The sequence below is a fragment of the Nonomuraea bangladeshensis genome (assembly GCF_039529455.1).
GTDB classification, from domain to species: domain Bacteria; phylum Actinomycetota; class Actinomycetes; order Streptosporangiales; family Streptosporangiaceae; genus Nonomuraea; species Nonomuraea bangladeshensis.
In genome coordinates this window covers 1-57,500 of sequence record NZ_BAAAMV010000006.1, presented here as the reverse complement: position 1 = coordinate 57,500, position 57,500 = coordinate 1, and the positions used below count along the sequence as shown (strand labels likewise).

54 protein-coding genes (1 of these 54 running past the window's edge) are annotated in these 57,500 nt (G+C 70.1%); 36 read left to right on the top strand and 18 right to left on the bottom strand.

Annotated elements, in window-relative coordinates; translation table 11 throughout:
* The 5 genes in view from betA to ABD292_RS19760 are tightly spaced (at most 49 nt apart) and all read right to left on the bottom strand, a layout consistent with a single transcriptional unit that may run on beyond the window.
* A protein-coding gene (betA, locus tag ABD292_RS19780) for a choline dehydrogenase (RefSeq protein ID WP_344209213.1) crosses the window boundary here: on the bottom strand, window positions 1-978 show its 5' portion. Its footprint begins 648 nt before the window's first position; 978 of the gene's 1,626 nt are visible here — the first part of the coding sequence; its start codon is at window positions 976-978; its stop codon lies off the left edge, out of view.
* Complete coding sequence (locus tag ABD292_RS19775; RefSeq protein WP_344209211.1) at window positions 975-1,913, bottom strand: ABC transporter substrate-binding protein; 939 nt, start codon at window positions 1,911-1,913, stop codon at window positions 975-977. Before ABD292_RS19775 ends, betA begins: the two co-directional genes overlap by 4 nt.
* 49 nt (window positions 1,914-1,962) lie before the next feature.
* Window positions 1,963-2,934, bottom strand: coding sequence for an ABC transporter substrate-binding protein (locus ABD292_RS19770; protein ID WP_344209209.1), 972 nt, complete (start codon window positions 2,932-2,934; stop codon window positions 1,963-1,965).
* Window positions 2,931-4,847 (bottom strand): ABC transporter permease, encoded by a 1,917-nt coding sequence (locus ABD292_RS19765; RefSeq protein ID WP_344209207.1) that lies wholly within the window; start codon window positions 4,845-4,847, stop codon window positions 2,931-2,933. Before ABD292_RS19765 ends, ABD292_RS19770 begins: the two co-directional genes overlap by 4 nt.
* Window positions 4,844-5,824, bottom strand: a complete 981-nt coding sequence (locus ABD292_RS19760) for a quaternary amine ABC transporter ATP-binding protein (protein WP_344209205.1) — start codon at window positions 5,822-5,824, stop codon at window positions 4,844-4,846. The genes ABD292_RS19765 and ABD292_RS19760 overlap by 4 nt, the downstream gene beginning before the upstream one ends.
* 418 nt (window positions 5,825-6,242) lie before the next feature.
* Between ABD292_RS19760 and ABD292_RS19755 the strand changes: the two genes are divergently transcribed.
* From ABD292_RS19755 to ABD292_RS19740, 4 genes are read left to right on the top strand one after another with little or no spacing between them, the layout of a single operon-like run.
* The gene (locus ABD292_RS19755; RefSeq protein WP_344209203.1) at window positions 6,243-8,939 is read left to right on the top strand and encodes a sensor histidine kinase; all 2,697 of its coding nucleotides are present in this window, start codon (window positions 6,243-6,245) and stop codon (window positions 8,937-8,939) included.
* Window positions 8,936-9,355 carry a roadblock/LC7 domain-containing protein gene (locus ABD292_RS19750; protein WP_091093434.1) on the top strand — a complete coding sequence of 140 codons (420 nt, stop codon included), beginning with the start codon at window positions 8,936-8,938 and terminating at the stop codon, window positions 9,353-9,355. The genes ABD292_RS19755 and ABD292_RS19750 overlap by 4 nt, the downstream gene beginning before the upstream one ends.
* Before the next feature lie 12 nt (window positions 9,356-9,367).
* A complete protein-coding gene (locus ABD292_RS19745) occupies window positions 9,368-9,736 on the top strand; it encodes a DUF742 domain-containing protein (protein WP_371250112.1) in 369 nt (122 codons plus the stop codon).
* Complete coding sequence (locus tag ABD292_RS19740) at window positions 9,717-10,286, top strand: GTP-binding protein (RefSeq protein ID WP_344209201.1); 570 nt, start codon at window positions 9,717-9,719, stop codon at window positions 10,284-10,286. Before ABD292_RS19745 ends, ABD292_RS19740 begins: the two co-directional genes overlap by 20 nt.
* Window positions 10,287-10,295: 9 nt before the next feature.
* Here ABD292_RS19740 and ABD292_RS19735 read toward each other — a convergent pair whose 3' ends face one another.
* Window positions 10,296-11,258 carry an SIS domain-containing protein gene (locus ABD292_RS19735; protein WP_344209199.1) on the bottom strand — a complete coding sequence of 321 codons (963 nt, stop codon included), beginning with the start codon at window positions 11,256-11,258 and terminating at the stop codon, window positions 10,296-10,298.
* Complete coding sequence (locus ABD292_RS19730) at window positions 11,255-12,259, bottom strand: hypothetical protein (RefSeq protein WP_344209197.1); 1,005 nt, start codon at window positions 12,257-12,259, stop codon at window positions 11,255-11,257. The genes ABD292_RS19735 and ABD292_RS19730 overlap by 4 nt, the downstream gene beginning before the upstream one ends.
* A gap of 360 nt (window positions 12,260-12,619) precedes the next feature.
* Between ABD292_RS19730 and ABD292_RS19725 the strand changes: the two genes are divergently transcribed.
* The 4 genes from ABD292_RS19725 to ABD292_RS19710 are packed head-to-tail and all read left to right on the top strand — an operon-like array spanning window position 12,620 to window position 16,421.
* Window positions 12,620-13,738, top strand: a complete 1,119-nt coding sequence (locus tag ABD292_RS19725) for a polyamine ABC transporter substrate-binding protein (protein WP_344209195.1) — start codon at window positions 12,620-12,622, stop codon at window positions 13,736-13,738.
* An 8-nt stretch (window positions 13,739-13,746) separates the two neighbouring features.
* Entirely contained in the window at window positions 13,747-14,613 is an 867-nt protein-coding gene (locus ABD292_RS19720) for an ABC transporter permease (RefSeq protein ID WP_344209193.1), read from the top strand.
* On the top strand, window positions 14,606-15,385 hold the full coding sequence (locus tag ABD292_RS19715; RefSeq protein WP_344209191.1) for an ABC transporter permease: 780 nt from the start codon (window positions 14,606-14,608) through the stop codon (window positions 15,383-15,385). The genes ABD292_RS19720 and ABD292_RS19715 overlap by 8 nt, the downstream gene beginning before the upstream one ends.
* Window positions 15,372-16,421, top strand: a complete 1,050-nt coding sequence (locus ABD292_RS19710) for an ABC transporter ATP-binding protein (protein WP_344209188.1) — start codon at window positions 15,372-15,374, stop codon at window positions 16,419-16,421. Before ABD292_RS19715 ends, ABD292_RS19710 begins: the two co-directional genes overlap by 14 nt.
* Here ABD292_RS19710 and ABD292_RS19705 read toward each other — a convergent pair.
* Window positions 16,415-17,020 carry a TetR/AcrR family transcriptional regulator gene (locus ABD292_RS19705; protein ID WP_329583851.1) on the bottom strand — a complete coding sequence of 202 codons (606 nt, stop codon included), beginning with the start codon at window positions 17,018-17,020 and terminating at the stop codon, window positions 16,415-16,417. The genes ABD292_RS19710 and ABD292_RS19705 overlap by 7 nt on opposite strands.
* A gap of 129 nt (window positions 17,021-17,149) precedes the next feature.
* Between ABD292_RS19705 and ABD292_RS19700 the strand changes: the two genes are divergently transcribed.
* The 7 genes from ABD292_RS19700 (at window position 17,150) to ABD292_RS19670 (ending at window position 26,285) form a co-directional block, all read left to right on the top strand.
* Window positions 17,150-18,424 (top strand): glycosyltransferase, encoded by a 1,275-nt coding sequence (locus ABD292_RS19700; protein ID WP_344209186.1) that lies wholly within the window; start codon window positions 17,150-17,152, stop codon window positions 18,422-18,424.
* A gap of 14 nt (window positions 18,425-18,438) precedes the next feature.
* On the top strand, window positions 18,439-19,836 hold the full coding sequence (locus tag ABD292_RS19695) for an aminobutyraldehyde dehydrogenase (RefSeq protein ID WP_344209184.1): 1,398 nt from the start codon (window positions 18,439-18,441) through the stop codon (window positions 19,834-19,836).
* Window positions 19,837-20,088: 252 nt separating this feature from the next.
* Window positions 20,089-23,364: a sensor histidine kinase gene (locus ABD292_RS19690; RefSeq protein WP_344209182.1), complete on the top strand. Its 3,276-nt coding sequence runs from the start codon at window positions 20,089-20,091 to the stop codon at window positions 23,362-23,364.
* Complete coding sequence (locus ABD292_RS19685) at window positions 23,361-23,783, top strand: roadblock/LC7 domain-containing protein (RefSeq protein ID WP_020546551.1); 423 nt, start codon at window positions 23,361-23,363, stop codon at window positions 23,781-23,783. The genes ABD292_RS19690 and ABD292_RS19685 overlap by 4 nt, the downstream gene beginning before the upstream one ends.
* Window positions 23,784-23,806: 23 nt before the next feature.
* Window positions 23,807-24,208 (top strand): DUF742 domain-containing protein, encoded by a 402-nt coding sequence (locus ABD292_RS19680; RefSeq protein WP_084685891.1) that lies wholly within the window; start codon window positions 23,807-23,809, stop codon window positions 24,206-24,208.
* Entirely contained in the window at window positions 24,189-24,767 is a 579-nt protein-coding gene (locus tag ABD292_RS19675) for a GTP-binding protein (RefSeq protein ID WP_344209178.1), read from the top strand. Before ABD292_RS19680 ends, ABD292_RS19675 begins: the two co-directional genes overlap by 20 nt.
* A 69-nt stretch (window positions 24,768-24,836) precedes the next feature.
* On the top strand, window positions 24,837-26,285 hold the full coding sequence (locus ABD292_RS19670; RefSeq protein ID WP_344209176.1) for a pyridoxal phosphate-dependent decarboxylase family protein: 1,449 nt from the start codon (window positions 24,837-24,839) through the stop codon (window positions 26,283-26,285).
* On the opposite strand, the gene ABD292_RS19665 is transcribed toward ABD292_RS19670, so the two are convergent.
* The 6 genes from ABD292_RS19665 to ABD292_RS19640 form a co-directional block, all read right to left on the bottom strand.
* Window positions 26,260-26,988 carry an SAM-dependent methyltransferase gene (locus ABD292_RS19665; RefSeq protein WP_344209174.1) on the bottom strand — a complete coding sequence of 243 codons (729 nt, stop codon included), beginning with the start codon at window positions 26,986-26,988 and terminating at the stop codon, window positions 26,260-26,262. The genes ABD292_RS19670 and ABD292_RS19665 overlap by 26 nt on opposite strands.
* Before the next feature lie 53 nt (window positions 26,989-27,041).
* A complete protein-coding gene (locus ABD292_RS19660) occupies window positions 27,042-27,815 on the bottom strand; it encodes an ABC transporter ATP-binding protein (protein ID WP_344209172.1) in 774 nt (257 codons plus the stop codon).
* Window positions 27,816-27,960: 145 nt separating this feature from the next.
* Window positions 27,961-29,196, bottom strand: coding sequence for an FAD-dependent monooxygenase (locus ABD292_RS19655; protein WP_344210451.1), 1,236 nt, complete (start codon window positions 29,194-29,196; stop codon window positions 27,961-27,963).
* A gap of 19 nt (window positions 29,197-29,215) precedes the next feature.
* Window positions 29,216-30,091 (bottom strand): ABC transporter permease, encoded by an 876-nt coding sequence (locus tag ABD292_RS19650; RefSeq protein WP_344209170.1) that lies wholly within the window; start codon window positions 30,089-30,091, stop codon window positions 29,216-29,218.
* Window positions 30,088-30,909 (bottom strand): ABC transporter permease, encoded by an 822-nt coding sequence (locus ABD292_RS19645; protein WP_344209168.1) that lies wholly within the window; start codon window positions 30,907-30,909, stop codon window positions 30,088-30,090. The genes ABD292_RS19650 and ABD292_RS19645 overlap by 4 nt, the downstream gene beginning before the upstream one ends.
* Entirely contained in the window at window positions 30,906-31,901 is a 996-nt protein-coding gene (locus ABD292_RS19640; RefSeq protein ID WP_329583833.1) for an ABC transporter substrate-binding protein, read from the bottom strand. The genes ABD292_RS19645 and ABD292_RS19640 overlap by 4 nt, the downstream gene beginning before the upstream one ends.
* Before the next feature lie 517 nt (window positions 31,902-32,418).
* Here ABD292_RS19640 and ABD292_RS19635 point away from each other — a divergent pair.
* From ABD292_RS19635 to ABD292_RS19620, 4 genes are read left to right on the top strand one after another with little or no spacing between them, the layout of a single operon-like run.
* A complete protein-coding gene (locus ABD292_RS19635) occupies window positions 32,419-35,328 on the top strand; it encodes a sensor histidine kinase (RefSeq protein WP_344209166.1) in 2,910 nt (969 codons plus the stop codon).
* Window positions 35,325-35,747 (top strand): roadblock/LC7 domain-containing protein, encoded by a 423-nt coding sequence (locus ABD292_RS19630; RefSeq protein WP_091093466.1) that lies wholly within the window; start codon window positions 35,325-35,327, stop codon window positions 35,745-35,747. Before ABD292_RS19635 ends, ABD292_RS19630 begins: the two co-directional genes overlap by 4 nt.
* A 4-nt stretch (window positions 35,748-35,751) precedes the next feature.
* A complete protein-coding gene (locus tag ABD292_RS19625; protein WP_329583829.1) occupies window positions 35,752-36,174 on the top strand; it encodes a DUF742 domain-containing protein in 423 nt (140 codons plus the stop codon).
* Complete coding sequence (locus ABD292_RS19620; RefSeq protein WP_091093469.1) at window positions 36,155-36,742, top strand: GTP-binding protein; 588 nt, start codon at window positions 36,155-36,157, stop codon at window positions 36,740-36,742. Before ABD292_RS19625 ends, ABD292_RS19620 begins: the two co-directional genes overlap by 20 nt.
* Before the next feature lie 81 nt (window positions 36,743-36,823).
* Here the strand turns inward: ABD292_RS19620 and ABD292_RS19615 are convergent, their stop codons facing one another.
* The 4 genes from ABD292_RS19615 to ABD292_RS19600 are packed head-to-tail and all read right to left on the bottom strand — an operon-like array spanning window position 36,824 to window position 40,380.
* Window positions 36,824-37,828: a methyltransferase gene (locus ABD292_RS19615; RefSeq protein ID WP_344209162.1), complete on the bottom strand. Its 1,005-nt coding sequence runs from the start codon at window positions 37,826-37,828 to the stop codon at window positions 36,824-36,826.
* Between the two features lie 13 nt (window positions 37,829-37,841).
* Window positions 37,842-38,624: an ABC transporter permease gene (locus ABD292_RS19610; RefSeq protein ID WP_344209160.1), complete on the bottom strand. Its 783-nt coding sequence runs from the start codon at window positions 38,622-38,624 to the stop codon at window positions 37,842-37,844.
* Entirely contained in the window at window positions 38,621-39,394 is a 774-nt protein-coding gene (locus ABD292_RS19605; protein ID WP_344209158.1) for an ABC transporter permease, read from the bottom strand. Before ABD292_RS19605 ends, ABD292_RS19610 begins: the two co-directional genes overlap by 4 nt.
* Entirely contained in the window at window positions 39,391-40,380 is a 990-nt protein-coding gene (locus ABD292_RS19600) for an ABC transporter substrate-binding protein (RefSeq protein ID WP_344209156.1), read from the bottom strand. The genes ABD292_RS19605 and ABD292_RS19600 overlap by 4 nt, the downstream gene beginning before the upstream one ends.
* Before the next feature lie 435 nt (window positions 40,381-40,815).
* On the opposite strand from ABD292_RS19600, the gene ABD292_RS19595 reads away from it, so the two are divergent.
* The 17 genes from ABD292_RS19595 to dprA all read left to right on the top strand — a co-directional run bounded on the left by ABD292_RS19595 (window position 40,816) and on the right by dprA (window position 57,344).
* A complete protein-coding gene (locus tag ABD292_RS19595) occupies window positions 40,816-43,755 on the top strand; it encodes a nitrate- and nitrite sensing domain-containing protein (protein WP_344209154.1) in 2,940 nt (979 codons plus the stop codon).
* Window positions 43,752-44,174: a roadblock/LC7 domain-containing protein gene (locus ABD292_RS19590; protein ID WP_329583816.1), complete on the top strand. Its 423-nt coding sequence runs from the start codon at window positions 43,752-43,754 to the stop codon at window positions 44,172-44,174. The genes ABD292_RS19595 and ABD292_RS19590 overlap by 4 nt, the downstream gene beginning before the upstream one ends.
* Window positions 44,175-44,250: 76 nt before the next feature.
* A complete protein-coding gene (locus ABD292_RS19585) occupies window positions 44,251-44,598 on the top strand; it encodes a DUF742 domain-containing protein (RefSeq protein WP_344210449.1) in 348 nt (115 codons plus the stop codon).
* The gene (locus ABD292_RS19580) at window positions 44,579-45,166 is read left to right on the top strand and encodes a GTP-binding protein (protein ID WP_344209149.1); all 588 of its coding nucleotides are present in this window, start codon (window positions 44,579-44,581) and stop codon (window positions 45,164-45,166) included. The genes ABD292_RS19585 and ABD292_RS19580 overlap by 20 nt, the downstream gene beginning before the upstream one ends.
* 57 nt (window positions 45,167-45,223) lie before the next feature.
* Window positions 45,224-46,777: a signal recognition particle protein gene (ffh, locus tag ABD292_RS19575; protein WP_344209147.1), complete on the top strand. Its 1,554-nt coding sequence runs from the start codon at window positions 45,224-45,226 to the stop codon at window positions 46,775-46,777.
* Window positions 46,778-46,996: 219 nt separating this feature from the next.
* Window positions 46,997-47,437 (top strand): 30S ribosomal protein S16, encoded by a 441-nt coding sequence (rpsP, locus tag ABD292_RS19570; protein ID WP_091093480.1) that lies wholly within the window; start codon window positions 46,997-46,999, stop codon window positions 47,435-47,437.
* Between the two features lies 1 nt (window position 47,438).
* Entirely contained in the window at window positions 47,439-47,684 is a 246-nt protein-coding gene (locus tag ABD292_RS19565; RefSeq protein WP_043634919.1) for an RNA-binding protein, read from the top strand.
* A gap of 69 nt (window positions 47,685-47,753) precedes the next feature.
* Complete coding sequence (gene rimM / locus ABD292_RS19560) at window positions 47,754-48,254, top strand: ribosome maturation factor RimM (RefSeq protein ID WP_344209140.1); 501 nt, start codon at window positions 47,754-47,756, stop codon at window positions 48,252-48,254.
* The gene (trmD, locus tag ABD292_RS19555) at window positions 48,254-49,033 is read left to right on the top strand and encodes a tRNA (guanosine(37)-N1)-methyltransferase TrmD (RefSeq protein ID WP_344209138.1); all 780 of its coding nucleotides are present in this window, start codon (window positions 48,254-48,256) and stop codon (window positions 49,031-49,033) included. The genes rimM and trmD overlap by 1 nt, the downstream gene beginning before the upstream one ends.
* A gap of 152 nt (window positions 49,034-49,185) precedes the next feature.
* Entirely contained in the window at window positions 49,186-49,548 is a 363-nt protein-coding gene (gene rplS, locus ABD292_RS19550; protein ID WP_091093485.1) for a 50S ribosomal protein L19, read from the top strand.
* A gap of 148 nt (window positions 49,549-49,696) precedes the next feature.
* Window positions 49,697-50,557 (top strand): signal peptidase I, encoded by an 861-nt coding sequence (gene lepB, locus ABD292_RS19545; RefSeq protein ID WP_344209135.1) that lies wholly within the window; start codon window positions 49,697-49,699, stop codon window positions 50,555-50,557.
* Entirely contained in the window at window positions 50,558-51,151 is a 594-nt protein-coding gene (lepB, locus tag ABD292_RS19540; RefSeq protein WP_344209133.1) for a signal peptidase I, read from the top strand.
* Window positions 51,152-51,202: 51 nt separating this feature from the next.
* Complete coding sequence (locus ABD292_RS19535; RefSeq protein ID WP_344209131.1) at window positions 51,203-51,871, top strand: ribonuclease HII; 669 nt, start codon at window positions 51,203-51,205, stop codon at window positions 51,869-51,871.
* Between the two features lie 39 nt (window positions 51,872-51,910).
* Complete coding sequence (locus ABD292_RS19530) at window positions 51,911-52,234, top strand: DUF2469 domain-containing protein (RefSeq protein ID WP_026215037.1); 324 nt, start codon at window positions 51,911-51,913, stop codon at window positions 52,232-52,234.
* A gap of 1,290 nt (window positions 52,235-53,524) precedes the next feature.
* The gene (locus tag ABD292_RS19525; RefSeq protein ID WP_344209128.1) at window positions 53,525-53,878 is read left to right on the top strand and encodes a YraN family protein; all 354 of its coding nucleotides are present in this window, start codon (window positions 53,525-53,527) and stop codon (window positions 53,876-53,878) included.
* The gene (locus tag ABD292_RS19520; RefSeq protein ID WP_344209126.1) at window positions 53,878-55,416 is read left to right on the top strand and encodes a YifB family Mg chelatase-like AAA ATPase; all 1,539 of its coding nucleotides are present in this window, start codon (window positions 53,878-53,880) and stop codon (window positions 55,414-55,416) included. The genes ABD292_RS19525 and ABD292_RS19520 overlap by 1 nt, the downstream gene beginning before the upstream one ends.
* Window positions 55,417-56,009: 593 nt before the next feature.
* Window positions 56,010-57,344 carry a DNA-processing protein DprA gene (gene dprA, locus ABD292_RS19515; RefSeq protein WP_344209124.1) on the top strand — a complete coding sequence of 445 codons (1,335 nt, stop codon included), beginning with the start codon at window positions 56,010-56,012 and terminating at the stop codon, window positions 57,342-57,344.
* The last annotated feature ends 156 nt before the right edge of the window (window positions 57,345-57,500 follow it).

Here is a 57,500-nt window from a genome sequence, read left to right as displayed (position 1 = left end):
CCGCAGGAACAGCCAGTTCGCGCCGATGAAGGGCCGCCGCCACAGCTGCAGCGACGGCTGCTGCGACACCGGCCGCAGGCAGGCGTGCTGGACGTAGACCTCCAGGTGGTCCTGGAGGTTCTCGCCGACCCCCGGCAGGTCGTGCACCACGTCGATGCCGAGAGGTTCGAGCAGCGCGCGCGGCCCGACGCCCGAGACCTGGAGGAGCTGCGGGGAGTTGATCGCGCCGCCGCACAGGATCACCTCGCCGGCGTCGATGCGCTCGCCGCCGACCTGTACGCCCACCGCCCGGGTGCCCTCGAAGAGCACCCGCTCGACGAAGGCGCGGGTGCGGACCGTGAGGTTGCGGCGGTGGCGCGCCGGATGCAGGTAGGCGCGGGCGGCGCTGAGCCTGCGGCCCCGGTGCACGTTGCGGTCGAAGGCGGCGAAGCCCTCCTGGCGGTAGCCGTTGACGTCGTCGGTCAGCGTGTGCCCGGCCTGCTGCACGGCGGCGAAGAACGCCTCGAACAGCGGCCCCTCGGCCGGCCCGCGCTCCAGCTTGAGCGGCCCTTCGCCGCCGCGGTAGTCGGTGCCCGGGTCGGCGAGGCAGCTCTCCATGCGCTTGAAGTAGGGCAGGCAGTGGGCGTAGTCCCAGTGCTTCATGCCAGGGTCGGCCGCCCACCGTTCGTAGTCCAGCGGGTTGCCGCGCTGGAAGATCATCCCGTTGATGCTGCTGGAGCCGCCGAGCACTTTGCCCCGCGCGTGGTAGACGCGCCGGTCGTTCAGGTGCGGCTCCGGCTCGGACTCGTACTTCCAGTCGTAGCGGCTGTTGCCGATGGGGAACATCAGCGCGGCGGGCATGTGGATGAAGACGTCCCACAGGCTGTCGGGGCGCCCGGCCTCCAGCACGAGCACCGATGTGGCGGGGTCGGCGCTGAGCCGGTTGGCCAGGGCGCAACCGGCCGAGCCGCCGCCCACGATGACGAAGTCGAACCTCACCGGGGGATCCAGTCCTTCCACACGATCTTGTTCTCCGCCACCCACTCGGCGGCGGCCTGCTCGGCTGTCTTGCTGTCGTTGATCATCGCGCTCGCGACCCGGTTCTGGTCGTCGTTGGTCCAGGTGAAGTTGCGGACCAGCTCGTAGGCCCGGCCACCCTTCTCGGCGAAGCTGCGGCTGACGATCTTGTCCAGCAGGTACGGCGGATAGTCGCAGGCGACCCTGGCCGCGTCGGCGTCGCAGCCGACGGCGTACGCCGGCAGCGCGATCTTGACCAGCTTCACCTTCGTGAACAGCCATTGCGGCTCGTAGAAATACATGAGCAGCGGCGTCCGATTCTTCGTCGCGTCCTGGGCCGCCTTGATCAACGCGTCCTCGCTGCCCGAGTAGACGACCTTGTAATTCAGGCGGAGGTTGCGTACCAGAGCCTCGTCATTCGTCACGAACGTCGGATCGCCGTCCAGGATCTGACCGGCGTTTCCGGTTTTTTCGGTCCGGAAGAGGTTCGCGTACTTGTTGAGGTTTCGGTAGTCCGTAATGTCGGGATATTTCTTGGCCATCCACTCGGGGACGTACCAGCCGATCACTCCCTTGTTCCCGGTGAGCCCGGCCGACAGCGCGACCTTCTTCTGCTCGATGTACTGCTTCTTCAGGTCGGGATGGCCCCAGTTCTCGATGATGACGTCGACCTTGCCGGTCTCGAAATCACGCCAGGACTGTTCCTCTTTCATCTTCCGCGTGTTCACCGTGTAGCCCAGCTCGTGCTCCAGCAGGTAGCTCAGCACGGCGGCCTGGGCCTCGTAGCCCACCCAGGCGTGGACGTCGAGGTTGACGGTCTTCTTGGCGCCGGTGGCGGCGCCGGGCTCCTCGCTGGAGCAGGACGTCAGGAGCAGAACGGCCGCGGCCAGCGGCGCGGCGAGCGTCTTCAAGCGCATGAGAGTCTCCGGGGCCGCGGCCCGACCGAGGGGCCGCGGCCGGAAGGGGTCACTTGGGGATCCAGGCCTGCCACTTGGCGGTGTTGGCCTCGACCCACTTCTTGGCGGCCTGCTCGCCGGTCATGCCGTTGTTGGTCATGTCGTTGGCGACGGCGTTCTGGTCCTCGTTCGTCCAGTTGAAGTTCTTGACCAGCTCGTAGGCCTTGCCGCCGGTGTCGGCGAACTTCTTGCTGACGATCTTGTCGAGGTCCATCTCCGGGTAGTCGCAGGCGACCTTCTTCGGGTCGGCGTCGCAGCCCTCGGTGTAGGCGGGCAGGTTCACCCGGACGAGCTGGGTCTTGTTGAACAGCCAGTGCGGGTCCCAGAAGTAGAACAGCAGCGGCTTCTGCTGCTCCTGCGCCTGCTGGGCGCTCTTGATCAGGGCCGCCTCGCTGCCGCCCACCACGACCTTGTAGTTCAGCTTGAGGTTCTTGATCAGGGCGTCCTCGTTGCTGACGTACGACGGGTCGCCGAACAGCAGCTGGCCCTTGTCGCCCGACTCGGAGGTCTTGAACAGGTCGGCGTACTTGTTGAGGTTCTTGGAGTCGGTGATGTCGGGGTACTTGTCGGCCATCCACTTCGGGATGTACCACCCGATCACGCCCTTGTTGCCGGTGGAGCCGGCCTCGACCGCGACCTTCTTCTCCTCGATGAACGACTTCTTGAGGTCGGGGTGGCCCCAGTTCTCGATGATGACGTCGACGCTGCCGTTCTCGAAGCCCTCCCAGGCGAGCTGCTCCTTGATCTCGGGCAGCTCCACGGTGTAGCCGAGCTCGTTCTTCAGCAGGTACGCCACCACGTTCGCGCTGGCCTCGTACCCGACCCACGGGTTGATCGCGATCTTGACGGTGCCCGTCGAGCTGCCGGCGCCGCCCTGCGGGGCGCCGGCCGAGGCGCTGGGGGAGGTCTCGACCGTGGCTCCGCCGCATCCCGCGGCGGCCATCCCAAGAGCGAGCAAGCCTGCGAGCAGGCGGATCTTCATGTGCTTTTCCTTCTGTGGGGGGAAGGGCGCCGGTCCGCGCCCTGCGTGATGCGGTCGAGCATGACTCCGAGCAGCACGGTCGCGACGCCGGCCACGAAGCCCAGCCCGAAGTCGGTGCGCTGGGAGAAGCCGACCACCACGTCGTAGCCGAGCGCCCCCGCCCCGACCAGGCCGCCGACGACCACCATGGCCAGCGTCATCACGATGCCCTGGTTGGCGGCCAGCAGGATGGCCCGCCGGGCCATCGGGAGCTGCACCTTCCACAGGAGCTGGCCCGGGGTGGAGCCGGCCGACACGGCGGCCTCGACGACCTCGGCGGGCACGGCCCTGATGCCGTCCTCCACCAGGCGCACCACGGGCGGCACGGCGTAGATGACCGAGGCGAAGATGGCCGTGAACCTGGTGGTCCCGAACAGCGCCAGCGCGGGCAGCAGGTAGACGAAGGCCGGCATGGTCTGGGCGGCGTCCAGCAACGGGCGCTGGACGGCGGACCAGCGCGGCGAGCGGGCCGCGGCCACCCCCAGCAGCAGGCCGATCACCAGGGTGACCAGCACCGCGAGCGCCACCGTGGTCATCGTCTGCATGGCGTGCTCCCACGTGCCGAGCAGCGCGATCGCCAGCAGGCAGCCGAGCGCGGTCAGCGCCGCCCGTGGCCCGCTGACCCGCCAGGCCACGGCCAGCACGGTCAGCGCGACCAGCCACCAGGGGGCCGAGGTGAGCAGCGACTCCAGCGGGTTGAGCAGTAGGACGGAGGTCTGGTCCTTGACGAACGTGGTGACCGGGTACCAGCTCGTCTCGGCCCACCGCACGGCGGCGTTGATCTCGGCCGTGAGGTTGAGCGTCCAGCCCTCCGGCCAGGCGCGCGGCAGCACGGGGATCAGCGCGAGGCCGGCCACGGCCAGCGCGCCCGCGGCGGCGAGGTCGAGCCGGCGCAGCCGGGCGTGGGGGCCCCGGCGGGCCGGCGCCGTCGTCATCCGGTCGAGCACGATCGCCATGACGACGACGGCGACCCCGGCCGGCAGCATGATGCCGACCTGGGCCCGCGACAGGCCGCGGATGATGTCGCCGCCGAGCCCGGGGGCGGCGATCAGGTTCGCGATGACGACCATGGACAGGGCCATCATGATCGTCTGGTTGACCGCCAGCGCGATCGTGGGCCGGGCCAGCGGCAGGACGACCTTGAACAGCGTCTGGCGGCCGGTGGCGCCGAGCGACCCCGACGCCTCGACGGCCGTGGGGGAGACCTCCGAGACGGCCAGCGCGGTGATGCGGATGGCCGGCGGGATCGCGTAGATCATCGTGGCGATGGCCCCGGCCGGGGCGCCGATGTGGAAGAACAGCGCGAGCGGGGCCAGGTAGGCGAACGTCGGCATGATCTGCATGACGTCCAGCACCGGCGTGACGGCCCGCCGCACCCGTGCCGACCGGCCCGCCCAGACGCCGATCGGGACGCCGATCGCCAGCGACAGCAGCACGGCCACCGCGACCAGGGCGAGGGTGTCCACGCTGGACTGCCAGAGCCCGAGCACGCCGAACGTGCTCACGCCCGCGACCGCGAGCAGCCCGATCCGCCAGCCGCCGGCCAGCCAGGCCAGGCCGCCCAGCACGCCGGTCAGTCCGGGCCAGCCGAGCGCCGCCAGCGCGCCGGAGAACAGGTCGTAGAGCGAGCCCACGAAGAGCCGGACGTAGTTGAGGAAGTAGAGGAACAGCGGGCTCTCGTTGCGGTGCCCGTCGATCCACTCGCGCAGGTCGGTGACGGCCAGGAACTGCGGGGCCTCCTTGTCGTGCGGCAGCGTGCCCGTGCCGCGGAAGACCAGGTAGGCCACGACGATCAGCGCCGCCACGCCGGCCGGGGCCGCCCAGCGGGGGAGCCTGAGCCTGGAGGGCGCGCCGACCGCCGTGGTGCTGCTCATGCCCCCGCCTTGACCGGCGTGTCCTCGCCGGACAGGAACGTCAGCAGGTCCACGCGGTCCACGACGCCGGCCAGCTCGCCGCCGTCCACGACCCGGATCGGGCGGGCGGAGGCCGAGGCCACGCCGATGGCGTCCTTGACCAGGGTGGTCGCCGGCAGCTCGGGCCCGTCCAGCGCCTCGCCGGGCTCGGGGGAGCGCATGATCCAGCGCAGGGTCAGCACGTGGCTGCGCGGCACGTCGCGGACGAAGTCGGCCACGTAGTCGTCGGCGGGCGCGCCCACCAGCTCCTCGGCCGTGCCGAGCTGCACGATCGAGCCGGCCCGCATGATCGCGATCCGCTCGCCCAGCTTGAGCGCCTCGGACAGGTCGTGGGTGATGAACACCATCGTCTTGCCGACCTCGCGGTGCAGGCGGATGACCTCGGCCTGCATGTCGCGCCTGATGAGCGGGTCGAGCGCGCTGAACGGCTCGTCGAACAGCATCACCTGCGGGTCCACCGCGAGCGCCCTGGCCAGGCCGACGCGCTGCTGCATGCCCCCGGAGAGCTGGTCGGGGTAGGCGTCGGCGTAGCCGTCGAGGCCGACGAGGGAGAGGATCTCGCCGGCCCGCGCGTGCCGGTCGGCCTTGGGCGTGCCCTGGATCTCCAGGCCGTAGGCGACGTTGTCGACCACCTTGCGGTGCGGCAGCAGGCCGAAGTGCTGGAAGACCATGCTGACCTGGTGGCGGCGGATCTCGCGGAGCCGGGCGGGCGAGGCGCGGCCGACGTCCTCGCCGCCGATCGTGATCGTGCCCGCCGTGGGCTCGATCAGCCGGGTCAGGCACCGGACCAGGGTGGACTTGCCGCTGCCCGACAGGCCCATGACCACGAAGACCTCGCCGGGGCGCACCTCGAAGCTCACGTCACGTACGGCGGCGGTGCAGCCGGTCTTCTCGCGCAGCGCGGCGGGTTCGAGGTGCCGGTCCTCGCTGTCCAGCACTTTGCGCGCCCGGGATCCGAAGATCTTCCAAAGGCCCGTGACGCTGATTGCCGCGCTGTCGGGAGAATCCCCCACTACTCGCCTCCTCGTTTGCCGTCGCTCAACATATGGCGTGATTAATGTCGATCTCAACGGTGTGACCGTCCGGAGACCGGCGTGCTTCCGGGGTGTTATTGCTTTGAAACGTTCAAACCGCCCATTAAGCGACAGCGGGTGAGTCGGAGGTGCATTTCCGGCTGGACCGGTCCGGAACTTGGAACTCCAGATTTTCCCGGCGTACCACACAGATAGATTTTTGTCGCGATATGTTTGGGTAGCTTCCCTGCCACGTGATGTGTTCCAATTACCGGCACTTGCTGATTTCCTCAGGGGACACAGGCCCCTCCCTTATACGCCGATTCGGGCGAGGTGCGTTCCGGTGACTACACAGCTGAGCCAGAGGAGGCAGACCGGCGAAGGCAACTGGCGGCTGCGCAACTGGCGGGTACGGGCACGGCTCGTGGCGCTCATTCTCATCCCCACGGCCGCCGCCGTCCTGCTGGGCGGCATCCAGGTGCTCGCCTCCACCTCCGCGGCCGGCGACTACGCCAGGACGAACCAGTTCGCCCGCCTCTCGGAGGAGCTGGGCGCGCTCACGCACGCCGTCTCCGGCGAACGCGCCAGGATGTCCTGGTACATCGCCCGCAACCGGCCCGCCAGCGCCCTGAACGACGTCCAGAACCAGATGGACGAGAGCGACCTCGCGGCCAGGGACGTCCGCGCCATCGCCCGCGAGCTCCTCGGCGAGGTCACCGGCCGCACCGCCGACCAGCTCGAACAGCTGCTCAACCGGCTCGACGACCTGATCGCGCTGCGCAAGCAGGCCCTGGAGGCCAACCTGCTGCCCGGCCCCGCCGTCGAGCTCTACACGACGGTCATCGCCGACCTGCTCGCCACGCACAACGAGCTGATCAAGGGCAGCTCCGACGACGAGCTGTTCCGCCAGACCCGCATGCTCGACGCGCTCGCCCGGGTCAAGGAGAGCGTCGCCTACCAGCAGGCCCTGGTCACCGTCGTGCTCACCGAAGGGGCCTTCGACCCCGAGCAGCTGGAACGTTTCCTCGGCCAACAAGCCGGCGAGGCCGCCGAGCGCAGGGCCTTCGCCGCCGAGGCCACCGCCGCCGAACGCCGCTTCTTCGACGAGACCGTCAACGGCAACGTCGCCGAACGCATGTTGTTCCTGCGCGAACTCGTGCTCATCAGGTCCACGAACGGCCTGCCGCTGCGCGGCCTGGACCTGTCCAAGAAGGACGACGCCAGGGAGTGGTTCGAGGCGTCCAAGGCCGTCGTGGACGCCATGCGCACGGTCGAGAAGCGCCAGGCCGCCGGCATCCTCGCCCGCAGCGAGGAGCTGAGCGCCGCCGAGCGCCGCAGCGCCTGGGTCGTCGCGGGCGCCGTGCTCGCCCTGCTGGTGGCCGTGCTGCTGGTCACCACCGGCGTGGCCCGCTCGATGGTGCGCCCGCTGCGCCGGCTGCGCAGCGAGGCCCTGGAGATCGCCGGGCACCGGCTGCCCGCCTTCGTCCAGCACCTGCGCGAGTCCCGGGACGGCGAGATCGCGGCCGAGGTCCCGCCCATCGGCATCTTCACGAAGGACGAGGTGGGCGAGCTCGCCCGCGCCTTCGACGAGGTGCACCGCGAGGCCGTGCGGCTGGCCGGCGACGAGGCCCGGCTGCGCTCCAACGTCAACGCCATGTTCGTCAACCTGTCGCGGCGCAGTCAGACCCTGGTCGAGCGGCAGCTCACGCTCATCGAGAAGCTGGAGCGCGGCGAGCGCGACGACACCCGGCTGGCCGACCTGTTCAAGCTCGACCACCTCGCCACCCGCATGCGCCGCAACAGCGAGAACCTGCTGGTGCTCGCCGGGCAGGAGGCCGCGCGCAAGTGGAGCGAGCCGGTCGAGGTCATGGACATCGTGCGCGCCGCGCTCGGCGAGGTCGAGAGCTACGACCGGGTCAGCATCCAGGTGCAGTCGGACGTCGCCATCGCCGGCCAGGCCGTCACCGACGTCGTGCACCTGCTCGCCGAGCTGGTGGAGAACGCGGTGTCGTTCTCGTCCCGCGACACCAAGGTGATCATCTCCAGCAGCCGCATCGACGGCGGCTCGCTGCTGCTGTCGGTCACCGACAACGGCATCAGCATGACCCAGGAGGAGCTGGCCGAGGCCAACCACCGGCTGGCCAACCCGCCCGTCGTGGACGTGTCGGTGTCGCGGCGCATGGGCCTGTTCGTGGTCGGGCGGCTGGCGCTGCGGCACAACATCCGGGTGCAGCTCCGCCGCCAGGACGTCGGCGGGCTGACCGCGATGGTGCTCGTCCCGCCGATGCTGCTCACGGCGGTGAACGGCGCGCTGCCGGGCCAGAGCCAGCAGCACGGCCAGCAGCACGGCCAGCAACACGGCCAGCAACAGGGCCTGCAACAGGGTCTGCAGCACGGCCTCCAGCACGGGCAGCCGCCGATGGCCGCCATGCCCTCCGGGCCGCCGATGACGTCGATCCCGGCCGCGCCGGTCGCGTCCCCCGTGCCGCCCGTGCCGCCGGCGCCGCGGCAGCCCGCCGCGCCGGTGGCGCCCTTCGCCGGGCACCCGTCGTTCGACGCGGCGCTGCCGGAGCCGTCGTCCTGGTTCAGCTCGCCGCACACGGGCACCGGCTCCTCCTCGCTGGAGGCGCCGCACGTGACGGGGTCGTACCCGTCGTTCGCCACGCCGCTGCCGTCGTACCCGCCCGAGCCGTCCAAGGACGAGTTCCTGCCGATCTTCGCCGCGGTGGAGGACGAGAGCAGCTGGTTCAGCAAGCCCTCGCCCACCGCCGACCACCGGGAGCGCGACCCCGGCTGGTCCTCGCCCGCCGACACCGGCTGGCAGGCCGCCGGCACCGCCGCCGAGCCCGTCCAGGGCGGGACCACGAGCTCCGGCTTGCCGAAGCGCACGCCGCGAGCGAACCTGGTACCGGGCACCGCGAACCCGCAACCGCCGCCCGCTCCCGCTCCTCCGCTGTCCCCCGACCGGTTACGCAGCAGACTGGCCAGCTACCAGCAGGGCGTGCGCAAGGGCCGGTCCGAGCTTGAGGAGGACTCATGAAGGAGCTGAGTCAAGCTGCCAGGGACATGAACTGGCTGGTGAGCAGCTTCGTCGACGAGGTGCCCGGCGTCGCGCACGCCGTGGTCGTCTCCGCCGACGGCCTGCCCATGGCGTTCTCCCGCGGGTTCCCGAAGGACCGCGCCGACCAGCTCGCCGCCATCGCCGCCGGCCTGGTCAGCCTCACGGCTGGCTCGGCCCGCGTGTTCGAGGGCGGCGGCGTGACCCAGACCCTGGTCGAGATGGAACGCGGCCTGCTGCTGGTGATGTCGATCAGCGACGGCTCGTCGCTGGCGGTGCTGGCCGCGCCCGACTGCGACATGGGGCTGGTGGCGTACCAGATGACGATCCTGGTGGAGCGTGCGGGACAGGTGCTCACGCCCGCGGTGCGGGCGGAGCTGTCCGGGCGTCCGTGGTAGGGGGAGGCGATCGTGGCATCGTGGCACAACGGTGAGGCCGAGCCTGAGCGCAGCTCGCTGGTGCGCATGTACGCCCTCACGGGCGGCCGCACCACCCCGCGCAGCGCCCTGGCGATGGAGGCCCTGGTGTCCTCTGCCACGTCGGCGCAGCTCGGCCCCACCTACCCCCGCGAGCACCGTGCGATCAGCGAGCTGTGCCGCCAGGTAAGATCCGTGGCGGAGATCTCGGCTCTGCTGAGTGTTCCCCTCGGCGTCGCACGGGTGCTGGTCGCCGACATGGAGGCGGACGGTCTGGTCCGCGTCTACCAGCCGCAGCTTGAGGCGGGCCTGCCGGATCGCGGCCTGCTCGAAAGGGTTCTCAGTGGACTTCGCAGGCTCTGACGCCGGGCTCACCTCGACGAAGATCGTGGTGGCCGGCGGCTTCGGGGTGGGCAAGACCACGTTCGTCGGTGCGGTCTCGGAGATCATGCCGCTCACCACCGAAGCGGTGATGACCGAGGCGTCGCAGGGCATCGACGACCTGGCGCACACCCCTGGCAAGACCACCACCACGGTGGCCATGGACTTCGGCCGGCTCTCGCTGGACCGCGACCTGATCCTCTACCTGTTCGGCACGCCCGGGCAGCACCGGTTCTGGTTCATGTGGGACGACCTGGTGAAAGGCGCGATCGGCGCGGTCGTGCTGGTCGACTCCCTGCGCCTCGCCGACGCCTTCCCCGCGATCGACTACTTCGAGGAGGCGGGGATGCCGTTCGTCGTCGGGCTCAACGGCTGGAACGGCGAGTTCCCGCACGTCGAGCACGAGGTGCGGGAGGCGCTGACGCTCTCGGCCCACGTGCCGATCGTGCGCACCGACGCGCGCGAGCGGCAGGCGGTCAAGAGCACCCTGATCACGCTGGTCGAGCACGCCCTCGCCGCCCGCGCCCGCTGACTCCGCCGGCTAGGACTGGGCGGCCCACCAGTAGGCCGCGACCAGCTCGGCCACCAGCGTCTCGGTGAGCAGCGCCACGTCCGGGTCGTCGTCGTGCGCGTAGCGGATGGCGGCCACGGCGTCCTTCACCTCGGCGCCGACGCTCACCACCGTGGAGCCGCGCTGCCGCACCCAGTCCATGGCCTGCTCGTCGTAGCGGGAGCCGGGGAAGAGGAGGGCGCGATAGTCGAGGGTCTTGGTGAGGTAGACGTCCACGTGCGACCAGTCGCCGCTCTCGCAGGCGTCGGCCGCGCGGCGCGGGCCCTCCCGCAGCATGAGCGCCGACTGCTCGGCCGACGACAGCCGCTCGGCGGGGGCGATCGTGTAGACGCCGTGCGGGCCGTCCAGCAGCTCCATGGTCAGCGGCAGCCACTCGTCCCTGCGGTCGAGCAGGTCGGCGGTGGCCTCGGCGGTGCGGCCGAGCAGCCCGGCCAGGTCCAGGGGCCGCCCGGTGAGCCGGCTCTCCAGCGCCAGCAGCAGCGCCAGGGTGTGCTGGAAGGTACGGCAGGCGACGCCGCCGCGCTCCTCGCCGGCGTGCATGGGGATGGTCGCGCGGGCCAGGCCGGCGAGCGCGGAGTCCGGCCGGTTGGTGAGGGCCGCGACGAAGGCCGGGCCGCCGGCGTAGCGGTCCACGGCGTCCATGGTCTCCCTGCTGCCGCCGGTGGCCGAGATCGGGATCACCAGGGTGTCCGGGGTGGCCGGGTACGTCGCCGCCGCCGAGGCGTAGTCGGCGTAGGCGTCCACGCCGGCGGCGCGCAGGCGCAGCGCCGCGACCCCGGCCGCGTACCGGGAGCTGCCCATGCCGAGGAACAGCACCCGGCGCGGGTTCGCGGGCAGCTCGGCGAAGGGGTCGGCGGCGGCGAGCGCGGCGGCCAGGCCCTCCAGGGCGGCGGGCTTGGCCTCCAGGTCGGACAGGTAGAGCTCGGGATTCACGACGGGTTCTCCTCGGTGTACCAGGTGCGCAGGACGCCCATGGGGGCGTAGCGCCAGCGGGGCAGGTGACGGGCGGCGTAGATCAGCTCGCGGCACTCCTGCTCGATCTCGAACGGGCGGATCAGGCCCTCGTCCAGCAAATCGGGGCGGCCGCGCGCGGCCAGGCGGGCCCGGTAGGCGGCCAGCAGGCCCGCGCGGGCGGCCTCGGCCCAGGCGGCGGCCCGCTCGGGCGGGGTGCCGCGGCGCTTGATCGCGACCTGGGCCACGTGCTCCAGGCTCGTGGTGAGCTGGGCGACGTCGCGGGCGGCCGGCTGCCAGGGGTCGGCGTCGGTGACCGTGGGGTTGCCGTCGAAGTCGATGACCGCGTAGCCGTCGCGCCACCGGAGTATCTGGCCCACGTGCAGGTCGCCGTGGATGCGGATGAGGGGCGAGGCGATGGGGGCGTCGAGGGGTTCGAGCTCGTGCCTGAGCCGGTCGGCGCGGCCGGCCAGCCACCGCCCGTCCTCGCCGCCGGTGAGCTCCAGCGCCTCGGCCAGCGCCCCAGCGGCCCGCACGGCGGCGGGCGGCGGCAGCTCAGCCGGCTCGGGTGACGGCGGCTCGGGTGACGGCGGCTCGGGTGACGGCGGCTCGGGCGACGGCGGCTCGGGCGACGGCGGCGTGGCCGGCGCGGTGCGGGGGAGGGTGGACAGGGCGAGGTGCAGGTCGGCGGCCAGGCGGCCGAGGTCGGCGGCGAACGCCGTCTCACCCGCCTCGGCCTCGTCCACGCACCACTCCCAGCCGTCCCTGGCCTCCGGAAGGTAGCCGGTGGCGAGGGCGAGCAGGCACTCCCGGCCGTCGACAGGGCCGGTCAGAGCCGCGTAAGGGGGAGCTGTGTCGTTGAATCCGGCCTCAACGAGGTGGGAGAGGATCTCCGGGGTGGGATGGGGCAGCGGGACGGGTGGGGTCAGCCACTTCACGACCACTTTCTCGGCCACCACCACCGAGTAGTTCGTCTGGTCCACATGGGCGCCGAAGTCCCTTTCACTCGGGACCCCGATGTGCGGACGTGCCAAGTCGTACGAGAGGGTTGGCAGCGGCAGGAACCGGCGCACGCTGAAGGGCGCCGGCACCTCTCCCTCCAACACCGTGAGAAGCGCGGCGGTGAGCCCGCGATCTCGTGCGGTAAGGGGTTTCTCACCGAGAGAGACCAACCGCTGCGCTATTGAATCCCAATTCAACTGGTGGACCAAACTTCCAGGTAGCAATGTGGTGAAAAGTCTTGCTCATGTTGATTCGTGCTGCAACACTCTCAGCCTGGTCTGCTGTGTCCGGTAAGGTCGCGCGACCCCTCGTACATCGCACATCAAGAAGGAGTAGCGGCCGTGTCCCGTATCCGGTTCACCCGTCGTCTTCCGGCCGCCGTCGCGGCGGCCGGCCTCGCGCTTGCCGTCGCGGCGTGCGGCGGTGAGTCGTCGAACAGCTCAGACGGCGCGACCGCGGCGGCTGCAGAACAGCTCAAGCCCAATGCCGACCTGTCGAAGCAGTCGCTCCAGGTCACTGTATGGGATGGTTACACGCCGAAGGAGCTGCCCGAGAAGGCCAAGGAGAAGCTCAAGGTCTCCGAGGTCAAGGTCGGCCTGCACGCCACCAACGAGGAGGCGATGGCCAAGCTGACCGCCTCCGGCGACAGTGGCATCGACGTGGCCTTCGTCTCCGGCCAGTACGCCCAGGCGCTCAACGAGCAGGGCCTGCTGGAGCCCATCCACGCCGAGCTGGTCCCCAACCTGGCCAACCTCTTCCCGGAGGCGAGCCAGCTCTCCTACGACAAGGGCAACAAGTACTCCGTGCCCTACACCTGGGGCACCACCGGCATCTGCTACCGCAGCGACCTGGTGAAGAGCGTGCCCACCAGTTGGAACGATCTGCTGAAGCCCCCGGCCTGGGCCGACAAGAAGGTCACCATGATGACCACCGAGCGCTGGCTGGCCCTGCCCGCGCTCAAGTCCCTCGGCTTCTCGGTCAACACCGACAAGGACGAGGAGATCGCCAAGGCCAAGGAGCTGCTGCTGGAGGCCAAGCCGCACCTGCTCGCCTACGACGACACGACGTTCGGCGAGAAGCTGAAGTCCGGCGAGGCCGTGATGGTCGAGGCGTGGGACGGCTGGTGCCCGACCACCGAGAAGAACATCAAGTTCGCGGTGCCGAAGGAGGGCAGCGACCTCTGGGTGGACACCATGGTGATCATGAAGTCCTCCAAGAACAAGGAGGCCGCGCACGCCCTGATCAACTACATCCTCGACCCCGAGATCCACAGCTGGGCCGCCGAGAACATCAACTACAAGGTGCCGAACAAGGCCGCCATGGAGCGCGTCAAGGCCCCCGAGGGCTCGCTGCTCGGCGTCAAGCCGGCCGAGCTGCTCGCCGGTGAGTCGATCATCGACCTCGGCCAGGCGTCCACCAAGTACACCCGGCTTTCCAGCGAAGTCACGGCGCAGTCGTAGTCAGTGCAGTGAAGTCTGAGGCAAAGGCCCGGCCGGCGCCCCGCGTGCGGGGCCGCCGGCTGGGCGCATTCGTTTTCCTGTCACCCGGGCTGACCTACCTGGTGGTGCTGCTGCTGGTGCCGCTGGGCCTGGTGCTGAGCTACACGGTCTTCCAGCGCGGGCGCTTCGGCGGCGTGGTGTACGAGTTCACCACCGAGAACTTCACCCGCCTGATCGATCCGCTCTACCTGGGCGTGGTCGGCAACTCCCTGCGCATCGCGGCCCTGACGACGCTGATCGCGCTGCTGATCGGCTATCCGACGGCCTACCTGATCGCGCAGCTCCCCTCCAAATGGAAGACGCTCGCGCTGGTCGCGGTCGTGCTGCCGTTCTGGACGAACTTCATCATCCGGGTCTACGCCTGGATCATGCTGCTGAGCGGTCCAGGGCTGGTGAACAGCGCGCTCGGCAAGCTCGGGCTGGGGCCGTACGAGCTGCTCTACCACGAGGGGACCATCGTCACCGGGTTGTTGTACTCGTACCTGCCGCTCATGGTGCTGCCGCTGTACTCCGCCATCGAACGGCTGGACCCGCAGCTGCGCGAGGCGTCGGCCAACCTGGGCGCCTCGGCGTTCACCACGTTCCGCAAGGTGACGCTGCCGCTCAGCGTGCCGGGCGTCATGACCGGCTGCCTGTTCGTGTTCGTGCCGAGCTTCGGCAACTTCGTCATCCCCGAGATGCTCGGCGGCAGCAAGACGATCATGGTGGGCAACCTCATCCGTGACCAGTTCCTCAAGGCGCGCGACTGGCCGTTCGGCTCGACACTGGCGCTGGCGCTCATCGCGGTGCTGGTCGTGCTGCTGATCGTGCAGGCATGGGCGGCCCGCCGTGCGTAGGTCCAAGCTGCTGTACGTCCCGTTCTGGGCCACGTACGTCTTCCTCTACCTGCCGATCGTCGTGCTCGTCGTGATGTCGTTCAACTCCGGCGACTCGGCGTACACCTACGAGGGCTTCAGCCTCAAGTGGTACGGCGAGCTGGCCGGCGACGAGCGCATCAGGACCGGCCTGGTCAACACGCTCGTCGTGGCCGCGGGCTCCACCGTCATCGCCACCGTGCTCGGCACCCTGCTCGCGGTCGGCCTGGCTCGTTTCACCAGGTCGAAGACGCTCGACGCGCTCGCGCTGATGCCGGCCGTGCTGCCCGACCTGGTGCTCGCCATCGGGCTGCTGGTGTTCTACAGCGCCATCCAGCTCACGCTCGGGCTGTATTCGGTGACGCTCGCGCACGCGCTGTTCTCGATGGCGTTCGTCGCGGCGGTGGTGCGCACCCGGCTCACGGGCGCCGACACCTCGCTGGAGGAGGCCTCGCGCGACCTCGGGGCCGGGCCGGTTGTCACCTTCATGAAGGTCACGCTGCCGCAGCTCACGCCCGGGATCATCGCCGGCGCGCTGCTGGCGTTCACGTTGTCGCTGGACGAGTTCGTGATCGCCTTCTTCACGATCGGGAACGCCGAGCCGACGCTGCCGATCGTCATCTACTCAATGGTTCGTTTCGGGGTGACCCCGAAGATCAACGCGCTGGCCGCGATCCTGCTCCTGGTGAGTTTCACCGCGGTGATCGCCGGTCAGCGGATGACCAGGATCGGGGAGTCACGTGCTCAAGATTGACGGCGTCACCCGCAGCTTCGGGAGCGTCACCGCGCTGGACGACGTCTCGCTCCAGATCGAGCAGGGCGAGTTCTTCGCCCTGCTCGGCCCTTCGGGCTGCGGCAAGACCACGCTGCTGCGGATCATCGCCGGGTTCGAGACGCCGGACAGCGGGCGGGTCACGCTCGACGGCGAGGACCTGCTGTCCAAGGCGCCCAACCGGCGGCCGATCAGCCTCATGTTCCAGTCGTACGCGCTGTTCCCGCACATGACCGTGGCCAAGAACGTGGCCTACGGGCTGGAGCGCGAGCGCCTGCCGCGGCAGGAGATCAAGCAGCGGGTCGGCGAGGTGCTGGAGACGGTCGGGCTGTCGGCGCACGCCGGGCGCAAGCCCGCGCAGCTGTCCGGCGGCCAGCGGCAGCGGGTGGCGCTGGCGCGTTCCATCGTCAAGCGGCCCCGCCTGCTGCTGCTCGACGAGCCGCTGTCGGCCCTGGACAAGAAGGTCCGCGCCGACATGCAGCTCGAACTCAAGCGACTGCAGCACGAGGTCGGCATCACCTTCGTGGTCGTCACGCACGACCAGGAGGAGGCGATGTCGCTGGCCGACCGCATCGCGGTGTTCGACACGGGCCAGGTGCGCCAGGTGGACGCGCCCGTGGCGCTCTACGAGCGGCCGAGAACGCCGTTCGTGGCGGACTTCGTGGGCGCCAACAACCTGTTCCGCGGCCTTTCCACCGGGCTCGACGCGCTGCGCAGCGAGGAGTTCGGCATGCTGGCCGGCACGCCGCTGGAGGAGCTGGAGGCGGACAAGCCCGCGCTGCTCGCGGTGCGGCCCGAGCGGGTCGAGCTGGCCGACGAGAGCTCCGTCAGGGGCATGGCGGGCAGCGTGGTGGACGTCAGCTTCTACGGCGGCGTCTCGCACGTCTCCGTGGAGGTCCCCGGCCACCCCAAGCCCGTCCTGGCGGCCGTTCAGGGGGCCGGGACGGTCCGCCCCGGGGCCAAGGTGAAGGTGCGCTGGAACGCCGAGGACGCCGTCATCATGGCGGATCCTCAGTGAGACAGATCGTTGCCGGTCGCCGCCCGCGCGTACGACAGGATCAGCTCGGCGGCCTCGGCGGGCCCGATCACGGGGTGCCGGGCGGTGATGCGGTAGCCGTAGGCGTCCTCCAGCGCCACGAGGTTGCGCGCGATCGACAGCGAGTCGGCGGCCAGCGTGAAGACGCCCAGGGCCGCCCCGGTGTCGAGGATCGCCTGGTACATCGACACCTGGCGGTCGTAGAGCGAGGTGAGCAGGACGCCGTAGACGCGGTTGCGGCCGGCGGCCCCGCCCAGCTCGTTGAGCAGGCGCACGTCGGGGTCGAGCGGCCCGGTCGGCAGCCCGGAGCGGATCGTGACGACCAGCTTCTCGGCCGGGTCGGTGAAGTCGGCGAGGCGGCGCAGGCGCTGCTCGTAGAAGCGCTCCATGCCGGCGTGCTGCGCCTCGACCAGCAGCTCGCCGAGGTCGGGGTAGTGGTAGAGCACGGCGCCGGAGGTGAGCCCCGCCTCCTCGGCGACGTGCGAGAGCTGCACGCCGTCGACGCCGTGGCGGATGATGGCTTTGCGCGCCGCCTCGATCAAGTCGATGCGCCGGTCACTCCGGCTTTTACGCTGAGCCACCCTCACCACCTTCACTCGTTGGGCTTCCGTTCAGTTAGCCGTGACCATAGTGCCCGTTACTTGACCATCACGCCAGCCACGTTTTTGAATTAGCCTTCAACTCTTCGAATCCCTCTCCTCGGAGTTCCGATGTCACTCACGTTCCTGTTCATGCCGGAAAGCGCGTACGGCCCGACCAACAACTCCATCGGGATCGGCGACATCCTGCGCCGCCGCGGCCACCGCGTCGTCTTCGCCGCCGAGTCGTCCTGGAAGGGCAAGCTGGAGGCCCTGGGCTTCGAGGAGGACCTGGTCGACCTGGCCCCGCCGCCCGAGAACCCCGAGGAGCAGGACGCCGGCCAGTTCTGGAAGGACTTCATCCGCGACACGGCCCCGGAGTACCGCAAGAGCACCAAGGAGCAGCTCGACACGGTCACCAGGCCGATCTGGGGCGAGCTCATCGACGGCGCGAAGTACTGCGAGCCGCAGCTGAAGGCCATCATAGAGCGCGTAAACCCGGACGTGATCATCGAGGACAACGTGATCACCTTCCCGGCGCTCCTGACGGCCGGCAAGAAGTTCGTCAGGATCGTCTCCTGCCAGCCCCTTGAGGTGCGCGGCCCCGACGTCCCGCCGGTCTTCTCGGGCCTGCCCGCCGACGACCGCAGCGAGTGGGACGACTTCCGCGCCGAGTACGACCGCACCCACCGCGAGCTGTGGAGCGCCTACAACGAGTGGTGCGTCGAGCAGGGCACCGAGCCGCTGCCCGACCTCGACTTCATCCACGAGGGCGACCTCAACCTCTACGTGTACCCGGAGATCCTCGACTACGTGGACCGCCGCCCGCTGGGCCCGTCGTGGCACCGCCTCGACTCCTCGGTCCGCGAGACCGACGAGGACTTCACGCTGCCCTTCGAGCGCCGGCCGGACACCGCGCTGATCTACTTCTCGCTCGGCTCGCTCGGCTCGGCCGACGTCGGCCTGATGCAGCGGGTGATCGACGTGCTGGCGACCACCCCGCACCAGTACATCGTCTCCAAGGGCCCGCTGCACGAGGAGATCAAGCTCGCCGACAACATGTGGGGCGCGGAGTTCCTGCCGCAGACTAAGATCGTCCCTCAGTGCGATCTGGTCATCACGCACGGCGGCAACAACACGACCACCGAGGCCCTGCACTTCGGCAAGCCGATGATCGTGCTGCCGCTGTTCTGGGACCAGTACGACAACGCCCAGCGGGTCTCCGAGCTGGGCTACGGTGTCAGGCTCTCGACCTACGCCTTCGAGGACGACGAACTCACGGGGGCGATCGCCCGGCTGCTCGGCGACACCGAGCTGCGCGAGCGGCTCGCCGCCGCGGGCGAGGAGATCCGGCGTCGCGACGGCCTGCGCAAGGCCGCGGACCTGATCGAGCAGCTCGGCCAGTAAGGACAAGATCTTCCATGCGTGAACTGATCAACCCCGCCACCGGGCTCCCGTGCGCCGAAGTCGCCGACACGCCGGTGGAGGGCGTGGCGTCGGCCGTGACGGCCGCCCGTGCCGCCTACGCCGAGTGGTCCGAGACCACCCCGGCCGAGCGCGCCCGGCTGCTGCTGCGGCTGGCCGACCTCGTCGAGGCCGACGCCGAGGAGCTGACGAGGCTCGAAGTGGAGGAGACCGGCAAGCCGGCGGCGGTCTTCCGTGACGGCGAGCTGCCGTTCGCGGTGGACAACCTGCGCTTCTTCGCCGGGGCCGCCCGCTCGTTGGACGGCTCGGGGGCCGGGGTGTTCAGCTCCGGCTACACCTCGGTCATGCTGCGCCGCCCCGTCGGGGTGGTGGGGTCGATCTCGCCATGGAACTTCCCGTTCATCATGGCCGTGTGGAAGGTCGGGCCCGCGGTGGCCGCGGGCAACGCCGTGGTGATCAAGCCGGCGCCGCAGACGCCGCGCACGACGCTGCGCCTGGCCGAGCTGTTCGCCAAGGCGGGCGCCCCCGAAGGGCTCGTCCAGGCGGTGACCGGCGGCGCCGAGGTCGGCCAGGCGCTGGTCACCGACCCCGGCGTGGACATGGTCAGCGTCACCGGCTCCACGGAGACCGGCCGGGCGGTGATGACCGGCGCGGCGGCCACGCTCAAGCGGGTGCACCTGGAGCTCGGCGGCAAGGCGCCTGCGCTGGTCTTCGCGGACGCCGACCTGGCGGAGATGGCCCACGGCGTGGCGATGGGGGCGACGTACAACACCGGGCAGGACTGCACCGCGGCCACCCGGGTCTACCTCGCCCGCGAGATCTACGACGACGCCGTGGAGGCGCTTCGGGCAACTCTTGCCGAAATCACCTACGGCGACCCCTGGGACCCGGCCACGGACATCGGCCCGCTGATCTCGGCGGCGCACCGGGAGCGCGTGCACGGGTTCGTGGAGCGGTCCGGCGGCCGGGTGCGGCACGGCGGCGCCCTGCCCGAGGGGCCCGGCTTCTACTACCCGCCCACCCTTGTGACCGATGTCGCACAGGACAGCGAGATGGTCCAGGGCGAGCTTTTCGGGCCGGTCCTGGTGGCGCTGCCGTTCGACGGCGAGGACGAGGCGGTCCGGCTGGCCAACGACACCCGCTACGGGCTCGCCTCGTCGGTGTGGTCGCGCGACGTCTCGCGCGCGATGCGCGTGGCGCACCGTCTCGACGTGGGTGTGACCTGGGTGAACGACCACCTTCCCATCGCCAGTGAGGCGCCGCACGGCGGGGTGAAGGGCAGCGGGTTCGGCAAGGACATGAGCCAGGAGGCGGTCCTGGAGTATTCGGTGACGCGTCATCTGATGGTGAAGCACGCGGCACCCGCCGAGCGGGATTCGTTCCGGCCCGCTTGAAAACGTGTACGGCGAAATGCACCCTAAAGCAGAGCTTTGGGCGTGTTTGATGGGATATGTCGGGTTGGCCGATCTGGTACGGACTGTGTTCCAATTACCCAGCCGGACGGAATCCCATGCGCCACACGCGTGTCTGATTTCTTTCGAGCACGTACCGGCGAGAGGTTGCGAGAGTCAGTGAGGACGGAAAACCCCAGGCATACGAAGTCGGGGGAGTACACAGGCGGCAGGTTCCGGCTGGCTAACTGGCGTGTGCGCTCCAGGCTGGTCGCTCTGATCCTCATCCCCACGGTCGTGGGCGTGCTCCTCGCCGGCATCCAGCTGGCCGACGCCATCGGGACCAGCGCCGAGTACCGGCGCCTGACCCAGGTCGCGGAGCTGGTCCAGAAGGTCGGCGCGCTCAACCACGAGCTCGCCAAGGAGCGCACGCTCACCGCGTGGGCCGTCGCCACGGGCAACCGGGCCGGCCGCACGCTGCAGCTGAAGAACCAGCGCCAGGCCACGGACAAGGTCAAGGCGCAGGTGGAGACCGCCGCCAAGGCCATCGACGACTCCCACACCAGCCGCGTCCGCGAGGGCGTGGCCGAGATGTCCCGCTGGCTCGAAGGTCTCGACAGCCTCCGGACGTCGATGGTCGGGAACGTTCCGCCGCAGGCGTCCATCCGGACCTACACCACGATGATCGGCATCTTCTCGTCGATCCAGGCCGGTCTGGCCGACGGCGTCAACGACGACCGCCTCCAGAGGGACATCGCGTCGCTCGGCTCGCTGCAGTCGATGAAGGAGGAGGTCTCGCGCCAGCAGATCATGCTCATCGTCGCGCTGGCCGAGCGGAAGCTGGACGGCGAGGCCCTCACCGAGTTCCTGGGCTCCTGGGACAAGCAGCAGGCCGCCCTGGCCTCGTTCGAGGCCGAGGCGTCCGCCGAGGAGCTCAAGGCCTACCAGCAGGGCATCAGGGGCCAGCAGATCGACCGCGCCGACGCCATGCGCCAGCGGGCGCTCGCCCAGATGCGCGAGTACAACAAGCTCGGCGACCTCGACGTCACCACCTCCCGCGACCTCAGCCTCTGGTACGACAGCACCACGGCGACCTCCAACGCCATGCGCAAGGTCGAGGACAACCTGGCCACGAAGATCGTGACCCGCACCCGTGAGCTGAGCGACAGCGAGCAGCGCAACGCCATCATCTCCGGCGCGATGATCCTCGTGCTGCTGCTCCTGGTCCTGGTCATCACCACCCGCGTGGCCGGTTCGCTGGTCCGCCCGCTGCGCCGGCTCCGGGCCGAGGCGCTGCAGGTGGCCACCACCCGGCTGCCCGAGACCGTCCGCGTGCTGCGCGAGTCCGGCGAGAGCGCGCAGGTGCCGGAGGTCCCGTCCATCGGCATCAACACCCGCGACGAGATCGGGGAAGTGGCGCGGGCCTTCGACGAGGTCCACCGCGAGGCGATCCGGCTGGCCGGCGACGAGGCCAAGCTGCGCGCCAACGTCAACTCCATGTTCGTCAACCTCTCCCGCCGCAGCCAGACGCTGGTCGAACGGCAGCTCCAGCTCATCGAAGGTCTGGAGCAGGGCGAGGAGGACGAGCAGCGACTGGCCAACCTGTTCCGCCTCGACCACCTGGCCACCCGCATGCGCCGCAACAGCGAGAACCTCCTGGTCCTCGCCGGCCAGGAGGCCGCGCGCAAGTGGAGCGAGCCGGTGCCGCTGGTCGACATCGCCCGCGCCTCGCTGTCGGAGGTCGAGAACTACGAGCGGGTCCAGATCTCGATCGCGTCCAGCACGCTGATCGTCGGCCCGGCCGTCACCGACGCCGTCCACCTGCTCGCCGAGCTGATCGAGAACGCCATCTCGTTCTCCCCGCGCGAGAGCAAGGTCACCGTGACCAGCACCCCCGCCGAGGGCGGCGTCCTGGTCACCATCAACGACCAGGGCATCGGCATGAGCCAGGACGAGCTGGGCGAGGCCAACTGGCGCCTGGCCAACCCGCCGGTCGTGGACGTGTCGGTCTCGCGGCGCATGGGCCTGTTCGTGGTCGGCCGCCTGGCCCTGCGCCACGGCATCCGGGTCCAGCTCAGCCAGCGCGAGAACGGCGGCCTGAGCGCGCTGGTGATGATGCCCGACATGCTCATCAGCGGCGGCGTCGGCGTGCCCCAGCAGGGCGGCCAGTACGAGGCGTTCACCTCGTTCGACCCGAGCATGTTCAACCAGCCCTCGGCCAACGGCGGGCAGCCCTCCGTCAACCAGGTGCTCGACACCGAGTGGCCGGGCTCGCTGCCCGCGCCGGGCAGCACCGGCACGAGCTGGCCGTCCTTCGGCGAGCAGCCGTCGTTCGACCCGCCCTCCACCGACCAGCCCTCCTTCGACCAGCCCTCTTTCGGCCAGTCGCCCTTCGGCCAGCCCCGCTTCGGCGAGCAGCAGCCGGCCGCCTTCGGCGGCGACCGGCCGGGCCCGTTCGACCGCGCCGGCTTCGACCAGCCGCCCGCGGCGACGCCGGGCGGCCCGGGAGTGGACGAGCAGCGCTGGCCGTCCTTCGCCGAGGAGCCTCCGGCTCCCGCGCGGCAGGAGGAGCGCTGGCACTCCGAGGAGACCTCCCGCTGGCCGTCGTTCGCCGAGGAGCCGCCCGCTCCCGCGCAGCAGCAGCCGCAGCAGCCGTTCGCCGAGAACCGCTGGCCGTCCTTCGCCGAGCAGCCGCCGCCCGCGCAGGACGACGAGCCGCGCTGGCCGTCCTTCGCGACCGAGCCGCCCAAGGAGCAGCCGGACGAGGCGTCCCGCTGGTCCTCCTTCGCCGACCCGCTGCCGCGCAGGGGTCTGTTCGAGTCGGTCGACCGGCCGCGGCCGGCCTTCGGCCCCGACTACGCCTCGCCCTTCGAAGAGGACCCCAAGCCCGCCGACCGCTACGAGCAGAACGGGCACTCCGGGCTCGGGGCCTTCAGCGCCGGCAACTACACCTCCCAGGACATGACCGGCCCGCTGCCGGTCGTGCGCAACTCGCCGCTGGAGGAGCAGAGCGAGGAGTTCCTGCCGATCTTCTCCTCGGTCGGCTCCGACTGGTTCCGGCGGCCGGAGCCCGAGCAGGTCAGGCAGCGCATCGAACCGGTGGAGGACGAGCCCGAGGTGACCGCCGTGCACCCGGCCATCCCCGCCGACGCCACCGCGCCGCCGCCACCGGTCCAGCCGGCCGCCATGCCGCCGGCCGCGAGCGCGTCCAGGTCGTCGGGGCTGCCGCAGCGCCGGCCCGGCGCGTCGGGGGCCGGCGCCAGCTGGTCCTCGCCCGCTGACGCCGGTTTCCAGGCCGCGCAGGCCGCCGCGCAGCCGCAGCAGGCCGGCACCACGAGCTCCGGTCTGCCGCGCCGCGTGCCCAAGGCGAACCTGGTGCCCGGCACGGCCAGCCTCGCCGAGCCCCAGCCCACGTCTCCGCCGCCACAGATCTCGCCCGAGCGGTTGCGCAGCCGGCTCTCCAGCTTCCAGCAGGGTGTCCGCCAGGGCCGAGCGTTCACGCGCGGAGAAGAGAATGAGGAGGACAAATGAGAGAGATGAGCCAGGGAGCGCGCGGCATCAGCTGGCTGATCACTGACTTCGTGAACAACGTGCCCGGAGTGGCGCACACGGTCGTGGTCTCGTCGGACGGTCTGCCGCTCGCGTACTCGGAGGGTTTCCCGAAGGACCGGGCCGACCAGCTCGCGGCCGTCGCCTCCGGTGTGATCAGCCTGACTCAGGGCGCCGCCCGGGTCTTCGAGGGCGGTATGGTGACCCAGACCGTCATCGAGATGCAGCGCGGGCTCTTGATGATCATGTCCATCAGTGATGGGTCCTGCTTGGCGGTTCTGGCCGCCCCCGACTGTGACATGGGTCTGGTGGCTTACCAGATGACCCTGCTGGTCGAGCGGGCCGGGCAGGTGCTGACGCCGGCCGTACGCGCTGAACTGCAGGCGGCCCGTCCCCGCTAGCCTGGGGGCGTCGACAGGAGATCATGGTGACAGGTCAGGGTTGGGCTGGTGATAGCACTCCGCCGCATCCGGCGGCGCCACAGTCGCGCAAGAGCTCGTTGGTACGGCCATACGCCGTGACCGGCGGGCGCACTGCGCCACGGATGAAGTTCGCCATGGAGGCGTTGGTGTCCTCCGTGACGTCGGAATACCAAGACATTTCCCTACTAAGTCCGGAGTATCAGGCGATCATCCAACTGACTCGTAACGTGCGGTCGGTTGCTGAGATCTCCGCCCTTTTACGCCAGCCCCTTGGAGTGGTCCGGGTGCTGATCGCCGACATGGCGTCGGAGGGCCTGATCCGCGTGCACCAGCCTGCGCTGGAGGCGGGAAAGCCGGACCTCAACTTGCTCGAAAGGGTGCTCAGTGGACTTCGAAGGCTCTAGCCCCGGCCTTACCTCGACGAAGATCGTCGTGGCGGGGGGCTTCGGCGTTGGCAAGACGACGTTCGTGGGTGCGGTCTCGGAGATCCTCCCCCTCACCACGGAAGCCGTCATGACGGACGCGTCCGCCCACGTGGACGACGTCTCGCTGACGCCGAACAAGACGACCACGACCGTGGCGATGGACTTCGGCCGCGTCTCGCTGGACCGTGACCTGATCCTCTATCTGTTCGGCACGCCGGGCCAGCACCGGTTCTGGTTCATGTGGGACGACCTGGTGCGCGGCGCGATCGGCGCGATCGTGCTGGTCGACACCCGCCGCCTGGCCGACAGCTTCCCCGCGATCGACTACTTCGAAGAGGCGAAGCTGCCGTTCGTCATCGGGATCAACGGCTGGGACGGGCACTTCGCCCACCAGGAGGAGGAGATCCGCGAGGCGCTGTCCATCGGCGGACACACCCCCATCGTGCGGCTGGACGCCCGGCAGCGCGAGTCGGTCAAGGCGACCCTCATCACCCTCGTGGAGCACGCCCTGACCCGCCACATGCACGAGCCGGTATAGCCCGGCTTCGCGGGCGCCTCCCGGGTGTGGATCCCCGGGCGGCGCCCGTCCGGGTGACAGGATGCGGGCATGCACGTGACCCCGTACCCACTCGAACCCGGCCCCGAGCAGACCCGTGAGATGGGCGAGGCCGCGCTGGCCCTCGTCGAGGACTTCCTGCGCGACCTGCCGGACCTGCCCGCCCTCGCCCCGAGCGACGCCGGCCTGCTCGCCGGCCTGCGGGAGCCGGCCCCCGAGCACGGCAGCCCTCTGCCCGCCCTGCTGCGGACGGTGGCCGCGGCGGCCCGGCAGGGCGGGACGAGCGCGGGGCCGGGCTACCTGGCGTACGTGCCGGGCGGCGGGCTGTACGCCGCCGCCCTGGCCGACTTCCTGGCCGCCGCGCTCAACAAGTACGTGGCGGTCTGGGACCTCGCGCCCGCCTGCGCCCAGATCGAGGCGACCGTCGTCCGCTGGCTGTGCGACCTGTTCGGCCACCCGGACGGGGCACGCGGCATCCTGACCTCCGGCGGCTCGATGGCCAACTTCTCGGCGATCGTCACCGCGCGTACGGCGCTGCTCGGCGAACGCTTCCTCGACGGCGTCCTCTACGTCACCGACCAGACGCACGCCTCCTCCGCCAAGGCCGCCCTGCTGGCCGGCTTGCCCCGGGCGAACCTCCGCACCGTGCCCACGCTGCCGTCGCTCGCCATGGACCCGGCCGCGCTGACCGGTCTGATCGCGGCCGACCGGGCGGCGGGCCTGCGCCCGTTCCTCGTGATCGGCAGCGCGGGGACGACGAACACCGGCGCCATGGACCCCCTGACGGAGCTGGCCGGCATCGCGCGGGCCGAAGGGCTCTGGTTCCACGTGGACGCCGCCTACGGCGGGCCGTTCCAGCTCACGGCGCGCGGCCGTGCCCTCATGAGCGGCATCGAGCGGGCCGACTCGATCACGCTCGACCCGCACAAGGCGATGTTCCTGCCGTACGGGACCGGGGCGCTGCTGGTCCGCGACGGTGCGCGGCTGCGCGCGGCGCACCACCTGCGCGCCGACTACCTCCAGGACCTCGCCGCGGAGGAGGAGATCCCGAACTTCACCGAGTACTCGCCCGAGCTCAGCCGCGACTTCCGCGGCCTGCGGCTGTGGCTGCCGGTCAAGCTGCACGGCCTCGCCGCCTTCCGCGAGGCGCTGGACGAGAAGCTGGACCTGGCCCGCGTGGTGCACGACGCCCTGGTGGAGTCGGGGTTCGAGGTGCCGTGGGAGCCGCGGCTCACGACGGTGGCCTTCCGCTGGGTCCCCGAGCACGGCGACGCCGACGCCTTCAACGCCCGCCTGCTGCGCCGGATCAACGCCGCCGGGCGAGTGCTGCTGTCCAGCACCACGATCGGCGGCAGATACATGATCCGGGTGTGCGTCCTGAGCCACCGCACCCACCGCGACCGGATCGACGAGGCCGTCGCCGTCATCCGCACGGCCTGTGCCGAACTGCGGGCGGAGGTGGAACGCGCGCCGGTCAGGAGCGGCGCAGCAGGAGCGTGACGAAGCCGAGCAGGTCGCGGTAGCCGTTGAGCCACATATCGCGGTGCTCCCGCGCGGCCCGCAGCGCCTCGTCGCCGTCGGGGCCGGGGTGCTCGGCGGCCCAGCGGGCGAGGCTGCCGGTCCAGGAGAACTCGTAGTCGTCCCATTCGGCCCGGTCGCTGACGTGGGCGTGGACGGTGAGCCAGCCACTGGACTCGGCCGCCGCGACCGTGCCCGCGAGGTCGGGGAAGGCGCCGATCTCCGCGACCAGCTCCGGCGTCGGCGGACGCTCCCAGAACCCTTCGCCCACCAGCGCCAGCCCGCCGGGGCGGACGAACCTGGCGAGCGCCTCCACCGTGCCCTTCAGCCCGCCGAAGGCGTGCGTGGAGCCGACGGCGAGCACCAGGTCGTACGGCTCACCGGCGGGAAAGGCGCTGATGTCGGCGAGCCGCGCCGCGAACCGGCCGGCCAGGCCGCGGGCCTCGGCTTCGCGCTCGGCGGCCGCCACGGCGTGCGGGGACAGGTCCACGCCGTCGGCGACGGCCGACGGCACCAGCTCAAGGGCGCGCAGCGCCCACACGCCGGACCCGCAGCCGAGGTCGAGGACACGCGCGCCCTCGGGCAGCGCCGCGCGCCGCAGCAGCCGGTCGAGCGAGGCGTCGGAGACGGGCGCGGCGATCGGGTGGTCGGTGTGGGCGATGGCGCTGATGAGCTGTCGGTCCATCCCGCCATCTTCCCGGCCCGCGCAACTGGTTTTCCGTCGCGGGAGGCGACGGATCAGACGACCGCGGCGTGGCCCCGGACCAGGCGGCCCACCTCGGCACGCAGGTGCACGAAGTCGGGGTGCTCGCGGGTGGTGATCTGGTCGCGCGGCCCGGGAAGGTCGACCTTGAGGTCGCCCACGACGTGCGCCGGCGCCTTGGACAGCACCACCACGCGGTCGCCGACGTAGACGCTCTCGTCGATGTCGTGCGTGATGAGCACGATCGTCATCTGGTGGTGGCCGCGCACCTTGAGCACCAGGTCCTCGAGGTCTTCCCTGGTCTGCGCGTCCACCGAGCCGAACGGCTCGTCCATCAGCATCAGCGTCGGCCGGTAGGCGAGCGCCCGCGCGATCGCGACCCGCTGCTGCATGCCGCCGGAGAGCTGGAACGGGTATTTGCGCTCGGCCGCGGACAGGCCGACCGACTCCAGCGCCTCCATGGCGGCCTCGCGGCGGGCCTTCTTGTCCATGCCCCTGCGGCGCAGCGGCAGCGCGACGTTGTCGGCGACCGACATCCAGGGGAACAGCGAGCGGCTGTAGTCCTGGAACACCACGGCGAGGTTGTCGGGGGTCTGGCGCACGAGCTTGCCCTCGACCTTGACCTGGCCGCCGGTCGGGCTGATGAGCCCGGCGATCGAGCGCAGCAGCGTGGACTTCCCGCAGCCCGACGGCCCCACGATGCACAGCAGCTCGCCCTCGGCGACGCTCAGGTTGAGACCTTCGATGGCGCGGTGCTCGTTGGGGGTGCCGGCGCCGTACACATGGGAGAGATTGTCTATCTCGAGCAATGTGCTTCCTAGGGGGGCGAGACCGCGGAGGAGGACCGCGACTCCGGAAGGGTCGGAATTCGACTCTAGCGGAGCGGGCAAAGCTGGAGGAGTCGGTCAGGTAAACCTCTTCCGGGCGTGATCTTACTCGGGGAGACCGGCACTGTCATGGCGCACGTACGCTCCACGACTCCCGCTCGTTGAGCGCCCGCACGTCGGCGTCCGAGATGGCCCGCTGCGCGGCCGCCATGGCGGCCAGCTCGGCCTCGGTCAGCACGTCGGCGACGTCGCGGAAGCCGTCGGGCGCCCGCTCGGTCACCAGGGCGATCGTCTCCTCGACGGGCAGCGCCCGGTGCGCGCGCACCAGGGCCGAGGTGGGCGGAAGACGCTCGTCCTCGTACGCGCGCAGCGCCTCGGCCGGGTCGTCGTACGAGGCCAGGCACCGCGCCAGCACCCGGGCGTCGAGCACGGCCTGGGAGCCGCCGTTCGAGCCGATCGGGTACATCGGGTGGGCGGCGTCGCCGAGCAGCGTCACCCGTCCCTCGCCCCAGCGCGGCAGCGGCTCCCTGTCGACCATCGGGTATTCGAGGATGCGGCCGGTGGCCGCGAGCAGGGCCCGGATGTCGGCGGGGCGATAGGTCCAGTGCGCGAAGTGCGGCGCCACGTCGGACAGGCGGCCCTCCCTGCTCCAGTCGGCCGCGCCGACCTGGCCGGGCTCGGCCACCTTCACCTCGGCCACCCAGTTGACCAGCCGGGGGTTGGTCGCCGAGATGTGGTAGGTGACGAACTTGCCGGCCGTGTTGGAGCCGCCGACCAGCACCGTCGCGCCGTCGAGTATGGGGTCGGCCTCGGCGACCCCGCGCCACATCCTGATGCCCGCCCACAGCAGCGGGTCGCCGGTCGGATGCAGCCGGGCTCGCACCGCCGACTGCACGCCGTCGGCGCCGACGAGCACGTCCACCCGCTCGCGCAGCACCTGCCCGTCCGCCCGGCGCAGCGTGACGAGCACGCCGTCGCCGTCCTGCGCGCAGTCCTCGAAGCGCACCCCCGTGCGCACGGGGACGCCGCGCTCCTCGACCGCGGCGAGCAGCGCGAGCTGCAGCTCGCCGCGGTGGATGCTGTACTGGGGCCACCGGTAGCCGGCCGCGCGGCCCCGCGGCAGCGCCAGGATGACGTTGCCGTGCCGGTCGGCGAAGGTCATGGAGCTGGTCTCGACGCCGAGCGCCGCCAGGCGGCCGGCCAGCCCCAGCTCGGTCAGCTCGCGTACGGCGTGCGGCTGCAGGTTGATGCCGACGCCGAGCGGCCTGATCGTCCGCGCGGCCTCCACGACCACGCACTCCAGCCCGGCCGCGGCCAGGCTCAACGCGGTGGCGAGTCCTCCGACGCCGCCGCCCACGACCATGGTCCTCACCGTCGGCACCCTAACCGACCGGTTCCTGCGCCGCGCGGTGCCAGCCGAGCACGCGCCGCTCCACGACGAGGAACAGCTCGTTCAGCAGGTAGCCGAGCACCCCGAGCAGCACGATCGCGGCCCACATGGCGGGCAGGTCGAACATCGAGTACGCCTCCGTGAGCTGGAACCCGATCCCGTTGGTGGTGCCCGGCAGCAGCTCGGAGAAGACCATGACGATGAGCGAGAGCGACAGCGCGAGCCGCAGCCCGGCGAACATCTTGGGCAGCGCCGACGGCAGCACCACCCGCCACAGCCGCTCGGCCCGCGACAGCCGGAACACCTGGCAGGTCTGCAGGTGCAGCGGCTCCACGGCGCGGGCGCCGTCGGCGGTGTTGAGCAGCACCGGCCACACGATGCTGAACATGATGAACGCGAGCTGCATGCGCAGCCCGAACCCGAACACCACCAGGAACACCGTGACCAGCGCGGGCGGCGGCACGGCCCGCAGGAACTGCAGCACCCCGTCGAGGTAGTCGTAGACGCGGGCCGACAGCCCCACCGCGAGCCCGAGCACGACCCCGGCCAGCGCGCCCCCGGCGAACCCCGCGGCCATCCTGCCCAGGCTGGGCAGGATGTTCTGGACGGCGACGTCGCTCAGGAACAGCCGCTGCGGCGGCCCCGAGAACCACATCGCCTGCATCCGCGTCACGATCGTGCCGGGCGTAGGGAAGAACGCGCTGCCCGCCGCCCTGGTCGCCACCTCCCACAGCAGCACCAGCACGGCGAGCACGAGCCAGCGGAACGCGACCGTCCGCACGCCTCTCCTGCGGGCGGCGGCCCGGGACCGCCGGGCGATCCGCGGCGGCGCCGTGGCCTTCGCTGTGACCTCGGCTGTCGCTTTCACGTCTGCTCTCCCAACCGGGCGTGGTGCCAGCGGAACGCGCGCCGCTCGAAGGCGACCAGCAGGGCGTTCACCGCCACGCCGAACAGCCCGACCCAGCACACCCCGGCCAGGATGTCGGTCATGCGGGCGGGCACCGCGATGCCGGCGAAGTAGATGAACACGCCCATGCCCTCGCCCCGGCCGGCCACGATCTCGGTGCTGACGGTCAGGATCAGCGCGATCCCCGCGGCCAGCCGGACGCCGGTCGTGATGAACGGCGCCGAGGAGGGCAGCGAGACGCGCAGCAGCACCGACAGCGGGCCGAAGCCGTACGACCTGAGCGACTCCTTGGCCAGCGGGTCCACGCCACGGAGGCCGTACATCGTGTTGTAGAGGATCGGCCACAGCGAGGCGTAGACCACCAGCGAGATCCGCAGTTGCAGGCCGGTGCCGATGACCAGGGCCACCAGCGGGATCAGCGCGACCGACGGGATCGGCCGCAGGAACTCCACGACCGAGCGGGTGGCGGCGTCCACGACGGGGACGCTGCCGAGCAGCAGCCCGAGCGGCACCGCGGCGACCGCCGCGATCCCGAGCCCGACGGCCCAGGCGAGCAGGCTGGTCAGGGCGTGCGCGCGGAAGGCGGGATCGAGCGCGAGCGCCCCCATCCGCGCGGCGATCTCCGTCGCAGGCGGCAGGAACTCGCGGTCGGCCAGGCCGGTACGGCTGACCAGCTCGATCAGGGCGGCGAAGGCGAGGGCCCCGGCCGCCCGCCGCGACCACCGTGCGGTGGCGCCGGTCGGGCGGCCGGGGGCCAGGGCGGTGGCGGTCACGCTCACCCGGACGTGGTCGGCGACATGAGCGTCTTGACCTCGATCGCCTTGGTCAGCCAGCGGGCCTCCAGCATCCAGTCGGCCACCCGTTGCAACCGCACCGGGTTGTCGCTGCTGGAGAAGTAGGGGAAGGTGACGGTGGCCGCGGTGGCCGCGTCGATCTGCGTGAAGGTCGGCAGCACCTTGGAGACGACCTCGCGGTTGTTCTCCATGAGCTTGGCCGCGTTGTGGATGGCCCGTTGGAAGGCCGCCGCGACGCGCGGGTTCTTGTCGTACCACTCCTGCGTGCTGACGTAGCCGGAGATCGGGAACTCGGCGGCGGGGCCGGAGGCCGGGTCGAGGATCTTGCGGGCGCCCATGGTGGAGGTGGCCGCGGTGACCATCGGCTCGCCGAGGTAGGCGGCGTCGATCTGGCCGCCCTTCCACGAGGGCATGATGTTCTGGAACGTCACCTGCACGTACTTGATGGAGGCCGGGTCCACGTTGTTGGCCTTGAGCACCTGCGTCAGGGCCAGCTCCTGGAAGTTGTGCAGGACGTTGACGTTGATCGTCTTGCCTTCGAGGTCCTTGGCCGTCTTGATGGGCGAGGTGGGCAGCACCATGATGCTGAGCGAGTCGGGGGCCGCGCGGGAGCCCTCGGCCAGGATGCGCAGCTTGAGCGTGCCCTTGTCCTGGGCCTGGAACATCGACACGTAGTTGCCGAACATCGCGTCGATCTCGCCGTTGAGCATCATGGGGATGGCCTCGGGCGCGGCCTGGACCACCTGCGGGGTGACCTCCAGACCCTCCTTCTCGAAGAGCCCCTGGTCGATGGCGACGTAGAGGGCGGCGCTGTCGATGGCCGGCAGGGTGGCGACCTTGATCTTGGTCTTCTCCAGGCCGCCACTGGCGGCGGCCGGTGGCGCGCTGGCGGTCGTGCCGCCGCCTGAGCTGCAGGCTGCGGCGAGGGTCAAAGCGAATCCGATGATGGCGGCCCTGGCGGGACGGCCAAGCCTCATGTCAGGGACTCCCTTCAGATGGAGCCAGGGGGGACCGGGCGGCTTTCTGCTGCCGGCGGCTCTTGCGCCTGACGCGCAACAGGGCTCGACCGTAGCACCAAATTAGTGGTCATTATCGAGAAGATAACACTTGTGGTTGCAATGTCTGCTTGCCGCTATATCGTGAAAATTTGACGACCGGCAAGTAACTGGAGGTTTGTCCAGTTTGGGAATGGAGGTGTGAACGAGACCGACGTTACTGACGGGGCGGTTCTGATGAAACCCCTGTGGGTGAGGAAGAGGCCCGCGGGGCGATCTCTTACACCTTGTTTCCGCAGATGGACGGCTGTTTACCGATTCTGGCGTAATTTTCGGACACTCTGGGACAAACTTCTCGATCGAGCACAATCGGTGGTTGGCTGCCTTCGGGCCATGTGCTCAAATGACGCTTATCTTGACGTACTAAATTGCCCCAACGCGCATTTACCTGCAGGGTCACCGAGAATTCCCCTCCCGGGGCGAGAGGTTGCGAAGGCAAGTGAGAACGCAGAGCGCTGAAGCTTCCGCCGACCGCGAGCCGCACGCGCACCAGAAGCAGCGCCAGAAGCAACGGCCGGCCAAACCCTCCTCACGCAGGTTCGGACTGGGCAACTGGCACGTGCGGTCGCGCCTCATCGCGCTGATCGTCGTTCCCACGGCCGTGGCCGTGGGGCTCGGCGGGCTCAGCGTGATCACCTCGCTCAACGACGCCGACACCTACCAGACCCTCCGGCAGGTCGCCGAGTTCAGCGAGCAGCTCGGGGCCGTCACCCACGAGCTCGCCTTCGAACGCGACGAGACCGCGCTGTTCATCGCCCAGGGCCGGCCCGGCAGCCGCGAGGCGCAGCTCCAGACCACCTACAGCGGCGTGGACGCGCTGATCGACGAGGCCAGGCAGCGGGGACAGGCCATCGCCGACACGCACGGCGGCTCCGTACGGCCGGTGCTGCGCCGGCTGGAGGAGATCCCGACGCTGCGCGCCACCGCCGTCAAGGGCAAGATCCAGCCGTTACCGATGATCGACAAGTACTCCCAGATCATCTCCGCGCTCCTGCAGTTCCACGACCAGGTCGGCCAGGTCGCGGTTGACGACCAGGTCAACCACAGCGCGAGCGCGATGGCCGCCATCGCGCGGGCCAAGGAGCAGGCGTCCAAGCAGCGCGGCATCCTCGCCAGCGCCCTGGACAAGAAGTCCTTCGACAGCGGCGAGCTGGACGCGCTGACCGACGCCAAGGCGCGCGAGGAGAGCGAGGAGACCCTCTTCGCCACGCTGGCGAACCTCGACCAGCTGGAGCTCTACCGCAACACGGTGGTCGGCCGCGACGTGGACCAGACCGACCTGTTCCGGCTGCGCGCCATGGCGCAGGCGTCCGAGGGCAAGGAGCTGAGCATCGGCGCCTCGCCCAGCAGGGACGTCACGACCTGGTTCGACGTCAGCACCGGCAAGATCGACGCCCTGCGGGAGGTGGAGAAGGACCTCGCCTCCTCGGTGATCCTGCGCGCCCGCGGCCTGGAGGAGGGCGCCAACCGCGCGGCGATGATCTCCGGCGGCCTCATCCTGCTCCTGCTGCTCGTCGTGGTGGCGATCATCTCGCTCATCGCCCGCTCGCTCATCCGGCCGCTGCGCCGGCTGCGCCGCGAGGCGCTCGACATCGCCGGGCAGCGCCTGCCCGAGACGGTGAAGGCCCTGCGCGAGAGCACCGACGGCAGCCCGGGCCCGGTCGCCCCGATCAGCGTCGACACGCACGACGAGATCGGCGAGGTCGCGCGCGCCTTCGACGAGGTGCACCGCGAGGCGGTCCGGCTGGCCGGCGAGGAGGCCCGGCTGCGCAGCAACGTCAACGCGATGTTCGTGAACCTCTCGCGCCGCAGTCAGACGCTGGTGGAGCGGCAGATCACCCTGATCGACGGTCTGGAGCAGGGCGAGCAGGACGAGCAGCGGCTCGGCAACCTGTTCAAGCTGGACCACCTGGCCACGCGCATGCGCCGCAACAGCGAGAACCTGCTGGTGCTCGCCGGCCAGGAGCCGCCGCGCCGCTGGAGCCAGCCGGTCAAGCTGGTCGACGTGGCCCGCGCCTCCCTGTCGGAGGTCGAGAACTACGAGCGGGTCGTGCTCCAGGTGCCCGACGGCGTCTCGGTGGCGGGCCAGGCCGTCAACGACGTCATCCACCTGCTCGCCGAGCTGGTGGAGAACGCGCTGTCGTTCTCGCCGCGCGAGACCAGGGTGACGGTCTCCGGCAGCCGGATCGACGGCGGCGGCGTGATGCTGTCGATCACCGACTCCGGCATCGGCATGACCCAGGACGAGCTCGTCCAGGCCAACGACCGGCTGACCGACGCGCCCTCCGTGGACGTGTCGGTGTCCCGGCGGATGGGCCTGTTCGTGGTCGCCCGCCTGGCCCACCGGCACGGCATCCGCGTGCAGCTGCGCCCGCACGCCTCCGGCGGGCTGACCGCCATGGTGCTCATCCCCGAGAACATGCTGGGCTCCCAGGCCCCGGCGCACGCGGCCGGGATGCCGTCGTTCACCGGCAACCAGCCGCCGTCGTACAACCCGCCGCCGGCCTTCGACCAGCCGTCCTCGCACCCGTCCTCGGGGCACCCGTCCTTCGGCCAGCCGTACGAGCGGCCGCCCGCCTTCTCCGGCGCGGGCGGCGGGGGAGGGGACGAGCCCTACTCGGGCCCGCACCCGGCCCCGCCCGCCATCGACTGGCCGCAGCCGCCCGCCCAGCTCGGCCCCGGCCACCCGTCCTTCCCCTCCGGCCCTTCCGAGAGCAACGGCTGGCCGAACGTGCCGGGCTGGCAGCCCGACGCGGCCTCCTGGTCGGCGCCGGAACCGCGCGGCTTCGACGCCTCCGACGTCTGGTCGCCGCCCCGGACCTCCGCGTGGAACGGCGGCGGCCTGCCCAGAAGGCCCACGCCACCGCAACCGCCGCCCGGCGGCTGGAGCGGCGACACGATGCCGCCGCAGCGCCCCGGGTTCGAGTTCACCGACGACTCCGGGGACACCGGGCCCATCCCGGCGGTCCCTCCGGCGGCCGGCGGCGACGACTACTTACCGATCTTCGCCGCGGTCGAGTCCGCCTGGTTCGGCCGCGACAAGACGTGGAGCAGCAGCAAAGCGGACGAGGGATGGAACGCTGCGGAGGCCGTGGTGGAACCGGTACGTGACGGATCGACGGCCGCCGGCCTGCCCAAGCGGGTGCCCAAGGCCAACCTGGTGCCCGGCTCGGCGGGCACCACGGCCGCGCCCAAGGGCGTGACGCCGATGCCGTCGGTCTCGCCCGACCGGGTCCGCAACCGCCTGTCCAGCTTCCAGCAGGGTTACCGGGCGGCGCGGGACGACATCACCGAGGGCAGGGCGTTCTCCGCCGGCTCGCGGAACGACGAAAGGGAGGAGGGCGCGTGAACGACCTGAGCCACGCGGCACGCGGGGTGGATTGGTTGATCACCGACTTCGTCAGCACGGTGCCGGGTGTCGCGCACGCGGTGGTCGTCTCTTCTGACGGGTTGCCGCTGGCCGCCTCGTCAGGTTTCCCGGCGGACCGGGCCGACCAACTGGCCGCCATCGCGTCGGGTCTGGTGAGCCTGACGCAGGGGGCGGCCAGGGTGTTCGAGGGCGGGGCGGTCAACCAGACGATCGTGGAGATGCAGCGCGGGCTGATGCTGATCATGTCGATCAGTGACGGTTCGTGCCTGGCGGTGCTGGCCGCCCCGGACTGTGACATGGGTCTGGTGGCGTACCAGATGACGCTGATGGTCGAGCGCGCGGGCCAGGTGCTGACCCCGGCTGTGCGCGCGGAGCTGCGTGCCAGCCAGACCAGGTGATGGAATGACGGACCCCAGATGGAACAGCGGCGGGTGGGCGCCGGAGTCGCAGCCCCAGTCCCAGCCCCAGTCGCAGCTGAACCCGGACCCCGCATCGCCCGTCCGTCCCTACGCCGTGACAGGCGGGCGGACGGCGCCGCGGGTCAAGCTGGCGATGGAGGCCCTGGTGTCCTCGGCGACCGCCGAGCACCGGGAGTTCTCGCATATCACGCCGGAGTACCAGGCGATCAGCCAACTGTGCCGGCAGGTCCGGTCCGTCGCGGAGGTCTCCGCCCTTCTCCGGATCCCCCTTGGCGTGGTCCGCGTGCTGATCGCTGACATGGCGGCCGAGGGACTGGTCCGCGTGCACCAGCCACAGCTGGAGGACGCCGGCCGGCCCGATGTGAACTTGCTCGAAAGGGTGCTCAGTGGACTTCGCAGGCTCTAGCCCCGGACTCACCTCGACGAAGATCGTCGTGGCCGGCGGCTTCGGGGTGGGCAAGACGACGTTCGTCGGCGCGGTGTCGGAGATCATGCCGCTGACCACGGAAGCCGTCATGACCGACGCCTCCGCAGGCATCGACGACCTCGGCATGACCCCGCTGAAGTCGACCACGACCGTGGCCATGGACTTCGGCCGCGTCTCGCTCGACCGCGACCTGATCCTCTACCTGTTCGGCACGCCGGGACAGCACCGGTTCTGGTTCATGTGGGACGACCTCGTGCGCGGCGCGATCGGCGCGGTCGTGCTGGTCGACACCCGACGGCTGGCCGACAGCTTCCCCGCCATCGACTACTTCGAAGAGGCGCAGCTGCCCTTCATCGTGGGGATCAACGGCTGGGACGGCCAATATCCGCACAGCGACGGCGAGGTCCGCGACGCCCTCACCCTGGCCCCGCACATCCCCATGGTGCGGCTCGACGCCCGCAAGAAGGACTCCGTCAAGAACACGCTGATCGAGCTGGTCGAGCACGCCCTCTCGGTGCGGATGGCCGTGCCGGGCTGGGGCGGCTGACCGCGAGGGATCCGCCGCCCCGCCCTCCGTTGCGTCCTGCCGCCGTGACGGAGGGCGGCGGCAGACCCGGACGGGTGGTGCTCAGACGGGCAGGGCCTCGATGAGGCTCGCGCCGGAGCCCAGGTCGACGACCTCGGAGAGGGCCAGGCCCGCCCGGCGGAGCAGCGCGGCGTACTCCTCCCGGGTGCGCTCCGCGCCCCCGTTGAAGATCGCCAGCATCCGCAGGTCGATGTCCTTGCCCAGGTGCGGCGCCGCGTCGTCGGGCAGCACCACCTCCAGCACGAGCACCCGCCCGTCCGGGTTCATGGCGCGCCGGATGTTGCCGAGGATGGTGACGGCGTCGTCGTCGTCCCAGTTGTGCAGGACGCTGGCCAGCAGGTAGACGTCGCCGCCGGCCGGCACCCCGGTGAAGAAGTCGCCGGCCACGACCTCCGTCCGCCCGGTCAGCCCCTCCTCGGCGAAGGTCCGCTCCGCGTGCGCGGTGACGTGGCCCAGGTCGAGCAGGACGCCGCGCATCCGCGGGTTGGCGTGCAGGACCGAGGCCAGGATGTGCCCCTTGCCGCCGGCCACGTCCACCATCGTCGCCTCCGGCGGGAAGGCGTACGCCTTGACCAGGCCCTCGGTGAAGGGCAGGGCCCGGCGCCTCATGTAGTCGTCGAACATGCGGCTGAGCGCCGGGTCGGCACCCAGGTGGTCGTAGAGGTGGCCGTACCGTTTCACGAAGGCCGAGCTGCCCTCGCGGACCGTGGCGGGGAGCAGGCCCATGGCGTACCAGAAGCTCTCCTCGCCGAGCATTCTGATCGACGAGCGGACCGAGTCGGGCACGTCCGAGCGCAGCGCGGTGCCTCTCGGGGCGAGGTCGTAGGCGTCAGGACCGGCGGGCCGGACCAGGTCCATGGCGGCCAGCTCGCGCAGGACCCGGCGCAGCGCGGGCGCGTCGGCCTCGCAGCGCCGGGCCAGCTCGGCGGTGCCGAGCGGGCCGTCCGCCAGGTGGTCGGCCACGCCCAGCTCCGCCATGGTGAGCAGGGCGGCCAGCCGGGAGATGTCGCCTACGGCTCCCCAGAGAAGCTCGTCGGAATGCGGCATACGTCCTTCCAGGTCAGGTCGCGTTACGGGTGGCCTGCCGGTGCCAGACGAGCAGACGCCGCTCGACCAGCACGAACAGGGAGTTCACGAGATAACCGAGCACTCCGAGCAGCACGATCGCGGCCCACACCCCGGCGCCGTCGAAGCTGCGCTGGGCCTGCAGCAGCTGGTAGCCGATCCCGTCGGTGCTGCCGAACAGCTCCGAGATGACCATGAGGATCAGCGCCAGCGACAGGCTCAGCCGCAGCCCCGCGAAGATCTTCGGCGAGGCGGCGGGCAGCACCACGAGCCGCAGGTACTGCTGCTTGGACAGGTTGAAGACGACGGCCGTCTCGGTGTAGGTGCGGTCCACCGCACGTACACCGTCGATCGAGTTGAGCAGCACCGGCCAGATCACGCCGAACACGATCGCCGCCAGCATCATCGGCAGGCTCGCCTGGAACAGCACGATGAAGACCGGCAGCAGCAGCGGCGGCGGGATCGCCCGGCCGAACTCGATCAGCGGGTCCACGTAGTCGGTCGCCGTGCGCGAACGCCCGAGCAGCACGCCCGCGACGATGCCCAGCACCGCGGCGAGCACCCAGCCGCTGAACATCCGGGCGAGGCTCGGCAGCAGGTTCTCCAGCGCGTCGTCCGTCAGGAAGAGACGGGAGACCGGGCCGGAGAACCACAGCTCGTACATCCGGGCGACGATCGTCGTGGGCGGCGGGAAGTCGGTGTCCTCCACCGCGCGGGCGATGAGCTCCCACGCGACGAGCACGACCGGGATGACCCAGAACCGGGCGAGTGCCTTCACGACTGCGCTCCCGTCCGCATGCGGTGCCAGTGGAACAGGCGGCGCTCGCCGGCCAGCAGCACCAGGTTGGCGGCCACGCCGAACAGCCCGGCCCAGACGGTCGCGGCCATCATGAGGTCCATGCGGTTGCCGCTGCCGGCCTGGATGACGTACACGCCGATGCCGGCGACGCCGCCCGCGACCAGTTCGGCGCTCACGGCGAGGACCAGCGCGATGCCGGCCGCGATGCGCACGCCGGTGGCCATGAACGGGGCCGCGCTCGGCACGCTCACGCGCGAGAGCACCGCGAGCGGGCCGAAGCCGAAGCTGCGCAGGGACTCCTTGGCCAACGGGTCCACGTCGTGCATGCCGTAGAGGGTGTTGATGAGGATCGGCCACAGGGAGGCGTACACGATCACCGAGACCTTCATCATCTCGTCCACCGGGATGAGCAGGATGGCGAGCGGGATGATGGCGACCGAGGGGATCGGGCGCAGGAACTCCAGGATGGGCCGGATGGCGCGCTCCACCGGCGGCAGCGAGCCCAGCAGCACGCCGAGCGGCACCGCGACACAGATCGCGATCAGCAGTCCGAGCGCCCAGTTGGCGAGGGTCGCGGCGACTCCGGCGAGGAAGTCGGGGTCCGCCAGGAGGCGCCCGGTTTCGAGCAGGATGGTCGAGGGGGGAGGGAAGTCCATGTCATCGCCGATGCCGTAGCGGATGACCAGCTCCCCGACGACGAAGAACCCCGCGGCGCCGGCGGCGCCGCGGAGCAGGCGAGCACCGGTCATCCGCTTGAGGCGGGCGCCGCGATCACGGACTTCACGTCGATCGAGTTCTTGAGGTACCCGTACTCGAGCATGAGGTCGGCCACCTTCTGGAGGCGGTTGGCGTTGAGCTCACTCGGATAGGTCCCGAGCGTGATCACGGACGCCGTCTTGGCGTCGATCTTGGTGTACTTCGGCAGCATGGCCTCGATCTCCTTGCGGTCGCTGGAGGCGAGCTGCTGGGCCTTGGCGATCGCGCGCTGGAAGGCGGCGAGGGTCTTCGGGTACTTCTGCACCCACTCCTCGGTGGCCATCCAGCCGGCGATCGGCAGGTCCTCGGTCTGGCCGGTCATGGTGTCGGCCAGCTTGCGGAAGCCGTTGGCGCTCTGGTTGGCGGTGATGAACGGCTCGGTGATCCAGCCGGCGTCCGCCTGGCCCGCCTTGATCGCGTTGCCCATCTCGGGGAACGGCTTCTCCGCGAACTTCACGTCGTCCTTGGAGAGACCGGCGACCTTGAGCTGCGTCTCCACCGCGAGCGTGGCGACATTGTTCAGGTTGTTGACGAAAATCGTCTTGCCCTTGAGGTCGGCCACCGTCTTGATGGGCGAGTTGCCCGGCACCATGATGACGAAGCAGTTCGCGCCCGCCTGGTACATGTCGGCGACGAGCTTGATCTTCTTGCCGCCGGCGACGGCCGCGAAGGTCGAGACGTAGTTCGTCTGCGAGATGTCGAGCTGGCCGCTCTCGATCATCGGGACGGCCACGGCGCCACCGGTGATGGGCGTGGGCTCGACGGTCAGGCCCTCTTCCTTGAAGAAGCCCTTGGCCTGCGCGATGTAAACCGATACAGGGTCAGGGATCGGAAGAGCACCGACCTTAATGGTGGTTTTCTCCAAGCCCTTGCTGTTGGCTGAGGTGGCGCCGCCGTCGTCGGATCCACCGCAGCCGGCAAGCGTCAGAGCGACTGTGACGCCGAGTGCGACGGCGTAACAGCGCAGTTTGCGTGTCATGGGGGGTTCTCCTACCAGGGGGAAGCTTCTGGAGATCGGCACAGGATACCGGGCGTGAAGCGTAGCGGAAGGGAACGCCGAAGGTCGGCGCAATGCCGCGTATATGCTGTTTATCTGTCAAATAAGACTGTAAACGGCTATAGATGTAAATATGGGGATAAAGACCGATTATGTGTCGAATGTCCGGATTGGTGTGCCGGTTGCGCTCCGTGGTCGAGAGCTTGCCATGTGAACAATGTGTGATCTGGAACGGTTGAAAACTGGCGATACGTTGGCCTAACTATGAGGTTTGTGCTCAAATTGGGCCTCGAACTTGCCTGCGATCACTCGTGCGAGAGACGAAGCCGCTGAGACCCCCACAAAGCAGGCCATGGCGAGAGGTTGCCACCAGTGAGGACAACAACGACCGAAACCGGTCGTGGTAGGGCCCCGGACGTGCCCGAAAAGCCAGTGGGCGGCGAGGTGCCAGAGGTTCAGCTGCCCAAGTCGGGCAGCCCGCTCGCGCTGCGCAACTGGCGGGTACGCACCCGCCTGATCGCCCTCATCGCCATCCCCACGATCGTGGCCGTCGTGCTGGGCGCGCTCCGCGTCACCAGCTCGATCGGCAGCGCCCAGCAGTACCAGGTCGTCGGCGAGGTCAACACGCTCATCACGCAGGTCGGCGAGCTCGTCCGCGACCTCGGACTCGAGCGCGACCTGGCCAGCCGCTACGTCGCCTCCGGCCGTTCCGACGGCGAGCTGGACCGGCTGACCGGCCAGCAGCGCATCGTCGACGTCAGCGTGGGCCGCGTGCTGTCCAACGCGAAGACCACCGAGGAGTCCCTGTCCGAGATCGGCCGCCGATCCCTCGACCGGACCAGGACCCGGCTCTCCCAGCTTCGCTCGCTGCGTGACACGGTGACCAAGACGCAGCTCCCGCCGCTGCCGACGATGGAGAAGTACTCCGAGACCATCGCCGAGCTGCTGCAGCTCTACGACGAGCTGGCCCAGGGCGCCGCGGACGAGCAGCTGATCTCCACCAGCGCCGCCCTGCGCGCCGTCGCGCGCGCCGAGGAGGAGGCGTCCAAGCAGCGCGGCCTGCTGGCGATCGCGCTGGAGCGCGGGTCGTTCGAGGAGACCGAGTTCAACGCCTTCCTCGACGCCGGGTCCAAGCGCAACAGCGAGCGGGCGGCCTTCCGCTCCGCCGCCACCCTCCAGCAGCGGCAGATGTTCGACGACACCGTCGCGAACCTCAAGATCGGCCGCGCGGAGTTCTACATCGACCGCGCCATCCTGCTGCACAACAACGCCGTCGGCGTCGCCAACAGCAACAACGTCGCCGGCACCCGCTACCTGCGCCGGCTCGACACCGGCAGCAACGACGACGCGGGCCGCTGGTTCGACTCCATCTCCGACACCGTGGACCGCCTCCACCAGGTGCAGAAGAACCTGGGCGTGCAGGTCGCGACCCGCTCCACCGACGTCGCGAGCGCCGACAGGCAGACCGCCGCGATCAACATCGCGATCGTGGTCGGCCTGCTGATCCTGGTCCTCGTGATCACCGCCATCATGGCGGGCTCGCTGGTCCGGCCCCTGCGCCGGCTGCGCGGCGACGCGCTCAAGATCGCCGGTCAGACCCTGCCCGACCTGGTCCGCCAGCTCCGCGAGACGGACGTCAGCCCCGACAAGCTCCGCGTGCCGCCCATCGAGATCAACTCCAAGGACGAGATCGGTGAAGTGGCGCGGGCCTTCGACGAGGTCCACCGCGAGGCGGTCCGCCTGGCGGGCGAGGAGTCCAAGCTCCGGGCCAACGTCAACGCGATGTTCGTGAACCTCTCGCGCCGCAGTCAGACGCTGGTGGAGCGGCAGATCACCCTGATCGACGGTCTGGAGCAGGGCGAGCAGGACGAGCAGCGGCTCGGCAACCTGTTCAAGCTGGACCACCTGGCGACCCGTATGCGCCGCAACAGCGAGAACCTGCTGGTGCTCGCCGGCCAGGAGCCGCCGCGCCGCTGGAGCCAGCCGGTCAAGCTGGTCGACGTCGCCCGCGCCTCCCTCTCCGAGGTCGAGAACTACGAGCGGGTCGTGCTGGAGGTGCCCGAGGGCGTCTCCATCGCCGGCCAGGCCGTCAACGACGTCATCCACCTGCTCGCCGAGCTGATCGAGAACGCGCTGTCGTTCTCGCCGCGCGAGACCCGCGTCCCCGTCTCGGGCAGCCGGATCGACGGCGGCGGCATCATGCTCTCGATCAGCGACTCCGGCATCGGCATGACGGCCGAGGAGCTGACCCAGGCCAACGACCGGCTCACCAACGCCCCCACCGTGGACGTGTCGGTGTCCCGCCGCATGGGCCTGTTCGTGGTCGCCCGCCTGGCCCACCGCCACGGCATCCGCGTGCAGCTCCGCCCGCACGGCTCCGGCGGCCTGACCGCCATGGTCCTCATCCCCGAGTCGCTGCTCGGCGCGCAGGCCCCCTCGTACGCCGGCTCCGCCACGCCCGCCGGCGCGGGCTCCGGGCAGCCGTCCCGCGAGGAGGCGTTCCCGTCGCCGCAGCCCGCGGGCGCCGGCTGGCCGGCCACGTCCTACCAGCTCGGTCCCGGGCATCCGTCGTACCCGTCGTATCCGTCGGCGGAGCCCGCCGCGGCCGGCTCCCCGTGGGCCTCGGCGCCGCAGTGGCCCTCCACGGACAGCGCAATGGGCAACGGCATGGGCGCCGGCGTGGGAAGCGGTGCCGGCAACGGCGCGAGCAACTGGATGGCGAACAACTCCGCGCCCTCCTCGGACGTCTGGGTCTCCTCGCGCGGCCCGGCGACCGGCGAGACCACGGCGCTGCCGCGCAGGGGCGCCGCCCCGCCGGAGGAGCCCTCGCCCTGGACCCGCGCCCCCGCCGAGGAGCCGAGCCCGTGGACGCGCCCCGCCGGGCGGCCGTCCGGCGGTCCCGCGCCGTCCTTCGACTTCCCCGAGACCGAGTCCGCCGCCACGGGGCCCATCCCCGTCGTCAAGCCGGCCACGTCAGGGGACGAGTACCTGCCGATCTTCGCCTCCGTCGAGTCCGCCTGGTTCGACAACGGCGGCGAGGGCAACGCGGCCACCTGGGGCTCCAGCAAGGCCGACGAGGGCTGGAGCGCGGCCAAGGCCGTGGTCGAGCCGGTACGCGACGGGGCGACGGCCTCCGGTCTGCCGAAGCGGGTGCCCAAGGCCAACCTGGTGCCCGGCTCGGCCGACACCGTCTCGGCCCCGAAGGGCGTCGCGCCCATGCCCGCCGTCTCGCCGGACCGGGTGCGCAGCCGCCTGTCCAGCTTCCAGCAGGGCTTCCGGGCCGCACGCGATGACATCAGCGAGGGCAGGACGTACGGGTCCGGCCCCAGGAGTGACAGCAGGGAGGAGGGCGCGTGAACGACCTGAGCCACGCGGCACGCGGGGTGGATTGGTTGATCACCGACTTCGTCAGCACCGTCCCGGGTGTCGCCCACGCGGTGGTCGTCTCCTCTGACGGGTTGCCGCTGGCCGCCTCGTCGGGCTTCCCGGCGGACCGCGCCGACCAGCTGGCCGCCATCGCGTCGGGCCTGATCAGCCTGACGCAGGGCGCGGCCAGGGTGTTCGAGGGCGGGGCGGTCAACCAGACCATCGTGGAGATGCAGCGCGGGCTGATGCTGATCATGTCGATCAGCGACGGCTCGTGCCTGGCGGTCCTCGCGGCCCCCGACTGCGACATGGGTCTGGTGGCGTACCAGATGACGCTGATGGTTGACCGCGCCGGGCAGGTGCTGACCCCGGCTGTGCGCGCGGAGCTGCGTGCCAGCCAGACCAGGTGATGGAATGACGAACCCCACGTGGAACAGCGGCGGGTGGAACAGCGGCGGCTGGGAGCCCCCGCCGCCGCCTCAGCCCATGGCCGCCGACCCTGCCTCACCGGTACGCCCGTACGCCGTCACCGGCGGGCGGACCGCACCGAAGGTCAAGCTGGCGATGGAGGCACTGGTGTCCTCGGCGACCGCCGAGCACCGGGAGTTCTCCCACATCACGCCCGAGTACAAGGCGATCAGCCAGCTCTGCCTGCAGGTGAGGTCGGTGGCGGAGGTCTCCGCGCTGCTGCGGATGCCGCTCGGCGTGGTGCGTGTCCTGATCGCTGACATGGCGGCCGAGGGTCTCGTGCGGGTGCACCAGCCGCAGCTCGAGGCGGGTAGGCCGGACGTCAACCTGCTGGAAAGGGTGCTCAGTGGACTTCGAAGGCTCTAGCCCCGGCCTCACCTCGACGAAGATCGTCGTGGCCGGGGGCTTCGGCGTCGGCAAGACGACGTTCGTCGGCGCGGTGTCGGAGATCATGCCGTTGACGACCGAGGCCGTCATGACCGACGCGTCCGCCGGCATCGACGACCTCGGCATGACCCCGCTGAAGTCGACCACGACGGTGGCCATGGACTTCGGCCGCGTCTCGCTCGACCGCGACCTGATCCTCTACCTGTTCGGCACGCCTGGACAGCACCGGTTCTGGTTCATGTGGGACGACCTGGTGCGCGGCGCCATCGGGGCCGTGGTCCTGGTGGACACCCGCCGGCTGGCCGACAGCTTCCCCGCCATCGACTACTTCGAAGAGGCGCAGCTGCCGTTCATCGTGGGCATCAACGGCTGGGACGGCCAGTATCTCCACAGCGACGGCGAGGTCCGCGACGCCCTCACCCTGGCCCCGCACATCCCCATGGTGCGGCTCGACGCACGCTCCAAGGACTCCGTCAAGAGCGCTCTGATCAACCTCGTCGAGCACGCTCTCACCGTTCGGATGGCCGTGCCAGGCTGGAGCGGCTGAGGAAGCGGATAGTCTGGAGTCTTAGACGTTCATTCGCTTCGAGGACTGGCCAACCACGTGTTCGAGACGCTTTCCGACCGCCTCACATCGGTTTTCTCCTCCCTTCGATCCAAGGGCCGGCTGTCCGATGCCGACATCGACGCCACCACCCGGGAGATCCGCATCGCGCTGCTGGAGGCCGATGTCGCGCTCCCGGTGGTCAAGGCGTTCGTCGCCCAGGTCAAGGAGCGCGCCCGCGGGGCCGAGGTGTCCCAGGCGCTCAACCCGGCGCAGCAGGTCGTCAAGATCGTCAATGACGAGCTGATCGAGATCCTCGGCGGCGAGACCCGCAGGCTCCGCCTCGCCAAGACGCCGCCCACCGTCATCATGCTGGCGGGTCTCCAGGGCGCGGGCAAGACGACCCTGGCGGGCAAGCTGGCCAGGTGGCTGCGCGAGCAGGGCCACGCGCCCATGCTGGTCGCCGCCGACCTGCAGCGCCCCAACGCCGTCCAGCAGCTCCAGGTCGTCGGCGAGCGCGCCGGTGTCGCCGTCTACGCGCCCGAGCCGGGCAACGGCGTCGGCGACCCCGTGGGCGTGGCCCGCCACTCGATCGACGAGGCCAAGCGGCTGCAGCACGACATCGTCATCATCGACACCGCCGGTCGCCTCGGCATCGACCAGGAGATGATGAAGCAGGCCGCCGACATCCGCGACGCGGTGCGGCCCGACGAGGTCCTGTTCGTCGTCGACGCCATGATCGGCCAGGACGCCGTCACCACGGCGCAGGCGTTCATGGAGGGCGTCGGCTTCGACGGGGTCGTGCTCACCAAGCTCGACGGCGACGCCCGCGGCGGCGCGGCCCTGTCGGTGCGGCACATCACCGGCCGGCCGATCATGTTCGCCTCCACCGGCGAGAAGCTGGAAGACTTCGACGCCTTCCACCCCGACCGGATGGCCTCCCGCATCCTCGACATGGGCGACATCCTCACCCTGATCGAGCAGGCCCAGAAGACGTTCGACGAGGAGCAGGCCGCCAAGATGGCGGGCAAGCTCACCTCGGGCGAGAACTTCACGCTGGACGACTTCCTCGAGCAGATGATGATGGTCCAGAAGATGGGCCCCATCAAGAACCTGCTCGGCATGATGCCCGGCATGGGCCAGATGCGTGACCAGCTCAACGCCATCGACGACCGCGACCTCGACCGCATCGCCGCGATCATCCGCTCGATGACCCCGGCCGAGCGCCAGGACCCGAAGATCATCAACGGTTCCCGCCGCGCCCGCATCGCGGCCGGCTCCGGCGTCACGGTCAGCGCGGTCAGCAACCTCGTCACCCGCTTCTTCGAGGCCCAGAAGATGATGAAGCGGGTCGCGGGCGGCATGGGCATCCCCGGCATGCCGGGCGGCCGGGGCAAGGCGGCCAAGGCGCAGAAGAAGAACAAGAAGGGCCGGCGCGTCAGCGGCGACCCGCGCAAGGCGGCGCTGGAGAAGTCGTCGTCCGGCGCGGGCGACGGCCAGGCGCAGCCCAAGCAGGGCGGCATGCTGGGCAACCTGCACGGCAAGCTGCCTCCGGGCATCGAGCTGCCGCCCGGCTTCGACCCGTCCAAGCTGAAGCTGCCCGGCCAGAACTGACGCCGGGTCGCCTCGTTGCCGAGGCTTTGCGGGGGTGGCTCCGCGAGGTGTCGTGGACAGTGACGGCGATCTGGCACAATTGCATGTTGGAACATCGTGTTCAGGTGGGCGCCCTCTCACCGACCCGCTGAGCACGCCTGTCCCTGGAGCGTCGTCCTGTCGTGCCCCACTCGGCGCGGCGCCGCTCACCCACGCTCTAATGCAGGAGAGACCACACCCGTGGCAGTCAAGATCAAGCTCAAGCGGCTCGGCATGATCCGCAACGCTCAATACCGCATCGTCGTCGCCGACAGCCGCACCAAGCGTGACGGCCGGGCGATCGAGGAGATCGGCCTGTACCACCCGAAGGACGACCCTTCGCGCATCGAGATCAACGCCGAGCGTGCGGCCTACTGGCTGGGGGTCGGTGCCCAGCCGACCGAGCCGGTGCTCAAGCTGCTCAAGCTCACCGGTGACTGGCAGAAGTTCAAGGGCGAGCCCGCCCCGGCGCCCCTCAAGGTCGCCGAGCCCAAGCCCGACCGGCACGCGATCTACGAGGCCGCGGCCAAGGAGGCCCTGTCCGGTGGCGACACCGGCACGGCCGCCACCACGCCGCGCAAGTCCAAGAAGAAGGACGAGTCCGAGGCCCCCGCCGAGACCCCGACCGAGGGCGAGGGCTGACGTGCTCGAGGAGGCTCTCGAGCACCTCGTTAAGGGCATCGTCGAACATCCCGACGATGTCCGGGTCCGCGCACGCCGCATCCGCAGCGGGCGCGTCCTGGAGGTCCGGGTGCACCCCGAGGACCTGGGCAAGGTCATCGGACGCGGCGGGCGCACCGCCAAGGCGCTGCGCACGGTCGTCAACGCCCTGGCCGACGGGAAGTACGTGCGGGTCGATCTGCTCGACCTGCACGAGGCAGTCCGTTAGCGTCAGGTTTTCCGCGCCCTCACCGGTTCACCGCCGGTGGGGGCGCTCCGCGTTAGAAAGGGCACGTTCGTGCAGTTGGTCGTCGGCCGGATAGGCCGTCCGCACGGGGTACGCGGCGAGGTCACCGTCGAGGTGCGCACCGACGAGCCCGAGCGGCGCTTCGCCGTCGGGGCGTCGATCGCCACCGACCCGGCCGGCTCCGGGCCCCTCGTCGTCGCCGGGCGCCGCTGGCACAAGGGCATCCTGCTGGTGACGTTCGAGGGCGTCACGGACCGCGACGTCGCCGAGGACCTCCGGGGCACCATGCTCGTCATCGACTCGGCCGACGTCGAGCCCACCGGCGACCCCGACGAGTTCCACGACCATCAGCTCATCGGCCTGGCCGTCGAGACGGTCGCCGGTGAGCCCGTGGGCGAGGTGGAGGACGTCCTGCACCACGGCCAGGACCTCCTCGTGGTGCGCCGCGAGGGGCGGGAGGAGGCGCTCATCCCGTTCGTCAAGGCCCTGGTGCCCGAGGTCGACCTGGCCGGCGGCCGGCTGGTGGTCGATCCGCCGGAGGGGCTGCTCTGATGCGGCTCGACATCATCTCGATCTTCCCCGAGTACTTCGCGCCGCTCGACGTCTCGCTCATCGGCAAGGCGCGTGAGCGGGGCACTCTCGACGTACGCGTCCACCAGCTGCGCGACTGGACCCACGACGTGCACAAGACCGTGGACGACACCCCCTACGGCGGCGGCCCCGGCATGGTCATGAAGCCCGAGGTGTGGGGCGAGGCGATCGACGCGGTGATCGGCGACGGCGCGCCGCGGCTCGTGGTCCCGACGCCGAGCGGGCGGCCGTTCACGCAGGAGCTGGCGCAGGAGCTGGCAGGGGAGCCGTGGCTGCTGTTCGCCTGCGGCCGCTACGAGGGCATCGACTCCCGCGTCATGGCCGAGTACGGCGAGCGGCTGCGCGTCGACGAGGTCAGCATCGGTGACTACGTGCTGGCCGGCGGCGAGGTCGCGGTGCTGGTCATGGTGGAGGCCATCGGCCGGCTGCTGCCCGGCGTGCTGGGCAACGCCCAGTCGGCCGTCGACGACTCCTTCGCCCCCGGCTCCATGCGCAACCTCGTCGAGGGCCCCGTCTACACCAAGCCGCCGGTCTGGCGCGGCCACGAGGTGCCGGCCGTGCTGCTGTCCGGGCACCACGGCAAGGTCGCCAGGTGGCGGCGGGACGAGGCGCTGCGGCGCACCGTGCGCAACCGGCCCGACCTCGCGGCGGAGCTCGACCCGGAGACGCTCGACAAGCACGACAGGAAGCTGCTGGAGGAGCTGTCGTTTCGCGTCGAACGGGAAGATGTGGCAAACTGAATCGCTGCCCAACTCATGTTGGCCGCTAGCGCATGCCCGGAATCCGATCCGGGACCACCGAAGACAGCAGGCGTGTCCGCTTCGTTGCCGCGTTCGTGAGAGCTCGGCCGAGTGGACCTCCGCGTGCCCCCGAACTTTGAGGAATGACTCTCATGCACACGAAGATCCAGGAGCTCGACAAGGCCGGCCTGCGCGACGACGTGCCGAACTTCCGCCCCGGTGACACGCTCGAGGTCCACGTACGCGTCGTCGAGGGCAACCGGTCCCGCATCCAGGTCTTCAAGGGCTTCGTGCTGCGCCGGCAGGGCAGCGGCGCCCGTGAGACCTTCACCGTCCGCAAGGTCAGCTACGGCGTCGGCGTCGAGCGCACCTTCCCGGTGCACAGCCCGGTGATCGAGAAGATCGTGCTCGTCACCCGTGGCGACGTGCGCCGCGCCAAGCTCTACTACATGCGCGACCTGCGCGGCAAGGCCGCCCGCATCCGCGAGAAGCGCGAGACCACGGCCGCCAAGTAAGCGCCCTTCGTCTCTTCCGTGGCCCGTGCCCTTGTGGCGCGGGCTTTCGGTTTTTACAGCGGCGTTTCTTTTATGTGGAGCGACCCGTGCGTGGGTGTAACGTCGGTCGAGGCTTGTCGAGCCCGTACATCATCTAGGCTCGTCAGCGATGACTAGCGAGAGCCAGGAGCACGGCGCGGCGCGCCGCCCTGTCGAGGACGAGGTGGACGTGGTCGCGGAAGAGACTCAGAAACCGGCCAAGGGCGGCAAGAAGGACAAGAAGGGGTCGTTCTGGAAAGAACTTCCCGTTCTGGTAGTAGTGGCCTTGGTGCTCGCCCTGATCATCAAGACGTTCGTGGTGCAGGCGTTCTACATTCCGTCGGAGTCGATGGAGAACACCCTGCTCAAGAACGACCGGGTGCTGGTCAACAAGCTCGTCTACCACACGCGCGACATCGAGCGGGGCGACGTCGTGGTCTTCTCCGGCGTCGACTCCTGGGACGGCGAGTTCCAGATGGAGGAGCCGTCCAACCCGGTCGAGGGGTTCTTCCGGTGGGTCGGCACGGCCTTCGGCATCGTGCCCGGCGAGAAGGACTACATCAAGCGCGTCATCGGCGTCGGCGGCGACCACGTCAAGTGCTGCGACCCCAAGGGCCGCATCACGGTCAACGGCACGCCCATCGACGAGGAGAGCTACCTCTATCCGGGCAACGTGCCCTCCGACCGGTTCTTCGACGTCACCGTGCCGCCCGGGCGGCTGTGGGTCATGGGCGACCACCGGTCGGTGTCGCTCGACTCGCGCTCCCACACGGGTGACCCCGGAGGCGGCTCCATCCCCGAGAGCCAGGTCATCGGACGGGCCTTCGTCATCGTCTGGCCCTTCGACCGGGCCCGCGTGCTGGAGATCCCCGACACCTTCGCGCAGCCCGCGCTCCACGCGCTGGGCGGGGCGGTCCCGTTGGTCGCCGGGTTCGGGCTGGCCGTACCCTTGGTCCTGGTCCGTCGGCGCCGGCGTACGAAGAGGCGCTGAATGGCCGTCACCAAGAAGGCGGAGGGCGTGGCAAAAGAGAAGAAGAAGGGCGGCTTCCGCGAGACGCTGCTGCTGCTGATCCTCGGCGTGGGCATCGCGCTGCTGCTGCAGGCGTTCGTGGTCGGCTCGTTCTACATCCCCTCGCAGTCGATGGAGAACACGCTGCTGATCAACGACCGCGTGTTCGTCAACAAGCTCTCGGGCAAGCCGGAGCGCGGCGACATCGTGGTGTTCAAGGGCTGGAACGGCGAGGACACCATCAAGCGGGTCATCGGCGTCGGCGGCGACCACGTCAAGTGCTGCGACTCCAAGAAGCGCATCACGGTCAACGACACCGCGCTGGACGAGACGTCCTACCTCTATCCCGGCGATTTCGCCTCGGGCGAGAAGTTCGACGTCACGGTGCCGGCCGGCAAGCTGTGGCTGATGGGCGACCACCGCAGCGCCTCGGCCGACTCGCGGGCCCACATGGAGGAGCCCGGCCAGGGCTTCATCTCGGAGAACGACGTTATCGGCAAGGCCGTGGTGCGCTACTGGCCGCTGTCGCGGGGCTACTTGTTCGCCCGTCCCGACACTTTCGACAAAATCAAGTAGACGGACTTTCGGTCGCGGGTTGCGGCGAATGGGGCGTACGCTGCCTCTGTCATGACAGTTGCGTTCCGCCCTCGACCGAGCGTCGTCCGGCGCGATTCCGGACTCTACGCCTACGAACGGGCACTGGCCCGCCGCGGCCTCACCCCGATCGCCGGCGTCGACGAGGCCGGGCGCGGCGCCTGCGCCGGTCCGCTCGTGGTGGCGGCCGTCGTCCTGCGCAGGCAGATCGACGGCCTGGGCGACTCCAAGCTCCTGACTCCGGCCGTGCGCGAACACCTCTACGAGCGCATCGTGCGCGTCTCCCACGTAGGCGTAGTGATCATCCCGCCGGGGGAGATCGATGCCAAAGGTCTGCACAAGTGCAACGTCTCAGGAATGCGGCGAGCCGTCGCGCAGTTGCCCTGTGACCCGGAGTACATCCTCACGGACGGTTTCCCGGTGCCGGGGCTGCCCGCGCCGTCACTGGCCGTGTGGAAGGGGGACCAGGTGGCCGCGTGCGTGGCGGCCGCGTCCATCGTGGCCAAGGTGACGAGGGACCGGCTGATGGTGACGCTCGACGAGCGCTACCCGCAGTACGGTTTCGCCGAGCACAAGGGGTACGTGACACCGCGGCACCGGCTGGCGCTGTCGGCGCACGGCCCGTGCCCGGACCACCGTTACTCCTTCGTCACGGTGGCCAGGGAGATGGGTGAGAATGAAATGGGGGCCGGGGTTGCCTGAGCAGGCAAACCGGGGGACCGGTACGACAGGAGGACCGCGATGAGCGCAGAGGATCTCGAAAAGTACGAAACCGAGATGGAGCTGCAGCTTTACCGCGAATACCGCGATGTCGTCGGATTGTTCACATATGTTGTGGAGACCGAGCGGCGGTTCTATCTGACCAACTCGGTCGACCTCGACGTCCGCACCGCCGAGAACGGCGACGTGTTCTTCGACGTGAAGATGCAGGACGCCTGGGTGTGGGACATGTATCGGCCGGCGCGGTTCGTGAAGAACGTGCGGGTGGTCACGTTCAAGGATGTGAACGTGGAAGAACTGGCCAAGGCCGATCTCGAGATGCCCAAGGAAGGGTTCTCCGGGTAGCGGGGGCGACCGGCTGGCTGGCTCGCTGGCTGGTGCGGAGATGCCTGGAGCGGGGCCGCTTTTGCCGGGCTATACGGACTCGTCGCACCGATCCGGCACCTGCATCCTGGTCGGCGCTGCCCTGAAGGCCGTACAGGGACGCCGCCGCCCAGTTCGGCGCCGACACTGATCCTCGCTTCGATCCCGCTCGCGACGCCATCCGCGATCCCAGCCCGTGACAGCGCTCTCGATCCGGTCCGTGATGGCCTCTCAGATCATGCCCGTGCCGCCGCTCCGCTGCGTCCTCGCCACCGTCGGGTTACCGCCTCCGATCGGCCTTTGCTTCCGCCTGCGACTGGCCTTTTACTCTCGCGTCCGATCGCGACTGGGTTTTCGGCCCTGAGCGCGACCAATCCGTCGACCGCTGGCCCGCGGCCCGACCGCTGACGGCGATCCGGTCCCGTCCGTGACTTGGATTCCGGCCCTGAGCGCGACCAATCCATCGACTGCTGGCCCGTGACCCGACCGCCGACGGCGATCCGGTCCCGTCCGAGACTTGACCCTTGGCTCTGAGCGCGACCATCGACCGCTGCCCTGGGGTCTGACCGCCGCCCCGCGGCCCGACCGCCGACGGCGGCCCGACGGCCATCACCCTTACTCGCTACGGCGACGTCGCCTTATCGCCATCTCCCGGCCGAGCAAATCAACGCTCCCTCTCTCCGCCTGTGCTGCCGCACTCACCTCTGGCGCTAGGCGCTCGCGCTCCCGGCGCTACGTGCTCGCACCTCTTCGGGTCCTACGTCCTTCCTCTGCGCCCGTACCCCTGCTTCCCGTCCCCGCGCCTCGCGCCGCCTCACCTCACCCTTGCGCGAGCCCTCGCTCTCCAACCCCGGCGCCTCCCGTCGGCAGGCTCTCGAATGCCAGCGCCAGTTGTCAGCGCGATGCGAGCGTCCAGGAAGCAGTGCCGTCGCCCGTCGCCAGTCCTGTGCATCGCACGTCCGGCGTCATCACACCGCCAGGTCGGCGTGCTTGCCGCCCTCTGCCCTCATCAATGCGGGCGAAGGCCTGCTCCTAACCGGGCTTGGACTCCGCCGTCGCTCTCGCTGGTACGGCACTACACCCCCCTTCAACCACCGGTCGGCTCAGCAGCCTCCTCAACGGCCCACCGGCTGGCCGCCTCGGTATCCACAGTCACCCCGAGACTCTGCACTCCCTATCCCCAGAACCCCGTTCGGCCGCACGAGACCCACCCTGCCTCCGCCAAGGTCAGGCCCGAAGCATCCAAAGCAGCACCTCGGACGGAGGCACTACATGGCCAAGAAGGACGAACTCGGCAAACAGGGCGAGCAACTGGCCGCGATCTACCTGGAAGCCAAGGGCATGAGGATCATCGACCGCAATTGGCGCTGCCGCCACGGCGAAATAGACATCCTCGCCGAGGACGGCCCCACGCTCGTCGTCGTCGAGGTCAAGACCCGCTCCAGCCGGTCCCACGGCACAGCCCTGGAGTCGGTGGACCGCAGAAAGCTCTCCAAACTCCGCGCACTCGCCGCCAAGTGGCTGTCCGCCCAGGCCCGCGCCTTCGACTCCGTACGAGTGGACGTCATAGCCATAGAACGCTTCGCCGGCGACTTCGCCCTGCGCCACATCCGGGGAGTGATCTGATGGCCGTGGCGCGCACCCGCAGCGTGGCCCTGGTCGGCGTGACGGGCCGTACCGTGGAGATCGAGGCCGACGTGGGCAACGGCCTGGCGGGCATCCACCTGATCGGACTGCCCGACACGGCGCTGAGCGAGGCCCGCGACCGAGTGAGATCGGCGGTCGTCAACAGCAGATACCCGTGGCCCGACGCCCGCATCATCGTCAGCCTGTTCCCGGCCACCCTCCCCAAGCGTGGCTCGCAATTCGATCTCGCCATAGCGATGGCGATCTTGGGAGCCGCGGGTGTGGTTCCGGCCGAGCGCATCGCGGACCCGTTCTTCCTGGGCGAGCTGGGCCTCGACGGCCGCATCAGACCGGTACGCGGCGTCCTGCCCGCCGTCCTGGGCGCCGCGAACCACGGAGACGCCACGGTCGTCGTCCCCTCGGCCAACTCCGCGGAGGCGTCCCTGGTCCCCGACGTCAAGGTGATCCCGATGGCATGCCTGCGCCAACTGGTCGAGTGGCTGCGCAAAGGCCGTGAGGAGGCGCCCGAGCCCGAACTGGAAGAGCTCACCGAGCCCAGGACCCCGGCCACGAGCCCGGCCCTGGACCTGGCGGATGTTGTCGGCCAGCCGGTGGCCCGCCGTGCTCTCGAAGTGTGCGCCGCCGGCGGCCACAACCTGTGGATGCTCGGTCCACCTGGCACCGGCAAGACCATGCTGGCCGAACGCCTCCCCACGCTCCTGCCCGACCTGGAACTCGACCACGCCCTGGAAGTGACCGCCATTCACTCGGTGGCGGGCATCCTGCCGCCCAGCGCGCCCATGCTGAGCCGTCCGCCGTTCGTGGCCCCGCACCACACGGCCACCTCGGCGGCGATCATCGGGGGCGGCAGCGCGATCGTACGCCCCGGAGCCGTCTCCCTGGCCCACAGAGGAGTCCTCTTCATGGACGAGGCTCCAGAATTCTCCCGCCATGTCCTCGACGCGCTGCGCCAGCCCTTGGAATCCGGCCGCGTCACGGTGTCACGATCGGCCGGCTCGGTCACGTTCCCGGCCCGATTCATGCTCGTCCTGGCGGCGAACCCGTGCCCCTGTGCGCAGAGCGACGACCAAGGTGAGACCTGCAAGTGCTCCCCGACCGCGAGACGCCGCTACCTCGGCAGACTCTCGGGTCCGCTCCTTGACCGCGTCGACATGAAGGTCACCGTGGCTCGGGCATCAAGGCGCGAGCTGCTGGCCGACCGCCAGTTCACTGAATCGAGCGCAACGGTGGCCGAACGCGTGCTCGCGGCTCGTGACCGCGCCGCCAAACGCCTCAGCGGCACCCCTTGGCGTACCAACGCCGAGGTCCCCTCGTCCGTCCTGCACAGCGACTACCGCCCGCCTCCCGAGGCGATGAAGCCCATGAACGCCTGCCTGGACTCAGGCACCCTGACCGCCCGTGGCCTCGACCGGGCTGTCCGCGTCTCCTGGACCTTGGCCGACCTGGCCGACAAGGACCACCCCGGCGAAGACGAAACAACCACCGCCCTCCACTTCTGGCTCGGAGCGACATCCTGATGCGCAACATCCCCTGCACCCCCACCCGCCTCCTCCACCCGCAAAGGCCCTCCATCGCAGCCCACCCCGCCCAGCAGGCCGTCTCACCCCAGGAGACGCTGCCAGCCCGACCGACCCTCTCCACCGAGCCGCCAACCGTCGGGCACACGCCGACCATCCGATCAACATCGTCCGGAAACGCCCGACCGCCTGCGCCAGCCCCTCGGACCGCATCGGTATCAGAGCCGGTACAGCCGTCTCAACCAACTCCTGGTGCCGCCACCGCAGAGCGACTCCTATCGCAAAGGAACCGCCAGCGTGCCCCTGCACCAGCTCCGCCGCAGGCATGTGACCCGACACGGTCACCCGAGCCACGAGACCGGCCCGCGCCGGAGCCGACCACAGCTCCGCCGCAGGCATGTGACCCGACACGGTCACCCGAGCCACGAGACCGGCCCGCGCCGGAGCCGACCACAGCCTCACCCCAGGCATGCGAGCCGAAACGGCCGCCCGCGCCACGAGACCAGCCGGCACCGGGGCGGACCATCGCATCACCAACGAGGGTTCCGGCCACCGCATCCGCTCGATCCGAGCACGCAGCCCGCGCCGCGCTGATGCGCGCCGCAGACGTAGGCGACCCGATCATGGGCCGCCTGGTGGCCCAACACGGAGCGGCCACCGCGGCCGACGCGATCCGCGCCCGCTCCCTCCCGCCCGAGTTCATCGAGCAGGAGATGACGCTACGAGACCGCCCCCGCGACGAGCTGACAGCCCGTCTGAACGCCTGGCACGCCCGCTTGGCCGCCTCCAACCCCACCGCCGACATCGAGAACGGCGAAAGATGCGGTGCCCGCCTCATCGTCCCCGGCGACGCCGAATGGCCCACCCAGCTCGACCAGCTCGGCCCGAGTCGTCCCCTCGGTCTCTGGCTGTGGGGCGCGGTCGACCTCCGCTTCTCCTGCCTCAAGTCCGTGGCGCTGGTCGGCGCCCGCTCAGCGACTGCCTACGGCAAGCACATAGCGGCGGAGTTCGGCGTCGGCCTCGGCGAGTCCGGCTGGACGGTCGTGTCGGGCGGCGCCTTCGGGGTGGACAGTGCCGCGCACAGGGGAGCGCTGACCGCCGGCTCCCCGACCGTCGTCGTGCTGGCCTGCGGTGTGGACGTCTGCTACCCGAGCAGCCACGACACCTTGTTCGCCAAGATCAGAGACCAGGGCGTGATCGTGAGCGAATGCCCACCGGGAGTGCACCCCACCCGGGCCCGCTTCCTCATCAGAAACCGCCTGATCGCAGCCCTGTCGCGAGGCACCGTGGTGGTGGAAGCCGCCCTGCGCAGCGGTGCCCTCAACACCGCCACCCACGCCCTTGCGCTCAACCGGCACCTGGCCGCCGTGCCCGGCCCCATCACCTCCCGCCTGTCGGACGGATGCCACCGCCTCCTCCGCGAACGCAAGGCGGTGTGCGTCACCTCTCCTGAGGAGATCATCGACCTCGTCGGTGTGATGGGCGATGACCTGGTCTCGCAACCCCGCACCCCGGCGGTCGCCCGAGACAAGCTCAACGACGTGACAAAGAGGGTGCTGGACGCCGTACCGACGCGAAGAGGCGCCGGCCCCGCCTCAATAGCGGTCGCGGCCGGCGTGAACTTGAGCACCGCCCTCAGCGCCTTGGGCGGCCTCGCCGCCGCCGGCTACATCGAACGCGCGGCAGACGGCTGGCGCCTCCGCAAACAGACGACCTCCTACCGCAAGGCCCCCGATTCCGCCGTCCTTGAACCCCCGCACATCGACGCCGACGCCGATCCATTCCAGGACCCGCCCTTCCCGGACGAGGACGACCTCGTACGCCGCGAACACAACCTCCCCACCCCCGACCAGGGCTCCCCAGAGTCCGCCCGGCCTGCAGGACGAATGAACCCGAACGACACACCGCTCCGCCAAGGAACACTCTGAACGAAAGGTGACCGGCAAGAAATTCAAGCGGGACTGTAAAACTAACGGCGGATCTGATGATCAAGGAAGAGACGCTTGATGTCCGAGACCGCCGTGGAGTCGCTGTCGATGAACGAACTGCCTGTCGAGCCGGACCGCTCGATGACGGACGAGCAG

What these genes read in the sequence shown, in the direction of transcription:
- ABD292_RS19600 (WP_344209156.1), bottom strand. Translation starts at nt 40,380, where the DNA reads ATGACACGCAAACTGCGCTGTTACGCCGTCGCACTCGGCGTCACAGTC.
- ABD292_RS19770 (WP_344209209.1), bottom strand. Translation starts at nt 2,934, where the DNA reads ATGAAGATCCGCCTGCTCGCAGGCTTGCTCGCTCTTGGGATGGCCGCC.
- rplS (WP_091093485.1), top strand. Translation starts at nt 49,186, where the DNA reads ATGCACACGAAGATCCAGGAGCTCGACAAGGCCGGCCTGCGCGACGAC.
- trmD (WP_344209138.1), top strand. Translation starts at nt 48,254, where the DNA reads ATGCGGCTCGACATCATCTCGATCTTCCCCGAGTACTTCGCGCCGCTC.
- ABD292_RS19640 (WP_329583833.1), bottom strand. Translation starts at nt 31,901, where the DNA reads ATGAGGCTTGGCCGTCCCGCCAGGGCCGCCATCATCGGATTCGCTTTG.
- ABD292_RS19765 (WP_344209207.1), bottom strand. Translation starts at nt 4,847, where the DNA reads ATGAGCAGCACCACGGCGGTCGGCGCGCCCTCCAGGCTCAGGCTCCCC.
- ABD292_RS19615 (WP_344209162.1), bottom strand. Translation starts at nt 37,828, where the DNA reads ATGCCGCATTCCGACGAGCTTCTCTGGGGAGCCGTAGGCGACATCTCC.
- ABD292_RS19665 (WP_344209174.1), bottom strand. Translation starts at nt 26,988, where the DNA reads ATGGACCGACAGCTCATCAGCGCCATCGCCCACACCGACCACCCGATC.
- ABD292_RS19525 (WP_344209128.1), top strand. Translation starts at nt 53,525, where the DNA reads ATGGCCAAGAAGGACGAACTCGGCAAACAGGGCGAGCAACTGGCCGCG.
- ABD292_RS19685 (WP_020546551.1), top strand. Translation starts at nt 23,361, where the DNA reads ATGAGAGAGATGAGCCAGGGAGCGCGCGGCATCAGCTGGCTGATCACT.
- ABD292_RS19700 (WP_344209186.1), top strand. Translation starts at nt 17,150, where the DNA reads ATGTCACTCACGTTCCTGTTCATGCCGGAAAGCGCGTACGGCCCGACC.
- ABD292_RS19670 (WP_344209176.1), top strand. Translation starts at nt 24,837, where the DNA reads ATGCACGTGACCCCGTACCCACTCGAACCCGGCCCCGAGCAGACCCGT.
- ABD292_RS19750 (WP_091093434.1), top strand. Translation starts at nt 8,936, where the DNA reads ATGAAGGAGCTGAGTCAAGCTGCCAGGGACATGAACTGGCTGGTGAGC.
- lepB (WP_344209133.1), top strand. Translation starts at nt 50,558, where the DNA reads ATGGCCGTCACCAAGAAGGCGGAGGGCGTGGCAAAAGAGAAGAAGAAG.
- ABD292_RS19655 (WP_344210451.1), bottom strand. Translation starts at nt 29,196, where the DNA reads ATGGTCGTGGGCGGCGGCGTCGGAGGACTCGCCACCGCGTTGAGCCTG.
- ABD292_RS19695 (WP_344209184.1), top strand. Translation starts at nt 18,439, where the DNA reads ATGCGTGAACTGATCAACCCCGCCACCGGGCTCCCGTGCGCCGAAGTC.
- ABD292_RS19775 (WP_344209211.1), bottom strand. Translation starts at nt 1,913, where the DNA reads ATGCGCTTGAAGACGCTCGCCGCGCCGCTGGCCGCGGCCGTTCTGCTC.
- ABD292_RS19535 (WP_344209131.1), top strand. Translation starts at nt 51,203, where the DNA reads ATGACAGTTGCGTTCCGCCCTCGACCGAGCGTCGTCCGGCGCGATTCC.
- lepB (WP_344209135.1), top strand. Translation starts at nt 49,697, where the DNA reads ATGACTAGCGAGAGCCAGGAGCACGGCGCGGCGCGCCGCCCTGTCGAG.
- ABD292_RS19520 (WP_344209126.1), top strand. Translation starts at nt 53,878, where the DNA reads ATGGCCGTGGCGCGCACCCGCAGCGTGGCCCTGGTCGGCGTGACGGGC.
- ABD292_RS19605 (WP_344209158.1), bottom strand. Translation starts at nt 39,394, where the DNA reads ATGACCGGTGCTCGCCTGCTCCGCGGCGCCGCCGGCGCCGCGGGGTTC.
- ABD292_RS19585 (WP_344210449.1), top strand. Translation starts at nt 44,251, where the DNA reads ATGGCCGCCGACCCTGCCTCACCGGTACGCCCGTACGCCGTCACCGGC.
- ABD292_RS19625 (WP_329583829.1), top strand. Translation starts at nt 35,752, where the DNA reads ATGACGGACCCCAGATGGAACAGCGGCGGGTGGGCGCCGGAGTCGCAG.
- ABD292_RS19530 (WP_026215037.1), top strand. Translation starts at nt 51,911, where the DNA reads ATGAGCGCAGAGGATCTCGAAAAGTACGAAACCGAGATGGAGCTGCAG.
- ABD292_RS19680 (WP_084685891.1), top strand. Translation starts at nt 23,807, where the DNA reads ATGGTGACAGGTCAGGGTTGGGCTGGTGATAGCACTCCGCCGCATCCG.
- dprA (WP_344209124.1), top strand. Translation starts at nt 56,010, where the DNA reads ATGCGCGCCGCAGACGTAGGCGACCCGATCATGGGCCGCCTGGTGGCC.